The 57,671-nt window shown below is 57.6% G+C and carries 51 protein-coding genes, 2 tRNA genes, 1 pseudogene and 1 riboswitch (1 of these 55 running past the window's edge); of the genes and pseudogenes, 32 read left to right on the top strand and 22 right to left on the bottom strand.

Annotation, left to right across the window (positions count from 1 at the left end):
- The 6 genes from argB to folD form a co-directional block, all read right to left on the bottom strand.
- On the bottom strand, positions 1-42 hold the start of the coding sequence (gene argB, locus F4Y00_10485; GenBank protein ID MYE05381.1) for an acetylglutamate kinase. 741 nt of this gene lie to the left of the window's left edge; 42 of the gene's 783 nt are visible here — the first part of the coding sequence; its start codon is at positions 40-42; the stop codon falls past the left edge of the window.
- The gene (locus tag F4Y00_10480) at positions 42-1,034 is read right to left on the bottom strand and encodes an N-acetylornithine carbamoyltransferase (protein ID MYE05380.1); all 993 of its coding nucleotides are present in this window, start codon (positions 1,032-1,034) and stop codon (positions 42-44) included. The genes argB and F4Y00_10480 overlap by 1 nt, the downstream gene beginning before the upstream one ends.
- Positions 1,031-2,221, bottom strand: coding sequence for an aspartate aminotransferase family protein (locus F4Y00_10475; GenBank protein MYE05379.1), 1,191 nt, complete (start codon positions 2,219-2,221; stop codon positions 1,031-1,033). Before F4Y00_10475 ends, F4Y00_10480 begins: the two co-directional genes overlap by 4 nt.
- Positions 2,222-2,237: 16 nt before the next feature.
- Entirely contained in the window at positions 2,238-3,260 is a 1,023-nt protein-coding gene (gene argC / locus F4Y00_10470) for an N-acetyl-gamma-glutamyl-phosphate reductase (protein ID MYE05378.1), read from the bottom strand.
- 24 nt (positions 3,261-3,284) lie between these two features.
- A complete protein-coding gene (gene argG / locus F4Y00_10465; GenBank protein MYE05377.1) occupies positions 3,285-4,508 on the bottom strand; it encodes an argininosuccinate synthase in 1,224 nt (407 codons plus the stop codon).
- A 405-nt stretch (positions 4,509-4,913) separates the two neighbouring features.
- On the bottom strand, positions 4,914-5,792 hold the full coding sequence (gene folD, locus F4Y00_10460) for a bifunctional methylenetetrahydrofolate dehydrogenase/methenyltetrahydrofolate cyclohydrolase FolD (protein MYE05376.1): 879 nt from the start codon (positions 5,790-5,792) through the stop codon (positions 4,914-4,916).
- A gap of 313 nt (positions 5,793-6,105) precedes the next feature.
- Positions 6,106-6,259, top strand: a riboswitch (SAM riboswitch).
- A gap of 180 nt (positions 6,260-6,439) precedes the next feature.
- Between folD and F4Y00_10455 the strand changes: the two genes are divergently transcribed.
- From F4Y00_10455 to F4Y00_10435, 5 genes are all read left to right on the top strand, one after another.
- A complete protein-coding gene (locus F4Y00_10455; GenBank protein ID MYE05375.1) occupies positions 6,440-7,774 on the top strand; it encodes an O-acetylhomoserine aminocarboxypropyltransferase/cysteine synthase in 1,335 nt (444 codons plus the stop codon).
- Between the two features lie 17 nt (positions 7,775-7,791).
- Positions 7,792-8,868, top strand: coding sequence for a homoserine O-acetyltransferase (gene metX / locus F4Y00_10450; protein ID MYE05374.1), 1,077 nt, complete (start codon positions 7,792-7,794; stop codon positions 8,866-8,868).
- A 123-nt stretch (positions 8,869-8,991) separates the two neighbouring features.
- Positions 8,992-10,068, top strand: coding sequence for an aspartate-semialdehyde dehydrogenase (asd, locus tag F4Y00_10445; GenBank protein ID MYE05373.1), 1,077 nt, complete (start codon positions 8,992-8,994; stop codon positions 10,066-10,068).
- A gap of 167 nt (positions 10,069-10,235) precedes the next feature.
- Positions 10,236-10,311 (top strand) — tRNA-Gly (locus F4Y00_10440).
- 200 nt (positions 10,312-10,511) lie between these two features.
- Entirely contained in the window at positions 10,512-10,946 is a 435-nt protein-coding gene (locus F4Y00_10435; GenBank protein ID MYE05372.1) for a hotdog fold thioesterase, read from the top strand.
- A gap of 51 nt (positions 10,947-10,997) precedes the next feature.
- Here the strand turns inward: F4Y00_10435 and F4Y00_10430 are convergent, their stop codons facing one another.
- Positions 10,998-12,113: a DUF4097 domain-containing protein gene (locus tag F4Y00_10430; protein MYE05371.1), complete on the bottom strand. Its 1,116-nt coding sequence runs from the start codon at positions 12,111-12,113 to the stop codon at positions 10,998-11,000.
- Positions 12,114-12,227: 114 nt separating this feature from the next.
- Here F4Y00_10430 and F4Y00_10425 point away from each other — a divergent pair, with 114 nt between their 5' ends.
- The 8 genes from F4Y00_10425 (at position 12,228) to folK (ending at position 19,606) form a co-directional block, all read left to right on the top strand.
- Positions 12,228-12,878 carry a DNA-3-methyladenine glycosylase gene (locus tag F4Y00_10425; protein MYE05370.1) on the top strand — a complete coding sequence of 217 codons (651 nt, stop codon included), beginning with the start codon at positions 12,228-12,230 and terminating at the stop codon, positions 12,876-12,878.
- 88 nt (positions 12,879-12,966) lie between these two features.
- On the top strand, positions 12,967-16,017 hold the full coding sequence (gene alaS, locus F4Y00_10420; GenBank protein ID MYE05369.1) for an alanine--tRNA ligase: 3,051 nt from the start codon (positions 12,967-12,969) through the stop codon (positions 16,015-16,017).
- 129 nt (positions 16,018-16,146) lie between these two features.
- On the top strand, positions 16,147-16,794 hold the full coding sequence (locus F4Y00_10415; protein ID MYE05368.1) for an RNA polymerase sigma factor: 648 nt from the start codon (positions 16,147-16,149) through the stop codon (positions 16,792-16,794).
- 14 nt (positions 16,795-16,808) lie between these two features.
- Positions 16,809-17,228 carry a hypothetical protein gene (locus F4Y00_10410; protein ID MYE05367.1) on the top strand — a complete coding sequence of 140 codons (420 nt, stop codon included), beginning with the start codon at positions 16,809-16,811 and terminating at the stop codon, positions 17,226-17,228.
- Between the two features lie 36 nt (positions 17,229-17,264).
- Positions 17,265-17,798, top strand: a complete 534-nt coding sequence (locus F4Y00_10405; GenBank protein ID MYE05366.1) for a hypothetical protein — start codon at positions 17,265-17,267, stop codon at positions 17,796-17,798.
- A gap of 190 nt (positions 17,799-17,988) precedes the next feature.
- Positions 17,989-18,075: transfer RNA gene (locus tag F4Y00_10400), tRNA-Ser, on the top strand.
- Between the two features lie 161 nt (positions 18,076-18,236).
- Positions 18,237-19,019: a DUF1080 domain-containing protein gene (locus F4Y00_10395; GenBank protein ID MYE05365.1), complete on the top strand. Its 783-nt coding sequence runs from the start codon at positions 18,237-18,239 to the stop codon at positions 19,017-19,019.
- Complete coding sequence (gene folK / locus F4Y00_10390; protein ID MYE05364.1) at positions 19,016-19,606, top strand: 2-amino-4-hydroxy-6-hydroxymethyldihydropteridine diphosphokinase; 591 nt, start codon at positions 19,016-19,018, stop codon at positions 19,604-19,606. Before F4Y00_10395 ends, folK begins: the two co-directional genes overlap by 4 nt.
- Before the next feature lie 322 nt (positions 19,607-19,928).
- Here the strand turns inward: folK and F4Y00_10385 are convergent, their stop codons facing one another.
- On the bottom strand, positions 19,929-20,606 hold the full coding sequence (locus F4Y00_10385; GenBank protein MYE05363.1) for an energy transducer TonB: 678 nt from the start codon (positions 20,604-20,606) through the stop codon (positions 19,929-19,931).
- Positions 20,607-20,804: 198 nt separating this feature from the next.
- Between F4Y00_10385 and carA the strand changes: the two genes are divergently transcribed.
- The 5 genes and pseudogenes from carA to purS all read left to right on the top strand — a co-directional run bounded on the left by carA (position 20,805) and on the right by purS (position 26,587).
- On the top strand, positions 20,805-21,947 hold the full coding sequence (carA, locus tag F4Y00_10380) for a glutamine-hydrolyzing carbamoyl-phosphate synthase small subunit (protein ID MYE05362.1): 1,143 nt from the start codon (positions 20,805-20,807) through the stop codon (positions 21,945-21,947).
- Positions 21,948-21,992: 45 nt separating this feature from the next.
- Entirely contained in the window at positions 21,993-24,821 is a 2,829-nt protein-coding gene (gene carB, locus F4Y00_10375; GenBank protein MYE05361.1) for a carbamoyl-phosphate synthase large subunit, read from the top strand.
- A gap of 10 nt (positions 24,822-24,831) precedes the next feature.
- Entirely contained in the window at positions 24,832-25,503 is a 672-nt protein-coding gene (locus F4Y00_10370) for a phosphatidylserine decarboxylase family protein (protein MYE05360.1), read from the top strand.
- Positions 25,493-26,270 (top strand): annotated as a pseudogene (gene pssA, locus F4Y00_10365) (CDP-diacylglycerol--serine O-phosphatidyltransferase). The gene F4Y00_10370 and the pseudogene pssA overlap by 11 nt, the downstream one beginning before the upstream one ends.
- Before the next feature lie 68 nt (positions 26,271-26,338).
- Complete coding sequence (gene purS / locus F4Y00_10360; protein MYE05359.1) at positions 26,339-26,587, top strand: phosphoribosylformylglycinamidine synthase subunit PurS; 249 nt, start codon at positions 26,339-26,341, stop codon at positions 26,585-26,587.
- A gap of 47 nt (positions 26,588-26,634) precedes the next feature.
- On the opposite strand, the gene F4Y00_10355 is transcribed toward purS, so the two are convergent.
- Complete coding sequence (locus tag F4Y00_10355; protein ID MYE05358.1) at positions 26,635-27,312, bottom strand: hypothetical protein; 678 nt, start codon at positions 27,310-27,312, stop codon at positions 26,635-26,637.
- Between the two features lie 129 nt (positions 27,313-27,441).
- Between F4Y00_10355 and F4Y00_10350 the strand changes: the two genes are divergently transcribed.
- Positions 27,442-28,527, top strand: a complete 1,086-nt coding sequence (locus F4Y00_10350; GenBank protein MYE05357.1) for a cation transporter — start codon at positions 27,442-27,444, stop codon at positions 28,525-28,527.
- 12 nt (positions 28,528-28,539) lie between these two features.
- Here F4Y00_10350 and rnhA read toward each other — a convergent pair whose 3' ends face one another.
- Positions 28,540-28,998 carry a ribonuclease HI gene (rnhA, locus tag F4Y00_10345; protein MYE05356.1) on the bottom strand — a complete coding sequence of 153 codons (459 nt, stop codon included), beginning with the start codon at positions 28,996-28,998 and terminating at the stop codon, positions 28,540-28,542.
- A gap of 100 nt (positions 28,999-29,098) precedes the next feature.
- Here rnhA and obgE point away from each other — a divergent pair, with 100 nt between their 5' ends.
- From obgE to rlmB, 6 genes are all read left to right on the top strand, one after another.
- Positions 29,099-30,118, top strand: coding sequence for a GTPase ObgE (gene obgE / locus F4Y00_10340; GenBank protein MYE05355.1), 1,020 nt, complete (start codon positions 29,099-29,101; stop codon positions 30,116-30,118).
- Positions 30,115-31,299, top strand: a complete 1,185-nt coding sequence (gene dprA, locus F4Y00_10335; GenBank protein MYE05354.1) for a DNA-protecting protein DprA — start codon at positions 30,115-30,117, stop codon at positions 31,297-31,299. The genes obgE and dprA overlap by 4 nt, the downstream gene beginning before the upstream one ends.
- 89 nt (positions 31,300-31,388) lie before the next feature.
- A complete protein-coding gene (locus F4Y00_10330; GenBank protein MYE05353.1) occupies positions 31,389-32,498 on the top strand; it encodes an RluA family pseudouridine synthase in 1,110 nt (369 codons plus the stop codon).
- Between the two features lie 130 nt (positions 32,499-32,628).
- Positions 32,629-33,969 carry a histidine--tRNA ligase gene (locus F4Y00_10325; protein ID MYE05352.1) on the top strand — a complete coding sequence of 447 codons (1,341 nt, stop codon included), beginning with the start codon at positions 32,629-32,631 and terminating at the stop codon, positions 33,967-33,969.
- Between the two features lie 22 nt (positions 33,970-33,991).
- Complete coding sequence (locus tag F4Y00_10320; GenBank protein MYE05351.1) at positions 33,992-34,945, top strand: prolipoprotein diacylglyceryl transferase; 954 nt, start codon at positions 33,992-33,994, stop codon at positions 34,943-34,945.
- Positions 34,946-34,955: 10 nt separating this feature from the next.
- Positions 34,956-35,732: a 23S rRNA (guanosine(2251)-2'-O)-methyltransferase RlmB gene (rlmB, locus tag F4Y00_10315; GenBank protein MYE05350.1), complete on the top strand. Its 777-nt coding sequence runs from the start codon at positions 34,956-34,958 to the stop codon at positions 35,730-35,732.
- Between the two features lie 82 nt (positions 35,733-35,814).
- Here the strand turns inward: rlmB and F4Y00_10310 are convergent, their stop codons facing one another.
- The 8 genes from F4Y00_10310 to hisB all read right to left on the bottom strand — a co-directional run bounded on the left by F4Y00_10310 (position 35,815) and on the right by hisB (position 43,367).
- A complete protein-coding gene (locus F4Y00_10310; GenBank protein ID MYE05349.1) occupies positions 35,815-37,239 on the bottom strand; it encodes a HEAT repeat domain-containing protein in 1,425 nt (474 codons plus the stop codon).
- Entirely contained in the window at positions 37,088-38,197 is a 1,110-nt protein-coding gene (locus F4Y00_10305) for a flippase-like domain-containing protein (protein MYE05348.1), read from the bottom strand. The genes F4Y00_10310 and F4Y00_10305 overlap by 152 nt, the downstream gene beginning before the upstream one ends.
- A 60-nt stretch (positions 38,198-38,257) precedes the next feature.
- Positions 38,258-39,427, bottom strand: a complete 1,170-nt coding sequence (locus tag F4Y00_10300) for an aminotransferase class V-fold PLP-dependent enzyme (GenBank protein MYE05347.1) — start codon at positions 39,425-39,427, stop codon at positions 38,258-38,260.
- Between the two features lie 74 nt (positions 39,428-39,501).
- Positions 39,502-40,275, bottom strand: coding sequence for an imidazole glycerol phosphate synthase subunit HisF (gene hisF, locus F4Y00_10295; GenBank protein MYE05346.1), 774 nt, complete (start codon positions 40,273-40,275; stop codon positions 39,502-39,504).
- Positions 40,275-41,075: a 1-(5-phosphoribosyl)-5-[(5-phosphoribosylamino)methylideneamino]imidazole-4-carboxamide isomerase gene (hisA, locus tag F4Y00_10290; protein MYE05345.1), complete on the bottom strand. Its 801-nt coding sequence runs from the start codon at positions 41,073-41,075 to the stop codon at positions 40,275-40,277. The genes hisF and hisA overlap by 1 nt, the downstream gene beginning before the upstream one ends.
- A 134-nt stretch (positions 41,076-41,209) precedes the next feature.
- Positions 41,210-41,851, bottom strand: coding sequence for an imidazole glycerol phosphate synthase subunit HisH (gene hisH, locus F4Y00_10285; protein MYE05344.1), 642 nt, complete (start codon positions 41,849-41,851; stop codon positions 41,210-41,212).
- Position 41,852: 1 nt separating this feature from the next.
- Complete coding sequence (gene proC / locus F4Y00_10280) at positions 41,853-42,671, bottom strand: pyrroline-5-carboxylate reductase (protein MYE05343.1); 819 nt, start codon at positions 42,669-42,671, stop codon at positions 41,853-41,855.
- Between the two features lie 87 nt (positions 42,672-42,758).
- Positions 42,759-43,367 (bottom strand): imidazoleglycerol-phosphate dehydratase HisB, encoded by a 609-nt coding sequence (gene hisB, locus F4Y00_10275; protein MYE05342.1) that lies wholly within the window; start codon positions 43,365-43,367, stop codon positions 42,759-42,761.
- Positions 43,368-43,486: 119 nt separating this feature from the next.
- On the opposite strand from hisB, the gene F4Y00_10270 reads away from it, so the two are divergent.
- Positions 43,487-44,494, top strand: coding sequence for a T9SS type A sorting domain-containing protein (locus tag F4Y00_10270; protein ID MYE05341.1), 1,008 nt, complete (start codon positions 43,487-43,489; stop codon positions 44,492-44,494).
- An 81-nt stretch (positions 44,495-44,575) separates the two neighbouring features.
- On the top strand, positions 44,576-46,327 hold the full coding sequence (metG, locus tag F4Y00_10265; GenBank protein ID MYE05340.1) for a methionine--tRNA ligase: 1,752 nt from the start codon (positions 44,576-44,578) through the stop codon (positions 46,325-46,327).
- Between the two features lie 8 nt (positions 46,328-46,335).
- On the opposite strand, the gene F4Y00_10260 is transcribed toward metG, so the two are convergent.
- The gene (locus tag F4Y00_10260) at positions 46,336-47,400 is read right to left on the bottom strand and encodes a mechanosensitive ion channel family protein (protein ID MYE05339.1); all 1,065 of its coding nucleotides are present in this window, start codon (positions 47,398-47,400) and stop codon (positions 46,336-46,338) included.
- Between the two features lie 9 nt (positions 47,401-47,409).
- Entirely contained in the window at positions 47,410-49,368 is a 1,959-nt protein-coding gene (locus tag F4Y00_10255; protein MYE05338.1) for a CBS domain-containing protein, read from the bottom strand.
- Positions 49,369-49,476: 108 nt separating this feature from the next.
- On the opposite strand from F4Y00_10255, the gene F4Y00_10250 reads away from it, so the two are divergent.
- The 5 genes from F4Y00_10250 to F4Y00_10230 all read left to right on the top strand — a co-directional run bounded on the left by F4Y00_10250 (position 49,477) and on the right by F4Y00_10230 (position 55,715).
- Positions 49,477-50,931: a tetratricopeptide repeat protein gene (locus tag F4Y00_10250; GenBank protein MYE05337.1), complete on the top strand. Its 1,455-nt coding sequence runs from the start codon at positions 49,477-49,479 to the stop codon at positions 50,929-50,931.
- An 11-nt stretch (positions 50,932-50,942) separates the two neighbouring features.
- Positions 50,943-52,190: a peptidoglycan DD-metalloendopeptidase family protein gene (locus tag F4Y00_10245; protein ID MYE05336.1), complete on the top strand. Its 1,248-nt coding sequence runs from the start codon at positions 50,943-50,945 to the stop codon at positions 52,188-52,190.
- A 141-nt stretch (positions 52,191-52,331) separates the two neighbouring features.
- Positions 52,332-53,744: a dihydrolipoyl dehydrogenase gene (gene lpdA, locus F4Y00_10240; GenBank protein MYE05335.1), complete on the top strand. Its 1,413-nt coding sequence runs from the start codon at positions 52,332-52,334 to the stop codon at positions 53,742-53,744.
- Complete coding sequence (locus F4Y00_10235) at positions 53,745-54,338, top strand: hypothetical protein (protein ID MYE05334.1); 594 nt, start codon at positions 53,745-53,747, stop codon at positions 54,336-54,338.
- Positions 54,339-54,410: 72 nt separating this feature from the next.
- A complete protein-coding gene (locus F4Y00_10230) occupies positions 54,411-55,715 on the top strand; it encodes a M20 family metallopeptidase (protein MYE05333.1) in 1,305 nt (434 codons plus the stop codon).
- 14 nt (positions 55,716-55,729) lie between these two features.
- On the opposite strand, the gene F4Y00_10225 is transcribed toward F4Y00_10230, so the two are convergent.
- Both F4Y00_10225 and F4Y00_10220 read right to left on the bottom strand, forming a co-directional pair.
- Positions 55,730-56,182, bottom strand: a complete 453-nt coding sequence (locus F4Y00_10225; protein ID MYE05332.1) for a DUF1232 domain-containing protein — start codon at positions 56,180-56,182, stop codon at positions 55,730-55,732.
- A gap of 28 nt (positions 56,183-56,210) precedes the next feature.
- Positions 56,211-57,578, bottom strand: a complete 1,368-nt coding sequence (locus F4Y00_10220) for a peptidoglycan DD-metalloendopeptidase family protein (GenBank protein ID MYE05331.1) — start codon at positions 57,576-57,578, stop codon at positions 56,211-56,213.
- Positions 57,579-57,671 lie beyond the last annotated feature (93 nt).

Here is a 57,671-nt window from a genome sequence, read left to right as displayed (position 1 = left end):
CAGGACGGATGCGCCTCCCATCTTGATGACGGTCGTTTTCATCACAACCCCCAGACATACTCGAGAATCGCTTTCTGTGCATGCAACCGGAATTCGGCCTGTTCGAGGTGAATGGCGCCCGGGCCGTCCAGGACATCGTCTTCGACGACCACATTGCGGCGTACAGGCAAGCAATGCATGAAGCGCGCCTCTCGCGTTTTCTGCATCCATTCCGTAGTAATGCACCAATCCTGCAAGCTTTCCCGCCGCACCGGTTCATGCTCCGGGTCGGAATAGACGAGCGGCCCGCTCCATGCCTTGGCGTACACGACATCCGCTCCGTCAAAAGCCTGTTCGCGGTTATCCGTTTCCTCGACGCGTGCCCCGTAGGACCGGGCTGTTTCCATAATCCCGTAATCGAGTGCGTATTCGTCCGGTCGCACCACGGTCACATGCATTCCGGACCGGGCAGCCATCAGCACGGCGGAATTGGGCACGGCCATGGGGAGCGCTTTGGGATGGTATGTCCATGCAAGCACAAACTTCTTGCCGCGCGGATCGCCAAGTTGCCGGCGGATAACCGCGGCGTCGGCCAGGGCCTGACAGGGATGATAAAAGGCGGATTCGAGATTGATGACCGGTACGGACGAAGCCGAGGCGATGGTGCGGATGAGCCTTTCCTCCCGATCCTTGTTGAAACTCTTGAGCGAGGCGAAGAGCCGTACGCCGAGCGCGTCGTAATACTTCGACAGCACGCCAATGGCTTCCCGGATATGCTCTGCCTCCTCGCCATCCATGACGGCGCCCCGCTCGAAGGCGAAACGCCATGTTTCCTGACCGGGGGTGAGTACGGTCGAGTAGGCTCCGAGTTGTGCTGCCGCCAGTTCCATGGAGGTTCTGGTACGCAGCGAAGGGTTGAAAAACATGAGCCCGATGCTGCGCCCCCGGGCGGTATCCGTCCATTTTCCGGCGTTTTCGTAGTAATGCAAGGCCCGCTCCACCGCCGCATTCCATATCACGCGGTTGAGCGATTGCCAGTCGATCAAGTGTCTCATGTATCGATATCTACGGTTTGACGGATGTCTAGTGCGGATGCAAGGGCCTCACAGAACATATCCAGTGCTTCGAAGGGGGTGTTAATCGGAGGCATGAGACGGATCACGTTCGGATCGTCTGCTCCTCCTGTAAGAATGCCTTGTTCCAGCAACGCCTCGCGAACCGGAGAGGCAGGGCGATCCAGCACGACACCTATGAGTCCGCCCCGCCCGCGTACGCTGCAGTTGAGCGGTTCCAGCCCGCTGCGGACGCGTTCGAACAGTTTGGATGCTCGTGGCATGAGATTCTCTTCAACCAGCGTCCTGAGCGTAGCCTCCACAGCGGCCATGGCTATCATCCCGCCCCCGAAGGTTGTTCCCTGGTCCCCTGACTTCACGGTCGATGCAATCTCATCGGAAAGAAGCACGGCACCCACCGGCACACCCGCCCCAAGGCTTTTCGCGAGTGAAATACAATCCGGGCGTACTCCGTACTGCATACTGATGGAGAATGTACCTGTGCGGCCTACCCCCGTCTGTATTTCGTCAAAGAGCAGCAGGGCCCCATGCCGGTCGCATAGCTCCCGCAACGTGCGGTAGTATGTCGCTGGTGCTTCGATCATACCTGCCATACTCTGGATAGGCTCAAGGAGCACTGCCGCAATATCATCATGTGCTTCAAACGCTTCCTCGGCAGCAGCCGCATCCCCGAAAGGCACGAATGTGGCGGCCGCCAGCACATCCCGGTACGGCGCCCGGTACGCATTTTTCCATGTGACGGCGAGGCAGCCGAGCGTGCGTCCGTGAAACCCGCCCTCCATAGCCAGAATGCGGGGCCGTCCGGTATGCTTGCGCGCCAGTTTGAGCGTCGTTTCGTTTGCCTCAGCGCCCGAATTGCAAAAGAACACATGCCGGAGTCCTTCCGGGGCGAGTGTCCCGAGACGCTCAAGTGCACGGGCTCGCGTATCGTTGTAGACGGTATTGGAATAAAAGAGGAGTTGTTCGGCTTGCGCCCGGATTGCTTCCACAACCCGGATGGGACTATGCCCCAGCAGCGCCACGCAGTGCCCCCCGTAAAGGTCCAGATATTTTCGCCCGTCGGTATCCCATACGTAGCTGCCCTCGCCTCGGGTGAGCACCATGGGCATGCGGGCGTACGTGGGGATCTGATAGAGGTTTTCGAGTGTGATAGCTTCCTGCGTAGTCATGGTATAGGGCGCGCGTTCAAAATGGCGCCTTTGAGGCGGGAAGAAGACCTGCCGTTTCAGGCAAGCCGAGAAGAAGATTGAGATTCTGGACGGCTTGTCCGGAAGCTCCCTTGATCAGATTGTCTTCCGCAAAACCGACCAACAGGCGCCCGTCCCGGACGATCCATCCGATGTCACAGAAAGGGGAATGTACCGCAAACCGAAGTTCCGGGAGCCCATCCGTATAGAGCCGGACAAACGGACAGTCCGCATAGGCTTCCGTATACCATTGTTCCACATCGGACGCTGCGGCGCCTGCAGGCAGCGGAATATCCGCTACACCCCAGATACCGCGTGTCCAAGGGCCGGAAACGGGCACGAAACGAATCTCTGTGTCCGGTCCCAGCACCTGCTTTATTTCGGGGAGGTGCTGGTGATTCAGCGCTTTGTAAGCCCGCACATTTCCGTCCCGGGTCGGGAAGTGCGTGGCGGTCTTGGGGCGTGCCCCCGAACCCGAAGCGCCTGTCCAGGCGGTTACAAAGGCATCTACGGTTTCCATATGCTGCGTAACCGGCCACAGCGCCAGACTGATGCCCGTCGCGAAACAACCCGGATTCGCAATACGCTTTGTCCCCGAGGGGTACGGTGCGCAAATTTCCGGAAGGCCATATACGAACGACGACAGCAGGTCGGGCGCCGGGTGTGCGAAATCAAACCATGTTTTGTACAGGGAGGCGCTCCCGAGCCGAAAATCTGCGCTCAGGTCAATAAGTATCCCGTCAAATCCGTCCGCGAATATCTTTGCTGCGATTCCGGCGCTTTTGCCGTGCTCGGCAGCTATGAAGATAATGTCTGCCTCACCGGGGTCGAACTCGTCCGGTTTGCTGAAGACCAGATCCAGTTGTCCGCGCAGATGCGGGTGAGCGCACCATACCGGTTTCCCGGTGTACGCCCGACTGGTAACGGTGGTAAGCCGGGCCTCCGGGTGGGTAAGAAGCAGGCGGATCAATTCGCCGCCCGTGTATCCTGCTCCGTGAAGCAGAGCTATCCGGTTATTCATGGCAGCATGCAATGAGTGCGTGTGTCAGGCGGGCGATTCTTTCGGCGCGTTTTCCGCATTGCGGCGTGCTCTATGCGCCAATAGAGCCTGCACGCCGTAAATCTGCGTAAAGCCTTCGGCGTCTCGTCCATCCCACAATGCGTTGGTTTCCCCGTAGACAGCCACGCGGGGGTCGAACATCGAATAAGGACTTTCGCAGCCCGGCACCTCGATACATCCCTGACGTGCTTTTACCCGTACCGTACCGGTGACGACAGTCTGCGATGAATCGATGAGCGCTTCAATATCCCGCATTACCGGGTCGAAATACTGCCCTTCGTGGAGCATCTGTCCATAGTAGTCCGCCAGATGATCCTTTTGGAAACGTTGCCGGTTCGTAAGCACGATTTTTTCCAGTTCGCGATGCGCAGAGAGCAGGATTGCCGGGGCCGGCGCCTCGAAAGCCACGCGTCCCTTGACCCCAAGAATCGTGTCGCCTACATGCATTCCTCTCCCGACGCCGTGTGCAGCTCCCTCGGTATTGAGAGTTTCAATAAGGGTCACTGGATCGAGAAGCGATTCATTGATGGAAACGGGAAGACCTTTCTCGAAGCCGATCACCCATTCCTGTCCTGCGTCGGGCGCGCTGGCAGGCGCTACCGTATCGACCCATCCCTCTTCGGGGAGCGGGTTGGCGGAGGTTAGGGTTTCGCCTCCTCCAATCGTGGTGCCCCAGAGGCCCCGGTTGATGGACCACACTGTGGTTTTGCGGGGTACGTCGAAACCGCGTTCCTGCAAAAAGGCTGTAGTTTTCTCGCGACTCAGCCCCAGTGAGCGGATTGGGGTCAGGATGTCCATGTCGTCCGCCAGCAGGCGCACGGCGACATCGAAGCGGACCTGGTCGTTTCCGGCGCCGGTCGATCCGTGGGCAATAGCCCGTGCGCCGGTTTGCTGTGCCGCATGCACCACCATGCGGGCTTGTGTTACCCGTTCCGGTCCGACACACAACGGGTATACGCCGCCGCGCAGGACGTTCCCCTTGATCAGGTAACTCAGGTGATCGTCAAAGAGGGCCTTGCGTGCATCCACGAGGATGTGTCGGGCGGCGCCAAGCGCCCGGGCGCGGGCCTCGACGCCTTGCGCCTCTTTCTCCGAGAGCCCTCCTGTATTGACCGTAACCGTATATATCGGCTCGTCGAAGGTTTCGGCGAGATAAGGCACGCAAAAAGACGTATCGAGGCCGCCGCTAAAAGCAAGTACTATGGCCATCGTTATCGTGTAGGAAAAGATAGAAAATTGTGCGGTTGGACAACGGTAGGCCCGCGCGGTACAAAAAAAGCGCTGACCCAAGTGAATCAGCGCTGTGCAGGCAATCTGGGCGGGGGTAATTCCCGCCGGAAGTTATGGCGAAGCGCTTCTCCACGCAAAAAGCAAGCATCCTCGTCGCAGGCGCGACGGGAACGCAACGAAACGACGGGTATGTGTGCAGGATGCATGCATGGAGCCGGTCAGGCGCTACAGCCATTTACTGCAGTAGGGGTACATAATAACTTCCGCTGGTACCCCTGTCAAGGGGACAAGGTTTCCGGGCAGGGGTTTCCTCTCCGGATCTTGCAGGGAACGCTCCGAAAAGATCCGTGGCGTGCTGTCGGGTGAAACCTTTGCTAACAGACCCTAACGGTACGTTCCCTGCGCAGCAGCCAGTGTATTCCTGAGCAGCATGGCAATGGTCATGGGACCTACCCCTCCGGGCACGGGGGTGATATGCCCCGCCTGCTCCGCCACGCCGTCAAAATCCACGTCTCCCACGAGGCGATAGCCTCGCTCTCGAGACGGGTCGTCGACCCGGTTGATGCCTACATCGATGACCGTTGCACCGGGTTTTACCATATCCTGCGTGATAAATCCGGGGCGGCCTATGGCGGCCACGAGGATATCGGCCTGTCGCGTGATGTTTTCGAGGTGTTTCGTCCAGCTGTGGCACACGGTCACGGTGGCGTCCGTTCCGCGCTGCATCAGAAGCGCTGCCAGGGGCTTTCCCACGATATTCGATCGTCCGACGATGGCGGCCCGTTTACCGGGAATGTCAATCTTCGCACGGGCAAGCAATTCCATGACGCCTGCCGGGGTGGCAGACACAAAAGCCGGGTCGCCGATCAGCAGGCGCCCTACGTTCTCGGGATGAAATCCGTCGACATCTTTCGCCGGATCGATCGTATGGATGACCCGTTTTTCGGAGATATGCCCGGGGAGCGGTAACTGCACGAGGATGCCGTCTACGCTGTCGTTTGCATTCAGCGCACGGATAAGTTCGAGCAGCGACTGTTCGGATATATCGGCGTCCCGGAGGATCGTTTCGCTTTCCACGCCGACTTCGGCAGAGGCTTTTGTTTTACCGCGTACGTAGGAGGCGGAGGCGGGGTGGTCCCCCACCAATACGACCGCGAGTCGAGGGGAGCGATGGCCGCTTGCGGTCCATGCCGCTACTTCTTCGCGAACTTCTTCACGGACGGCTTGAGCAACGGCGCGTCCGTCCATGATTTTACCGGGCATCGTGTCGGATCGGGAAGGGTGAGCAGGAGAATGCTACAGAGGAAATGGTATTGCGGAATCCTCTCTGCGGCACAGAACCTGTTGAAAGATACGGACGAGAAGGGTGAGAGGGCAGCGATGTCCATGAAGTCGAGGTGAGATTTGATCCAATGCCTTGCATGCGCCGTCCGGATTCCCGGTGTGTTTGCTCCAGGGCCTCCGGGAGACCGCCTCCGGCTCCCTTGTTTTCATTTCCCGCAAAAATTTTTTTGAGGATCCGGGAACCTTCGCTGAAACCCCTCTGTAGCAGAGCCCATGAAACGATGTTTCAGATAGCTCATCCAGAAGGGTGGAGGGTGCAGGCCCTTTGAAGCCCTGGCAACCGCCGCGTTCGACCGGTTAAAGATCGGCGAACAGGGAAAGGTGCCAATTCCTGCCTCGCTCCGGCGCACTTCGGTGCAACGGGAGCCCGCGAGGAAAGATGAGCGGGAGAGATTCCCTGTCCGTCAAGGACTTTCGCCTCTTCCGCACGTCGACGCGGAGGGGGTTTTTTTATGCCCTCTTTCGTTGGCGAAGGCCGCGCCGCCTGCGGCCTCCATCTCTTCGGGAAGAGCCGTCTCGACATCCCTAACAGGTAATCCATACTCTCACCACCATCACAAAACATCATGAGTAACAACGGACAAGCCGCCGGGCCCCATTTTGAAACCCTGCAACTTCATGCAGGGCAGGCGCCCGACCCTACTACGAACGCCCGTGCTGTGCCGATCTACGCCACGACGTCCTACACGTTCAACGACGCGGATCACGGCGCCAACCTCTTTGCGCTGAAGGAATTCGGCAATATCTACACGCGGATCATGAATCCGACGAACGATGTCCTCGAGCAGCGCATTGCGGCGCTTGAGGGGGGTGTGGCAGCCCTTGCCACATCCAGCGGTCAGGCTGCGCAGTTACTGGCGATCTCGACGATCGCAGAAGCCGGCGACAACATCGTGTCGACCAGCTTTCTGTACGGCGGAACCTACAATCAATTCAAAGTCACGTTTCCCCGGTTGGGTATCGATGTGCGCTTTGCCGACGGGGACGACGCCGATTCGATCGAGCGACTGATCGATGACCGGACGAAGGCCATTTATCTGGAAACGATCGGCAATCCCCGGTTCAATATCCCTGATTTTGAACGCATTGCGAAGGTTTCCGAGCGCTACGGTGTGCCCATCGTCGTGGACAACACGTTCGGCGCCGCCGGATATCTGTCCCGGCCGTTCGATTATGGGGCGCACATTGTGGTTGCCAGCGCGACCAAATGGATCGGCGGTCATGGTACGACCATCGGTGGCGTGATCGTGGACAGCGGATCGTTTCCCTGGGATAATGGTCGCTTCCCGACGTTCACGGAGCCTTCTCCGGCTTATCACGGCCTGAATTTCTGGGAGGCTTTCGGGCCTGAAGGCGTGCTGGGCGTCAATGTGGCGTTTATCATCCGCGCACGCGTGGAAGGTTTGCGCGATCTCGGACCGGCGCAAAATCCGTTCGGCTCGTTCCTTCTCCTGCAAGGACTGGAAACGCTGTCCCTGCGTGTCGGCCGGAGTTGCGAGAATGCGCTTACGCTGGCCCGCTGGCTGAAAGATCAGGAGCAGGTTACCTGGGTAAGCTATCCGGGACTGGAAGACGATCCGTACCATGCGGCAGCGAACAAGTATCTGAACAACGGATACGGCGCGGTGCTTGCATTTGGCGTCAAGGGAGGCGTGGAGGCAGGTCGGACGCTCGTGAACAGCGTCAAGCTGGCCAGCCATCTGGCGAATGTCGGGGACGCCAAGACCCTGATCATTCATCCGGCTTCGACGACGCACCAGCAATTGGCTGCAGAAGAGCAGTTGGCTGCCGGTGTGACCCCGGACCTCGTGCGGGTTTCCGTAGGCATCGAACACATCGATGACATCATCGGAGATTTTGCGCAGGCATTCTCTGCAATCAAGGACCCGGTTCCCGCCTGAATAAACCGGATCGATTCATGGCTGAGGTGTTCAGGGTTCCGACGCTGCAGCTCGATTCGGGACGTACGATGACGGACGTACCCGTTGCCTATTCGTCCTGGGGCGAGTTGAATGCACAAGGCGACAATGTGATCGTCGTTTGCCATGCCCTGACGGGCAGTTCGGCGGCGGACGATTGGTGGGGACCGCTCATCGGGCCGGATCGAGCGCTCGATACGAACCGGTTCTTTGTCGTTTGCCTGAATGTACTCGGGTCGCCGTACGGTTCGGCCTCCCCGGTCTCGAACAATCCCGAGACCGGCGAGCCGTACGGCCCCGGGTTTCCGGCCGTGACCATTCGCGACACGGTGCGGGCGCACCGGGAGGTGCTGGAGGCGCTCGGCGTACGCCGGGTATTGTTTGCCCTTGGGGGGTCCATGGGCGGCATGCAATCGCTTGAATGGGCCTTCGAGGATGATTTCGTGGACGGTATTGTACCGATTGGCGTGGGGGGGCGGCATTCCGCGTGGTGTATCGGGTTCAGCGAAACCCAGCGGCAGGCCATCTACGCAGATCCGCTCTGGAACGACGGGCAGTACACGGAGCAACCCCGGCAGGGATTGGCGACGGCCCGCATGATCGCCATGCTGACGTACCGCTCTTCGGGTTCATTGACCAGACGATTCGGGCGCAGTCCTCAGGATGGTGCGGAAGATATGTTCGCTGTCGAGAGTTACCTGCGCTATCAGGGCGACAAACTGGTGAACCGGTTCGATGCCAACTGTTATGTGCATCTCACGCACCAGATGGATACGCACGATGTCGCCCGCGGGCGTGGCGCGTACGAGGATGTGTTGCGCAGCATGGACAAGAAAACATTGGTTATCGGCGTCGATTCCGATGTACTGTATCCGTTGGCCGAACAGGAAGAATTGGCTTCGTTGATTCCCGGGGCCCGGCTCGAGGTCATCCGGTCGCCGGATGGACACGATGCTTTTCTGATCGAATTTGAACAATTGGGGCGGTTCATTCGCACATGGGTGGAGGAGGAATTGCGGCGTCCGGAACCGCCGGGCGCGTGCGCGGTTCGGAGCGAGAAGTTCATTGGTGTTTGAATCCTGCGTTGCTGTGATGGCCCGCAGGGGCCGTAGCCAACGGGCTGTTTGTCCGGAGGACGCCGCAATCAGGCCACGCCGGGCGGCTTCCGGATGCAAGAAAGCAATTGGTCGGTACGAGATATGAAGGAAAAGCTGAAGGTCGGCATTCTTGGCGCTACCGGTGCGGTGGGCCAGAAATTCATCGAAGTGCTTGACGGGCACCCCTGGTTCGAGATTACGGCATTAGCCGCATCGGAGCGTTCCGCAGGCAAGCGGTACGCGGATGCCGCGAACTGGATCGGATCGGCGTCTATCTCGCCGGACATTGCGGATATGAAGGTGGTGGTGGCAGCGCCGGACCTTGAGGCCGACTTCGTGTTTTCCGGACTGGATGCATCCGCGGCGGGCGAAATCGAGCCATTGTTTGCGCGGGAGGGATATCCTGTCATCTCGAATGCGCGCAATTACCGTATGGCGGAGGACGTTCCGCTCCTGATTCCCGAAGTAAACCCGGATCATACCGCGCTGATCGATCGACAGGATCGTGGAGACGGTTTCATCGTCACGAATCCGAATTGCAGCACGGTGGGTCTTGTGTGCGCGCTCAAGCCGCTGGTTGACCGTTTCGATGTGGACGCTGTACATGTAGTCACCATGCAGGCGCTTTCCGGGGCAGGGTATCCGGGCGTGTCGTCACTGGATGCCCTCGGCAATGTGGTCCCGTATATCGGTGGCGAGGAAGACAAGGTGGTTACGGAGCCGACAAAATTGTTAGGTCGGCTGGTAGATGGCCGCATCGAGCCGGCGGCTCTTCGCGTAAGCGCCCAATGCACCCGGGTTCCGGTTCTTGAGGGGCACCTTGAAGCCGTTTCCGTGCAATTTCGCGGCACGGTGTATGCGGAAGATGTCAAGGAAGCCCTGCGCACCTGGCGGGCGCCGATCGCCGGGTACGATCTGCCGTCTGCACCGGCACGATTCATCGAAGTGTTTGAGGACGAACGCTTTCCCCAGCCTCGCCGCCATGTCGGGCTCGGACGGGGCATGACGGTATCTGTCGGGCGTATCCGTTCCTGCGAAGTGCTGGACGTAAAGTTTATCGTACTTTCTCACAACACGATCCGGGGCGCTGCGGGAGGAGCTGTGCTGAATGCCGAATTGCTTGTCAAGCAGGGGCGTCTTGCCAAACGGGGAGCCGTTGCTGAAGTGGTTGCAGGGTAACTACAACATCTGCTTTGCTCCTGGGATTTGATCAGAGTATCCTTTACTTTTTTCGGTAGTGTTTGCTTTGCTCCGAAGGGCCGTTACGGGGAACCTGGGTATGTGCGTTACGTTTGCATACGCCGCTCCGTTTTCCGGAGCGATTGTCGTGCCTGAATGGTGTATATGCGGAAGTAGCTCAGTTGGTAGAGCATTTGCTTGCCATGCAAAAGGTCGCGGGTTCGAATCCCGTCTTCCGCTCCATATCCTTGCCGAAAGGTTTCATGTGGAAGTAGCTTGGATGGTAGAATCCACTATGTACATGCAGCCCGTTGTGGATCCAGGCCGGTCAGGTTCGAATATTGCCGGTGTATCGGACCATCGCGCGGGATATTTGCTGTACAGATTTCGACGACAGGAAAACGATGAGTAAACCATCCTCACAGGAGCCCGCTGCGACGCCCATCTGGTTCGGTGAGCCCGATCTGGATGCGCTCTCCGAAATAACTGCCGGTACGATGGCCTCGCATCTTGGCATCGAGTATACCGAGATAGGCCCTGATTTCCTGCGCGGCACGATGCCCATAGACGAACGCACCATGCAGCCCCAGGGCATCATGCATGGAGGCGCATCCGCCGCCTTTGCGGAAACGCTTGGGAGCGTAGCGGCACATCTGTGCGTGGATCGGTCCAGGAAGCGTTGCCTCGGACTCGATATCTCCGTAAATCATATCCGGCGAGTCGCTGCCCCCGGTAAGGTTACGGGAACGGCGCGGCCTCTGCACATTGGAGGAATCACCCAGGTATGGGAGATTCGCGTCGAAAATGTCGCCGGGGACCTGGTTGGCGTGAGCCGCCTGACAATCATTGTCCTTACGGTGCCGGTGCGTTATTCCTGACGCCTTCCGCGACCGGGACCCGCTTTCTTATAAGCAGTCCGTTTTTTCCGGCTACCTTGTCCGGAGAGCAACTTCCCCATGCGATGCCCGGGCATACAGTTCGGGGCCGCCTCCATTCACACGCCCCTGTACTTCTTTTTCCTTACGCGTTCCCTCGAATTGGAAGGCATGGTCCATGGAGACGTCGGAGGCCTTCAAATCGACGTCAAGCGCTGTGCGTTCCGGAGCGGACAAGTCGATATCTCCATGCGCAGTGCTGAAATTGCCGCCCGCCGCCTGGAGAAAATGCAGGCTGATGTCTCCATGCCGCACTTCCATACGTGGATAGCCGTCCATTTCGTAGACATCAATGTCTCCGTGGGATGCTCCTACATCGATTTGCCCGGCAGTAACGTGGTTCATGGCCAGATCGCCGTGCGTCGTACGGATGCGAATGGTTTCTGCGGTCGCATAGTCTATATCGAGATCGCCGTGCGCGGTAGATAGCTCGACATCGGTTGCGTCGATCCGATGTGTGGACAGATCGCCATGTTGCAAGGCCAACCGGATGCGCTCACTACCCAACTGGCTGGTTTGCACGTCACCGTGCGCTATGTCCATGGACAATGAGGAACCGCTTAGCGATTCGGCATCCAGGTCTCCATGGGCAAGGTCTACGTTCAGGGCGCCTTTCAGGGCATCGATGTCCACATCACCATGGGCTACATCCATTTTGGCGTCAAACATCTCCGGCACGGAAATATACACATGGACGCCTGCGCGCATACGCCAGCCACTTCGGCGCCAACTCCAATTGCCCTTCGGGTCCGTACGGACAAACAGTTTCCCGTCCGTTTGTCCCACCTCGAAGTTCAGGTACTCGAAGAAGTCGTGTGCCTGGTCATTTATTTCCCTGCCTTCAAGCGTGATGCGAATGCGCGCTTCACTGCCCCTCGCTTTTTCGATATGGATGTCGCTGTGGATCACATCCACCAGCAATTGTTCTCCCGGCTGCACGGAGAATGTCTCGTTGATCATTTCCTCTTCAGCCCGGTCGCCGATCCGGTCCGGGCTGTTCGGACTGGTGCGCGGGGCGAATTCGGCATGGTGGAACAACGTGGCTCCGGTCACGGCAAGAAGCAGCAATGCGCCGGCGCCGATGCCTGCTATACGGAATGCGGAATGCATGGGAATCTGTGTTTTGTTACGGGAAGATCGGGAAACGCGCTATAAGGCAACCCCTATATTATTAGTGGGCGTTTACCTTGATTACGGAACATTCGGTCAGGGGTTACACCAAAAATGCACATACTGCCGGAAAAATTTTACGAGCGGCCCACGCTCGAGGTAGCGCGCGACCTGATCGGCAAGCATCTTGTGCGTGTGCTGGACGACGGCACGGAACTCTCCGGCCGTATCGTGGAAACGGAAGCCTATACGCAGGACGATCCCGCGTTCCATGGATGGGGTATTCTTGACCGGGAAACCGGGTTGCTCAAGCCGGAAGGCCGCGGACGCGATCTGTTCGGTAAGCCCGGCACGGCGTACGTATACCTGACGTATGGAGTGCACTGGCTGATGAATGTGGTGACGGAGCGGGAAGGAATCGGCGGCGGCGTGCTTTTGCGCGCCGCGGAACCGCTTCGGGGCATTGACTCCATGTACGAGCGGCGGGTATCGGCGCGCAGCGACATTGATCTTGCGAACGGCCCCGGAAAACTGGCCCAGGCCTTTGCTATTGCCGGGGCCCTGCACAATACTTCCGTTACGAAGCCGCCCCTGTGTGTGATAGAATCCGGCGCCACAGGACATCCTGCCGTCGAGACGTCGTGCCGCATCGGTATCACCCGGGGCGCCGAATTACCCTGGCGCTTTTATGTGCCGGACAATCCGTATGTATCGCGCGGCGTGCCCAGCGATATTGTCCAGGCGCGGAAACGCAGCAGGCCCTAATGCGCGGGTTTGGGCACATTGCGCCTTTCCCTTCGTTCATTTGCGATTCGTGAACTGTCAATGCATGGCGTCTTTCGCCTGCTCTGTCATGCCCGATCTGCTTTCTTCCAACGATATTCGCAGCGCCTTCCTCGATTTTTTCCGGGATCGGGGGCATGAGATCGTGCCGAGCGATTCACTGGCGCCTCACGGGGACCCCACACTGCTCTTCACGAATGCCGGGATGAACCAGTTCAAGAATGTTTTTCTCGGAACGGGCGAGCGGGACTACCGCCGTGCTGCGGACACCCAGAAATGTCTCCGGGTATCCGGAAAGCATAACGATCTCGAAGAGGTAGGTCTCGATACGTATCACCATACGTTTTTCGAGATGCTGGGCAACTGGTCGTTCGGCGACTATTTCAAGCAAGAAGCCATCGGGTGGGCCTGGGAATTACTCGTGGACGTATTCGGGTTGGCTCCGGACAGGTTGTATGCTACGGTGCATGAGGGCGATGAGGCATTGGATCTGCCGCCCGACTCGGAAGCGGCTGCGCTGTGGAAGTCCGAAACGGACATCCATCCGGATCACATCCTCTACGGAAGCTCGAAAGACAATTTCTGGATGATGGGTGACGAGGGTCCGTGCGGGCCCTGCTCGGAAATCCATATCGATATGCGTTCGGACGAGGCGCGCCGGGCCGTGCCCGGCAGGGAACTGGTCAACACAGATCACCCGGAGGTGATAGAACTGTGGAACCTCGTGTTCATCCAGTACAACGCGCTGGCTAACGGGTCGCTCGAGCCGCTTGCGGCCCGGCATGTGGATACAGGACTGGGGCTCGAGAGGTTGGTGGCGGTGCTGCAGGGGAAACGGTCGAATTACGATACGGATCTGTTTGCATCGCTTCTTGCCGGCGTGGCGGCATTGTCGCCTCGCGAGGAAATTGTATCCTACGACGACATCGATATTGCCGACGAGGCGGAGCGCGAGCGGTGCCGCGTAGCGATGCGTGTTGTAGCCGACCATGTGCGCACGATCGCTTTCGCCATAGCTGACGGGGTGGCCCCGGGCAATGTGGGGCGTTCCTATGTGATCCGGCGTATTCTGCGCCGGGCTGTGCGATTCGGCTATCAGGCGTTAGGGATGAGGGAGCCGTTCGTTCACCGGCTCATCCTGCCGCTCGCCGAAAAAATGGGCGATTCTTTCCCGGAATTGCGCACCCACCGCGAACATATAGAACGCGTCACGCGGGCCGAAGAGGAGCACTTCCTGCGAACGCTCGGTACGGGCATCGATTTCTTCGAGTACATCGCGAACCATGTCAAGGCATTGGCCGATGCCATCAAGGAGTCCGAACATGCAGTTCAGGAAGTAGCGGCCCGAGAGGGGGTATCCATCCATACGGTAAACAGCAGGGCGAGGATGGACTATTCCGGCAAGGGGTACCGTCGTGTCAGGGAAACGAAGTCCGCTGCGCAGAAAGTGCTCAGCTTACTGGGTTCTGACCGGAAGATGCTGGATATCCTTCAGAAGGCGTTCGGAAAAAGGCCGGGATACGAGGCATACAGGGTATTCATCTTTGCGGCAACGGGTGGACGTATTCCCGGAGAGATCATTTTTCTGCTGCATGATACGTACGGGTTTCCTGTGGACCTGACGCAACTCATGGCGCGCGAGAAGGGCCTTGTGGTGCATGACGAGGATATTGCGCGGTACGAGGAACTCATGGAGATGCAGAAGGAACGTGCCCGTGCGGGCGCCTCGTTCCGGATGGCCGCGGATACGGAAGAAGCATGGCAGGTATTCGTGTCGGGCGATGATTTTGTGCCCGGGGATTCGCTGTTCGTCGGGTACACTACTCTGGAAGCAACGGATGTCCGCATTGCTGCGATGCGAGCTGTTTCGCTGGAGGTGAACGGTAAAGATGAAGAAAAAAGAGCCCGTCAGGCCGCTCGTGTACAGTGTGAAATCGTACTTGATCGTACGCCTTTTTATGGAGAAAGCGGCGGGCAGGTAGGAGATACGGGCATACTGGATGTAGGGGGGGAGCAGATCCGGGTGCTGGATACGAAAAAACACCAGCACCGCATTGTGCACTGCGTCGACCGCTTGCCGGACGACCCCTCTGCGCTGGTGCATGCGGCGGTGGATGCGGATCGTAGACTCCGCATCGCAAAACACCATACTGCGACACATTTGCTTCATGCGGTGCTGCGTGAGGTGCTGGGCGAGCATGTACAGCAACGGGGATCGCTCGTGGCTCCCGACCGATTGCGTTTCGACTTTAGCCATTATGAGCGCGTGGCGCCGGAAATGCTGGAGGCCGTACAGGCGAGAATCAACGAGGTAATCCAGCGTGATGTGCCGGCGCGTATCGAATTCGATGTGCCGATGGCGGAGGCGCAGGCTCGGGGCGCCATAGCGCTCTTTGGAGAGAAATACGACGATCGCGTACGCATCGTTACGTTCGATCCGGCCTTGTCCGTTGAATTGTGCGGCGGCACGCATGTCCGCGCCACAGGCGAGTTGGGTGTTTTTCGTTTTTTGTCGGAGGGATCGGTTGCGGCAGGAATACGACGTCTGGAGGCTGTGGTTGGCGAGCAGGCGCTGGGTGTAATCGAACAGGAACGGAAAGAGTTGGTGGGCGTCCGGGAGCAAATCGGGTCTGTACAACGTCCGGCCTCGGAGGAAATTGCCCGACTGGTGGCGGAGAACAAACGTCTCCGGCGCGAAGTGGAGAGGCACCGGGAGCAGGCGCTTGCCGGACAATTGGAGGATTTTCTTGAGAAGGGACGTGAGGTCGAGGGGATTCGTGTAATAACAGGCCGGGTGGAACCGGTGTCGATGGATATGTTGCGCAGCCTGGCGGAAACAATGCGTGAGCGCATGGGCGAATCTTCCGTGGCAGTACTGGGCGCTCCGGATTCCGAGGGAGACAAGGTATACCTTGCCGCGGTGGTATCCGATGATGTCATCCGGCCGGGTGTGTTGAAGGCAGGCGATCTGGTAGGGCGGCTTGCCCGCATCGTGGGCGGCGGGGGTGGAGGGCGTCCTGAATTGGCTACCGCAGGGGGGCGCCGTCCGGAAAAACTGGACGAGGCACTTTCCTCGACGGCAGAGGTAGTGCGTGCCTGTCTGGAAAATTCGACATCCTGACGATATTTGTTTTGTGCGCCGGCTCTTCCGGAATGCTGCGAGGACATTTTTAAAGGAGTATCGAAAAATCTGCATCGGGTAGATGGAATGAATGCTTGCCCGTAGGGGTCAAACAAGTGCGCACCGTTTATGCGTCTTGTGCGTCGGCTACGTGTGAGCACGGCAATAAGGACTGTTCGGGACGAACCGCACGAATACGTTATGCCGCATGCGGCGGGGCCTACGGACCAGGAATTAGTGGAGCGTGCCCGGGATGGAGACGCGCTCGCATTCGAGCAGATCATACACCGATATGAGGGACAAGTGGCTGCGACGGTGATCGGCATGATGGGAAGATGCCCTGAGGCAGACGATGTGGGGCAGGAGACGTTCATTCGTCTCCATACCTATCTCCACAAGTATCGGGGGGATGCCGCCCTCGGTACGTACATTGTGCGGATCGCGATTAATCAGGCGCTCAAGGCGTTGAAACAGCGTAAGCGGTGGAGAGAACGGTTCGTTCGGCCCGATCAGGAAGCATTGGAATTGCTGGAACCGGTTGTGAAAGAGGGCGATGCGATCGATGCACGGGAGCGTAAGCGCCTTGTGCATGCTGCCCTGGGACAAATAAATCCTGAGCAGCGCGCTGTCGTGGTGCTGCGTATGCTCGAAGGGTATTCGACCCGGGAAACGGCTGCCATGCTGAATGTTCCGGAAGGTACGGTCATGTCCCGCTTGTCGCGGGCGCTGGAGCGGCTCAAGGGCTTGCTTGGCCCGTTGCTTCTGGAAAATCCGTAAACACATAGGGTGCGATGCTCACGGATCACGAGAAATTATTGCGATATATCGAAGGCGATTTGTCCGCTGCGGATCGTCGCGACATGGACGAGCGCCTTGCAGGGGAGACTTCCCTGCGGGAAGCCCTTTATACGCTTCGTACGCTGCAGGGCGCGCTCCGGACGACCCGGGCGGAATCCTTTGGGCCGTATTTCAACGAACGGGTGATGCGGCGCTTGCAAGGCGTTGAGCAGGAACCGGGCGAGTCGCTTTACCACGGGCTGCAATGGGTATTTCTGCGAGCGGCGACGGCGAGTCTCGTTGCGGCGGTTGCGTTCGGAGTATACAATGCAATCACGTACCAGTCGCTGGGCGCTGCTTCGTCTTTTGTAGAAGCAGTGTTCGGACTGCCCTCCGTCTCGCTGCTGGATGCCTTGTCCTATCCGATCATGTAACGAACCATTCCTGATTCCAGGCGCTACTGGAAAGTCATGACTGCTCGTACGAAATCGACCTTATTGCTGCTGAGTACGCTGCTTATCGGCATGTTGCTCGGCGTATTTGTCCATACGCTGATGGTGGAAAACCGTATTGAGCGGCTCACTTCCTTACGTTCCCAGGCAGGGTTTGTGAAGTTTATGGACAAGATGATCGAACCGACGAACGACGCCCAGCGCAACGCCATTCGGGACGTGCTGGAGCAGACGGCTGAGAGGTTGGATGTGCATCATGCGGAAAGCCGGGAGACGGTGGAGGAGATTATGGAATCTTTTCGCGCCTCGCTGGATAGCCTCCTTACGGAAGAGCAGATCGATGCGTTGAATGAACGCATGGAGCGGATGCGGCATTACAGGAAGGACCGTGGGCGCAGGGATTCTTCCTCGATGCATCGTGGTCGCAAGGATTCTTCTTCGATAGGTCATGGCCGCAAAGATTCTTCTTCGATGAATCATGGGCGCAAGGGGGCGTATTCGGAGCGCTCCAAGGGCGGTTCCGATCGGTATGAAAAATCTCCGGAGAATTAGGGCCTGTTAACACTATGCATCGGCGCTCTGCGGGGCCTGTTTTTCTGTCAGGCCAGGCGGGGCGAGCGTAGCGGTGAACCGTATTGCATTTCCAACGCGCCCCTGCCAGGAACAGATGTCCCCATCACTTGTTGATTGCTCCGCCTGAAATCAGGGTTGCCGGATCATCTTCCGGTCTGTATCGGGTAACGGAGGGGTGCCGGAGTGGTCGAACGGGGCGGTCTCGAAAACCGTTGCGCCCTTTGGGGCGCCGGGGGTTCGAATCCCTCCCCCTCCGCAAGGGAATGGTTTCCGGGTTGCACGACATAAGTTTATCGCGCTCCGGTATCTCATGAATTTTTGTCGTATCCTTAGAAGGCTTTGCGCACTTCATCTTTGTGCAAAGGTGCAGTGTGTCTGTGTTTACCCCCACTCTTACTTCATCAACGGTATCTGAACATGAGTCGTTCAAACTTTTTGCTGCCGATGCTCGCAGCTGTTGTTTTTACATTCGGCACAGTTGCAAGCGCCACGGCGCAAGTCGGTGTGGGTGCGGAAGCCCCGGAAGGCGCCGATGTGCTTTTCGACGGGACGCGTGCATCGCTTGACGAAAACTGGGAATATTGGGAAGGACCTTGTTTTGCCTCTTCGATGCCCATCAAATGGAATGTCGTTCCGAATCATTTTGACGGAGGCAGGGGCACGGCCATGTCCAGCAAGGAGCCTTATTCAAGCACCTATGGCCAGGCGGACATCGTGACAAAGAAGAAGCCTCGTGATTTCCGGCTGCATGTTGAGTTTCTGATTCCGCGTAGTCGGGGCAACAGCGGGGTCTATCTTGACAACCGGTATGAGATCCAGGTTGTTGAAGGAGAGGACGGGTTGCATGGCATGGCTTCCGTGATCAACGAGAAGGAAGCTCCGTACGAGTTGTTCAACGGCCTGCAGAAATGGAATGCATACGACATCCAGTTTCGTGGCGCTCGCTTCGACGAGAACGGCGATCGTAGCGAGAAAGCGATGGTCACCATGTATTTCAATGGGGAGAAGGTGCATGAGAATGTGCCCATCAACAAGGTGTGGGGCGGTCCTTGCTCTGCGCTGGATGGGGGTAATGATGGCGGCAACGGCATCACCGATGGACCGGGAGGTGTAAAACTCCAGGCGGAAGGACACGATGTTCGCTACCGGAATATCTGGATGCAGGGGATGAGTTTCGACGAGCCTGACACGAATTTCTGAATCGGTTGGCGCGGAAGGAACATCGGGCGTTTCTTGCTCTTGGCTCGAATCTCGGTGAACGGTTCGATCATATCCGCTTTGCAGTGGAGCGGTTGCACAGTGCGGAAGACGTCCAGGTGGCGGACGTGTCTCCGGTCTACGAATCCGAGGCGCATGTATTGCCCGGCAGTGCGTGGCAGCCGCCCTATCTGAATCTCGTGGTGGCGGTTCGGACCCGCCTGGACGCCCGGACATTGCTTGCGCTTGCGCTTCGGATTGAGCGGGCAAGAGGTCGCCGCCGTACGGAAACGATCAACGGTACCCCCAGCGCGACCGATCCTTTACTCCGTTCATCCGCGTGGGCTTCCCGAACGCTTGATATAGATTTGCTCGTATTCGACAGGCTGTGCTTGTCCGGGAACGGTCTTTCCGTACCTCATCCCAGGCTTGCTGTCCGGCGATTCGTACTGCGGCCCCTGTACGATTTGGCTCCTGATCTGTATGTGCCTGCGCCATTCAATGCCCGTGTCGGGGAGTTGCTTGCGAATTGTCCGGATAAGGGGCAACTTGTCCGTTTGCCGTTCGAGGTTCCAAACGTAATGTCTTGACCATGCTCCTTAAAATCCTCGCCTTTTGTGTACTGGTGTACATGATCTTCAGGATCTTAAGGGCGTTGTTGCGAGCGATTGTGCGCATCGCGGCCCCACAGCAACAGGAGAAAGGAGGATGGTCCGGTCCCCGGCCGGAAGAGACCTCCCGCACGGACGAAGATGTGGAGGACGCCAGGTACGTGGATATGTAAGGATACTCTGTGTAGTGTTAACAGGCCCTAAGTCCGCAAAGCGCTGAGCGAAGTGGTTTTGGTCAGAGTATCCTTAAAGGGGGCGATCCCGCTATTCTCGGGTTATAACCGGGATTTGTCTTGCGCGGTTAACTGTCGACGCCGAACGTAAACGTTAGTGTGGTGCGGCTTGCGATCGCTTTGCCGTCCTTGCGAGCCGGTCGGAACATCCATTGGGCTGCCGCGGAAAGAGCGGCTTCTTCAAGGCCGTGCCCAAGGAGGTCGACCGGTTCTTTGACCAGTCCGTTTTCGTCGAGCAAAAATCGTTCGGTGACTGTGGCCTCCTCGACCTGGCCTCTGACATTCACGAGCACCTGCACCACCAGCTTTGCGCGTACTCGCCTCCGCTTGGCTTCCTGCGTATTCTCGGGATATACAAACCGTACGGTGCGCGGCCCCGCCGTGACGCCGGCGGAAGGCCGAACCTGTTCTCCGGCATCGGTTGCGGGCGCTTCGGATGCGTCGAGAGGGAGTAAACCGTCGGCAAGATCCAGCTCGTCTTCTGCGAGATACTCATCGTCCGGAACCAGAATCGGCACCAGCGGTGCGGGCGGGGCGGGGGCGGATGCGGCGTGTTTCGTGGGCTGGATGTCCTCGATGTGGATGCGTTCTGTTTCGCCTGCACGGTAAACCGCGCGCTCGTCGGGCGAAGTCACCTGCACGGGCCAGAAGCGAACAGCGATGGTGAGCACGACAAGTGTCGTTGCAAGGCACGCCAGAAAACGGGTGCGGTGGTTCGCGATATGGTGCGGGTCGGAACGCGGCATCGATGGGCTGCCGGCACAGAGTTTCTGTTTCAACCCGTCTTGTATGCAAGGGTTCACAGCAGAGGCCGCTGCAGGGCTCTGTACCCCGGATAATGCGCTAATACATCTTTGTCTTCAAAATGCCCGTGAAGGTGTTGAGACCGGACGTAAAGATGCCTAATTTAAAAGGATGCATTTTTGATCGTTCTTAACCTGATTATGAAACAAGCGCCGACGAATGGCTCTCCGTGCAAGTTGGCTTTGGCGGACGGGATTGTCGTGAACGGATACGCCATTGGCCACCAGGGCGAAACGGGTGGCGAGCTCTGCTTCAATACGAGCATGACGGGGTATCAGGAAATCATGACGGATCCGTCCTATCATGGGCAGATCATGATGATGACCTATCCGCACATCGGGAACTACGGAGCCATGGATATCGACATGGAGGCGGACGTGCCGATGGTTGCAGGGTTCGTAGTGCGCCAATTTGCCGAGCAGTATTCCAATCTGCAGGCCGACGAGTCGCTGGATCGTTTTATGAAGCGGCATCAACTGGTGGGCATCAGCGGCGTGGATACGCGCCGTCTCGTTCGTCATATCCGGGCGCAGGGGGTTATGAACGCCGTGGTTTCTTCTGTTGACCTTGATGACGAGCGGTTGATTGAGAAAGCGCGAAACTGGCCTTCCATGGACGGTCTTGAACTGGCTTCGCGGGTCACAGTAGAAGCTGCCGCGGATTGGTGCGGAGGAGATGGTGCGCGTATTGCGGTATTCGACTATGGAGTGAAACGCAATATTCTTCGGTCGTTCGAGGCGCATGGCTGTGCGGTTCGTCTCTTTCCCGCTTCCACATCGCTCAAACAAGTGCTTGCCTGGGAGCCGGACGGCCTCTTTTTTTCGAACGGCCCTGGGGACCCGCGCGCTATGCCCGATGCGATCGCCACGGTCCGCAAAGCGTTCCGCACGGACATCCCTCTCTTCGGGATATGTTTGGGCCATCAACTTATGGCGCTTGCTTCCGGGTGTGAGGTCTACAAGATGTTCGTTGGACACCGGGGCGCCAATCAGCCGGTAAAGAATCTCGACACCGGTCATGTGGAGGTTACGACGCAAAATCACGGGTTTGCTGTACTGGAAGATTCCATTCCTGCGAAGGTCGCCGACATTACGCACCGGAACTTGAACGACCGGACGGTGGAGGGGCTGCGTTTCAGGAAGCATGCGGCATTTTCAGTGCAGTATCACCCCGAGGCGTCCCCCGGACCGCACGACAGTCATTATTTGTTCGATCTGTTTCTGAAGGAAGTGGAAATGCGCCGGTCCGTGTCGGTACGGACCACGGAGAAGGCGACGGCATGAGCAAAGCGCACACAATGGCAAGAAAAATCATTTTGTTGGGAATCTATGCCCAAACGTGAGGACATTCACCGGATTCTGCTGATCGGGAGCGGACCTATCGTGATCGGTCAGGCATGTGAGTTCGACTATTCGGGTACCCAGGCTGCACGGGCGCTCCGCAAGGAGGGATATGAGGTGGTGCTGATCAATTCCAATCCGGCCACCATTATGACCGATAGACTCACTGCGGACAAAATTTACCTGAAGGATCTGATCCCGGCTTCGATCCGGGAAATTGTTGAAGTCGAGAAGCCGGATGCGGTGCTGCCGACCATGGGTGGGCAGACCGCGCTGAATCTTGCCGGTACACTTCAGGATGAGGGGTTCTGGGAAGCACACAACATAGACGTTATCGGCGTGGATATCGACGCCATACGTATCACGGAAGATCGGCAGGCGTTTCGCGATCTGATGGAGCACATAGGGATCGATCAGGCGCGTAGCCGTGTGGCGAAGAGTCTACTGGAGGCGAAGGAGATCGCCCAGGAGATCGGAGAGCTTCCCGTGGTGATCCGGCCGTCGTATACACTGGGCGGGTCCGGAGGCGGGATTGTATGGACGCACGAGGAATTCGATCGCAAGGTGATGCGGGGGCTGGAGATGTCCCCGGTTCACGAGGTGCTGATCGAGGAATGTCTGTTCGGCTGGAAGGAATACGAGCTCGAACTTCTTCGGGACGCCAACGACAACGTCATTATCGTGTGCCCCATCGAGAATGTGGATCCGATGGGCGTGCATACCGGAGATTCCGTAACCGTGGCGCCGGCGCAGACGCTCACCGACAAGCAGTACCAGTGGATGCGGGATGCGGCGATTCGCGCCATGCGTTCCATCGGCACCTTTGCGGGGGGGTGCAATATCCAGTTTGCATTCGATCCGGCCGGCCGGCGCATGATTGTCATAGAGATCAATCCGCGCGTATCGCGCTCGTCGGCGCTCGCTTCGAAAGCAACGGGGTACCCGATCGCGAAGGTGGCGGCCCGGTTGGCTATAGGATATACCCTGGATGAGTTGCCGAACGAAGTGACTGGTACTACAAGCGCCTGTTTCGAGCCGGCCATAGATTATGTGGTGACCAAGATTCCGCGCTTCAATTTTGACAAGTTCGAGGGCGTGGATGAAGAACTCACTACCCAGATGAAGGCAGTGGGTGAAGTGATGGCCATCGGCCGGACGTTTCCTGAGAGCCTGCAAAAAGCCTGGCAGGGTCTGGAGATTGACTACAATGGCCTTGGCGGTGATCGAGAGGATGCTTCTCCTGCGGAGGTGCGCGAGCGTCTGGCCAAACCCCTATGGGACCGGACACTCCAGATTCGGAATGCCTTCAAACTGGGGGCATCCGTAGATGAAATTGCGGATGTTTCGAAGGTCGATCCGTGGTTTCTGTACCAGATTCGGGACATTGTGCGATTGGAGGAGGCGATCGCGGAGCGGACCTTGCAGGAGATAGACGCCGAGTTCATGAAACGGGTGAAGCAGTATGGCTTTTCCGACATTCAGATTGCATACCTGCTGAATGGAGAGGCGAGCGAGATGCAGGTTCGGGAACACAGAAAAGCGCTCGGTGTGATCCCGTCGTTTCAGGTGGTGGATACCTGTGCGGGAGAATTCCCGGCGGAGACGCCCTATTTCTATTCTTCGTACGAACAGGGCACGGAAAGCAAGGTGTCCGACCGCAAGAAAGTGATCATTCTGGGGAGCGGGCCGAACCGTATCGGTCAGGGCATTGAGTTCGATTACTCCTGCGTACATGGCGTAAACGCTACGCGGGACAGCGGATACGAGGCCATTATGATCAACTGTAACCCGGAAACGGTCTCGACGGATTTCGACATTGCGGACAAGTTGTATTTCGAGCCGGTGTATTGGGAGCGGGTTCTGGATATCATCGAGCACGAACAGCCGGAAGGGGTCATCGTGCAGTTGGGTGGACAGACGGCTCTGAAAATTGCGGAGAAGTTACACCGGCACGGCATTCGGATTTTTGGCACGTCATACGAAATGATGGATCTGGCGGAGAGCCGGGGTAAGTTCTCGGAGGTTCTCAAGGAACTGGAAATACCGTTTCCGCCCTATGGCATGGCAGTGACCGTACAGGAGGCTGTCGCCACCGCCGAGCATATCGGCTATCCTATTCTGATTCGTCCGAGTTATGTGCTCGGCGGCCAGGGAATGCGCATCGCAATCAACAAGGAAGAGGTGCAGCACTACACGAAAAAAATCTGGACGCTGTTTCCGGACAATCATGTGCTGCTTGATCTGTTTTTAGAGAACGCTATCGAAATGGATGTGGATGCGGTGCGTGACGGGGAGGAGACGTGGATTGCAGGTATCATGCAGCATATCGAGCCGGCGGGGGTGCATAGTGGAGATTCGACGGCGGTGTTGCCTCCGTTTTCCCTGTCAGAGGAAATTTTACAGACCGTGCGTAGGTACGTGTGCGACATTGCCGAACGACTGGATATTATAGGGGTCATGAATGTGCAGTTTGCAGTCAAGGACGGGATCGTTTATTGTATTGAGGCGAATCCGAGAGCGTCGCGGACCGTGCCGTTTGTCGCCAAGGCGACAGGGGTGCCTGTGTCGGATATCGCCACGAAAGTGATGCTGGGCCAGAAGCTTGCCGATTTTCGGAAGGAGGGGCGGCTCACCTCGAACCTTGAGGGATATGCGATCAAGGAACCCGTGTTTTCGTGGGACAAATTTCCCGAGGTGCCAAAGGAACTGGGCCCTGAGATGAAATCTACGGGCGAAGCGATTGCGTTTGTGGACGCACTGAGCGACGAGCACTTCCAGCGTCCGTACGAAATGCGGAATCTGTATTTGAGTCGATAGGGGGCCTGGAGTGGTTGCACGTGAAGGATACGTTATCATAGGTATCGTGCTCGTGCTTGCCGCGGCGCTTTCCGGCATCGTTCTGCTTGTATCCGCGTGGTGGGGTATACTGTGTCTGGTTGTTGCGGTGTGCATCACCGCTGGGGTGCTGTTCTTTTTTCGCGACCCTGCCCGCACGCCTCCACCCCTTTCCGATCAACTCGTGCTGGCGCCGGCGGACGGCAGGGTGGTGATCGTGGATAATGCGGTTTCCGAGCCCCTGTACCTCGGGAGCGTGGCTCAAAAAGTATCTATTTTCCTTTCCCTGTTCGATGTGCACGTAAACCGCATCCCGGTGGACGGGATGGTTGAGCATGTGAGATACATACCCGGCAAATATCTGGTCGCATGGCGCCCCGAAGCAAGCGAAAAAAATGAGCGTTCGGAAATCGGAATACGGCATCCATCCGGAGCGCGAGTGCTTTTCAGGCAGATTGCCGGTTCCGTGGCGCGCCGCATCGTGTATTATGTGGCAAGCGAAGATCAGGTCGAAGCAGGACAGCGTTTCGGCATCATAAAGTTCGGGTCACGGATGGATGTGTTCCTGCCGCAGGATGTGACGTTGCGGGTATCCGTGGGAGATCGTGTGCGTGCGGGGGAAACGATCCTTGGACAGTTCCCTACTCCGGGGCATGAGCCATGACGAACGACGATTCCGACGAAAGGCGGAGGGTAGGGTCACGTACCGCCGTACCTTCATTTTTCACCCTGATGAACCTTCTCTCAGGGTATCTCGCCGTCGTCCAGACGATCGAGGGACGTTTTGAATATGCCTGTTGGCTTATCGTGTTGGCAGGACTATTCGATGCGCTGGACGGTATGATGGCGCGCCTTACGGACAGCACGAGCCTTTTCGGCGTCGAACTGGACTCACTCTCCGATATTGTGTCGTTCGGCGTGGCCCCATCCGTGCTGATCTATGTATTCGGGTTGCAGGAATATGGGGCGGTTGGTCTGATTGTTTCGTCTCTCCCGACGATATGCGGGGCCGTACGTCTTGCCCGGTTCAATGTGCGGTTCGATGGCGTGAAGCGGGATTATTTCATGGGATTGCCCACCCCCGCGATGGCTGCGGTTATTGTGGCATTCATTCTCAATTTTGACGAGGCGGGTTGGTTTCACCGGTTCAGTCCGGGGGGCTTGTCGGTTTTCATTCCTTTGTCAATCGGTTTGTCGATACTGATGATTTCCACGGTGAAATTCGATACGCTGCCAAGACCGACCCGCGCGTACATTCTCGGCCACCCGCGCAAGACCGCATTGTACGCAACAGGATTCCTGCTTATTATTTTTCTGCAACAGATCGGGTTGCTTGTGGTGCTGACCGGCTATGTGCTGATTAATGTTTTTCGCGCCGTGTACTCGCTGTTCCATGGAATTCCTGCAGAGAAAGACAAAGGAAGCACGTGACAGAGGCGCATGGCGTATCTTGCTGTACATCCAGGTACTGTTTCGTCACCGTATCGTCTCGCGATTTCATGTATAAAGCCAGCGTCCGCGTCACTTTGCGATCTTCCATTCTTGATCCTCAGGGGAAAACGACCCATCACGCACTGGAAAACCTTGGCTTCGAACGGGTAGAACGGGTCCGGATCGGAAAATTCGTGGAGATGTGGATCGACGAACGTACGCAGGAAGATGCCGAGCGTATGGCCAGGGCGGCCTGCGAACAACTCCTTGCAAATCCGGTGATGGAGGATTTTGAGATCTCTGTGGAGGAAGGGTAGGGCGCCGGGACCGCTTCGTTGAAGGCGAGGCGTATACGCAGATATGCTTAATGGTCCTTGTGCTGATGGTCGTGGCGACCCTTGTGGAACACGACATGCAGCAGTGATCCGCCAACGAATGCCTGGTAAAGCTCCACGCCGCTGCCATGTCCGAAGAATTGGGTTCCTGCCGCGTACCCTGCCACGGTAGCGGCAAGGATTACTGCGATTCCGAGTGAAGCCCACCCGAAGCCGTGCCGGGGGCGCAATAGCCACCAGATGGTAAGACCCACCAGCACCCGGTGAAGAATGACAGCGGGTACGATTCCGGTCCCCCGGGGCACCAGCGCGGCTCCCTCCAGAAACGCATGCAGCACCAAACCGGACAGGCCGATCAGCAACGCTACATTGTCCGTCTGTGATGCAAGCGAAGTCGAAAGGCGTTCGATGAGGGTGGGCAGGCCTATGCCCAGGCCAAGCACCGCAAGGAGCAGTACGCCATGCTCGGCCCAGGCGTGCGGAACCGCCTGCCAGATAACCAGCGCCGGGATGGCGATATACATAGAGCCGTCAAAGAGGCGCGTGGCGCCAGACCGATCATGCAGCCACCCGTATAGCAATGCGCCCACAATCGGGGCGGCGAGCGATCCGGCGAGTTGGAACATGGCGACAGCCTCTATCCAATACTGATGAAATATCGTGCCGCTCGCAGGATCGAGGTTTTTCCCCCCTGGCACAGGTGGCATAGACAGTTTACAGGGGCACCATTTGTACGGTCGTTTGCCGTCGGATGTTGCACTCGCCGCAGCCTTGAGAGTATCCTATATTGTTAGCGCAAATTCTTTTGTGCCAGATGCATTCTCTCCGGTGTTGAAATGTTGTTGTCCGCCACATCCGGTCATAACCATAGCTACGATCACAGTCATAGTCACGACCACAGCCATAGTCATAGCCACAGCCATAGTCATAGCCACAGCCATGGCTTGGGCGGACACGGACACGATCTGCGCGGGGCGAGCAAGCGCAGTCTGAAGGGTGCGCTTATACTGATTGTCGGCTATATGTTCGTAGAGGTCGTCGGGGGTGTTTTATCAGGCAGTCTGGCGCTTCTCGCGGACGCCGGACACATGCTGACCGACGCGGCGTCCATAGGTCTGGCATTGGCCGCCCTGCACTTTTCAAGTCGGGCTGCATCGGCGGAGAAAACCTTCGGCTATCGCCGTCTTGAAGTTCTGGCGGCCCTGATCAATGCACTTACACTCTGGCTGATTGCGGGGGGTGTAGTCCTCGAAGCCTGGCATCGTTTCAGGGATGTGCCGGATGTGGAAGGCGGACTTATGTTGATTGTCGGTTCCATCGGCCTTCTCGTCAATATCGCAGCAGCCCGGATTCTCCACAAGTCGGCCGAGCACAGTGTTAATGTCGAAGGCGCTTTCCGGCACGTCATAGCCGACTTGTTGGGGTCTGTCGGTGTGGTCGTATCGGGTGTGCTCGTTTGGGCCTTCGGCTGGACGCTTGCGGATCCCATCCTGAGCGTGATCATCGCTGTGCTTATTTTGTCCAGCACCTGGCGTCTGTTAGGTAAAGTGATTCATTTGCTGCTGCAAGGGACCCCTGAACACATTGATGTCTATCGTCTTTGCAGCGAGATAGAAGATGTGGAAGGCGTTCTCCTGATTCACGATGTCCATGTCTGGAGCCTTGCTCAGGACTATGATGTGTTTACTGCGCACATTCTGATCGACCCCGAGGTTAAAGAGGTAGACCGTACTTCCTTATTGCGCCGTCTGCAGCGCATCGTCTATCATGATTTTGGCATCCACCATGTCACTATTCAACTGGAAGATTCCGCGGAGGAATGTGCCGAGCACCACCATGTCGATCACCTGCACGCGCACAGCAGGCCACACCGGAATCTCACGTTAATACAAAGATTGAAGAAACGTGTGCGGCGACAATGAAGCGGCGCTACGTTATGCTCCGATATCCCGCTGGCGCTTGTATTCTTTCATGGCGGCGACAGCCGCTTCATCGACGAGGTTATTGAGTTCATTGTCGGCGTGTCCCTTTACCTTGATCCAAGTTATGCGATGGCGGGTGCTTTCCTGGAGCAAAGGTTCCCATAAATCCTTGTTTTCTACAGGTTTTTTGCCTGCTGTTTTCCAGCCGTTGCGCTGCCAGGCGTCGAGCCAGTGCCTGTTGAATGCATTTGCAAGATAGGCGCTGTCCGTGTGGAGCTGTACCTGACATGGTTTCTTCAGATGGCGGAGCGCCTCGAGGGCGGCCGTGAGTTCCATCCGGTTGTTTGTCGTATGCAATGCGCCGCCGGTCAGTTGTTTGCGGTGCGATTTGTACATGAGAAGGGCCGCCCAGCCGCCGGGGCCGGGGTTCCCGCTACAGGCGCCGTCCGTATAAATGGTTATGTTTTGCACGATCGGGTGTCTTGAGAAGGCGGTATTGACAGAACCACCGCCGTATTGATCCGGTAGGAAAGCGTCGGCAGGCAAAGTATACGTATACGTACGCACAAGTATGAAATTCGTCGATTACGTAACAATTACCGTACGGAGCGGGCGTGGCGGGGCGGGCGCCGTCGCATTCCGGAGGGAGAAATACGAACCGCAAGGCGGTCCTGCGGGAGGGGACGGCGGGAATGGAGGTTCGGTGATCATCGAGGGGGACAGCAACCTGTACACCCTCCTGGATTTTCGCTACAACCGGCACCATTTCGCAGAAAACGGCGAGACAGGCGCCGGCAACAACCGGACCGGACGTTCCGGTCAGGATATTGTTCTTCGCGTGCCGCTCGGCACCGTGGCCAGACAGCGCGGCACGGGTGAGATCATTGGCGAAGTGTGTGTGCAGGGTGAGCGGCTGATCCTTGCGGAAGGTGGACGGGGCGGCAAAGGCAATGCGTTTTTCAAGTCCCCGACGAATCAGACGCCGCGCCATGCCCAGCCGGGCGAGGCGGGGCATGAACGGGAAATCACGCTCGAACTTAGTTTACTGGCTGATGTCGGCATCGTGGGATTTCCGAATGCGGGCAAGAGCATGCTTGTTTCCGTTTTGTCGGCAGCGAAGCCGAAAGTAGCCGATTATCCCTTCACGACGCTTGAACCTTCGCTGGGTGTTGTGCAGGTCGAGGAGTACCAGTCGTTCGTGATCGCCGATATTCCAGGGATCATCGAGGGAGCCCACGAAGGCAAGGGGCTGGGGATACAGTTTTTGCGTCATATTGCACGCAATGCAGTGCTGCTTTTTCTCATCCCTGTTGATTCGAAGGACCTGGCAGGGGAATACCATGTGTTGCTGAAAGAAGTGGCAGCCTACGATCCCGTATTGCTCGACAAACCACGGGTCGTGGCGTTATCGAAAACCGATTTATTGCCTTCCGAGGAGCGGAGGCTTTTACCGGATATTGCACAGGAGGGCTTTCCGGAAGGCGTTGTCCCGACAGCGATCAGCTCGGTGGCGGGTTTCGGACTGGACACGTTGAAACAGCGGCTTTGGGAGGCCGTTCGGCAAAGCAGGGAGGATCAGCATTCCGAATGACGGGGGAGTCGAGAAGGCGCCGGGCGTCGTCAGCGGACAGTTCTTCTGTGCCTGATATACCGGATGACACAGAACGACGAGCGCTCGTTGCGCTTTCGCTGGTTCCGAGCGTCGGATCGAGACGTATGAGGGCGCTTATGTCAAGCATGGGTTCGGCCGAAGCCGTACTTGGCGCTTCGGCAGCATCACTGGCTTCTGTTCCCGGTATCGGTCGGGACCTTGCCGTGCAGATCGCAACGGCCGATTACGGGAAAGCTGTCGATGAGCAGTTTTCCCGGGCTGAAAAAGCCGGCGCCGGGATCGTCACACTCGGGGATCCGAATTATCCGTTCCTGTTGCGCCAGATACACGACCCGCCGGTGTTTTTGTGGATGCGGGGAAGATTGCCGGTCAGTGACGCTCCGGCACGCGCGCTGGCTGTTGTGGGTACGCGGCGTATGTCACCGTATGGCTTGCGCGTTACGGGAGAGTTGACGGAGGCGCTCGTTCGAGAGGGATTTTTGATTGTCAGTGGTCTGGCGTACGGTGTTGATGCGGCGGCGCACCGGGCGGCCCTGGATGCAGGAGGCCGCACAATTGCTGTGCTTGGGTCAGGCATTGATTGGATCTATCCGGCGCGGCACACTCGGCTTGCCGAAGAGCTGATGGTCGACGGCGCGTTGCTGTCCGAATATGCACCGGGAATGGCGCCGGACGGGATGCATTTCCCGCGCCGGAACCGGATTGTGAGCGGACTCGCTTTGGGTACCCTGGTCGTCGAGGCATACGAGGAGGGCGGTGCGCTTATTACGGCTCGATTAGCGGTTGAGCAGAATCGGGAAGCATTTGCGGTGCCGGGCAGCGTACACAGTCCGTCCAGCGCAGGGGTGAACCGCCTGATCCAGAAAGGGGAAGCCAAACTCGTTCAGAGCGTCGAAGATATCCTTGAAGAACTGGATATGGGGTCCAGGGCGATGCCTGCTCCCATCATGAAGGACATTCCTGCACTTTCTCCGGAAGAAACAACCTTGTGCCAGGCTCTGTCCACTACTACAGGGGCCTTGCATATCAATACGCTGTGTTTGTCCGCCGGCATGGATCCGGCAACGGCCCTCGTGCATTTGCTGGATCTTGAACTGAAAGGGATCGTGAAGCAGTTGGCGGGCAAGCAATTTTTTCTGGTTGCACCGGTAGCGTCGTAAGAAGGATGTACGGATTATTCCGATATTTCCGCCAGCCTGTTTTTTGAGAAATTTTTAAAGCCGTATTCTTAGCCGCCAATGAGCCCGCCATGTCCGAAGAACGGGTCGAACAGATCGTAACGCTCCAGGTGCCTGCCGGATATACGGAATCTCTCCGGCTTGACCGGTACCTCGCCCGGTTTCTGCCGAATGTTTCCCGCACAAAGGTGAGTAAAGGCATCGAAGAGGGACGGGTGACAGTGAACGGGGGGACTGTTGGCAAGCCGTCTCATATTGTACAGGCCGGGGATACGATCGTATGCACGATATTGCGTACTCCACCGATCGAAGCGCAGCCTGAGCCTATTCCCCTGGACATCGTATACGAAGACGATGCGGTCATCGTGGTGGACAAGGCCGCCGGCATGGTTGTACACCCTGCGTACGGGCATCGCACGGGTACGCTGGTGAATGCCTTGCTGCACCATGTCGGCGCTGGGCCGATAGGTGTAAATGCCGGTCTGGAAGGTGACGATTTTCCGAACGACGATCTGCAGGATGTCGGACTTTCCGTCCTGCATGCGCTCCCGGACCGGGACGACGACCCAGCCATTCGTCCGGGTATCGTGCATCGGCTCGACAAGGACACATCCGGCCTGGTCGTTGTAGCGAAAGACGATGCAGCCCATCGGCATCTCGCCCGTCAATTCGCGGAACACACGATTGTGCGGCGGTATCTCGCCTTGCTATGGGGCGTTCCGGATCCGGCCAGCGGGCGTATCGAAGGGGATATCGGGCGCGATCCACGGAATCGGAAGCGAATGACCGTGGCGCCTTCGGGTACAGGAAAACATGCGGTGACGCATTATGAAACGCTGGAGCGTTTGGATCATACCGTACTGGCTGCTTTTCGCCTGGAGACGGGCCGAACCCACCAGATTCGCGTACATGCGCAACACATAGGACATCCCGTGTTCGGGGACGAGACGTACGGGGGGCGGGTGTTGCGGTTCGGTCCGGTTTCGGCAAGCCGCAAGGCGTTTGCTCAGAATCTTTTTGCACGGCTCGATCGGCAGGCGCTTCACGCGGAAACATTGACGTTCATTCACCCCCGGACAGAGCAGAGGGTATCGTTTCGAGCCGATCTTCCGGAAGACATGAGGTATGTGATCGAGCGCTTGCGCCGTCCCGGCGGGGCGGATCCTGCAGCCGGGTCCTGAACACTGGATTCCACAGGGGGAATCTGCACTGCGGCGAACAAGGCGGAATGCGAAACGTTAAGAAACGATCTGTCCGCTTGCTCGCATGACTTGCGTTTTGTAAACACTTCATACTCTCTGCGCATTTTCTGTGGCGAAGACCTGGCGGAACATACGCGGTACGTTCGATATCCTGCCTTGGCCATCCGCGGCGGATGGGGTTGCTGTGCCCGGCAGCGCAGCCTGGCAGTATGTCGAGGACGTCATCCGCAAGACCATGGGCCGCTTTCATTTCGAGGAGATCCGTACACCTGTTCTTGAAGAGGAGGGATTGATTGTCCGGGGCATTGGCGAAGGGTCGGATATTGTCACAAAGGAGATGTTTGTGGTAGAGCGGGGGGATGACCGGTATGTGCTGCGTCCGGAAGTGACGGCGCCGGTGATGCGCGCCTGGCTTCAGCACCGCCTCGACCAGCGTGGCGGGGTACAGAGGTTGTACTACATCGGTCCGTGTTTTCGGGCGGAACGCCCCCAGAAGGGGAGGTATCGGCAATTTCACCAGTTCGGATGCGAAACCATCGGAACAGATGACCCGCGGGCCGATGCGGAGGTCATTGCGCTTATGCTGGCTGTTTACGACGCTTTTGGCATAACGGGAAGCAGACTGCGCATCAATACGTTGGGTCTTCCGGAGGAGCGGAAACAATATGTGGAGGCGCTCCGCGCCTGGTTGACTCCCCACAAGGATGTCCTTTCCGAAAGTGGGCAGCGGCGGCTGGAAAAGAATCCGCTTCGTATCCTCGATACGAAAGACGAGCAGGAACAGGCGTTGCTCCGGGATGCTCCTTTGTTGATTGATTTTACGGGGGAACAAACCAGGAAACGGTATGAAAGCGTGAAAGAATGCCTGGGCGATGCCGGGATCGATTTCATTGAGGATTTTTTGCTGGTGCGCGGGCTGGATTATTACATGCATACAGCGTTCGAACTGGAGAGTCCGGACCTCGGTGCGCAAAGTGCATTGGCAGGCGGTGGTCGATACGATCTGTTGGCTTCTGCATTGGGATCGGATCGCCCTGCGCCGGGAGTAGGCTTTGCTGCCGGGATCGAGCGATTGCTTCTGGCGCTTGATGCGCAAGATGCGAATATTCCGGAAACCCTTCCCCCGGATGTTTTTCTGGTGGCGCTCGGCGACGAGGCGCAGCGATGGGCGTTTCGGGAGGCTCATCGCTTGCGGCGCCAGGGGATATCCGCGAGTTTTGATCTGAAGGGTCGTTCCATGAAAGCGCAAATGCGTGAGGCCCACCGGCAGCGGGCGCTTTTTGCACTGATTGCAGGGCAGACCGAACTGGAGGCCGGAATTATCCAGTTGAAAAACATGGATTCGGGCGAACAGGTGCAGCTTCCGGCCGACGAGGCGCCTGAGCACATATCGAAATGCTTACGGGATTCTCGTGAAAGCGGGGATTCTTATCTACTATCTTCCCGATAAACGCCACGCGACGCTGTAAACGATGTATCCACGACTGAGCGACATATTTCAGGATGTTTTCGGCTTCAGCTTGCCGTTTCCTATTTATTCGTTTGGCGCTATGGTGGCGGTGGGGGTAATTACGGGCATGTGGCTGGCGCAGCGTGAATTGGATCGTATGCACGGAGCCGGCCGCATCGGCAGCGTGCGCGTGGGTGTGAAAGGAGGCGGTAAAAAAGGGCGTACTGTGGTGCAGGAAACGGCTCCCTCCGCGCTGATGGGCACCGTAACCGTACTGGTGGTAGTGTGCGGTATTGGCGGGGCCAAGGTTTTTCACATTCTGGAAAACCTCGATGCGTTCTTTGCCGATCCTGTGACTATGCTTTTCTCTTCCGGCGGCTTGACCTTCTACGGGGGACTGATTGTGGCCGGCGTTGCCGTTACGCTCTATGTACGCAGAAAAGGGGTTTCGGGAGCAGCCTTTGCCGATGCGCTGGCGCCGTCTCTTATGCTTGCTTACGGCATCGGACGGATCGGTTGTCACCTTGCCGGGGATGGCGATTGGGGCATTCCAGCGGATATTCTTGCCAAGCCGGGGTGGATCCCAACCTGGTTATGGGCGGAGACCTACCCGAATAATATTCTTGGCGTTACGTTGCCGGAATCGGGAGTGTACCCGACGTCCATCTACGAATTTCTGATGGCGTCGGCGTTGTTCGGGTTACTGTGGGCACTTCGAAAACATCCTTACCGCAATGGGTGGCTTTTTTCGTGGTACCTCGTTTTCAACGGCGTTGAACGATTCCTCATCGAACAAATACGGGTCAATAACACGTTCGATGTGCTTGGTGTGACCGTTACGCAGGCCGAAGTTATTTCTCTTGTTGCGATTCTCCTCGGGCTGGCCGGGCTGGCATATACATGGAAACGCCGGCCGGAGCAGTCATTGCCCGGTTCCTCTTCTGTCCCGGGCGTGCAGGCGGCTGCCGGGTCCTGAGGCCGCCACCATGTCTTCCGATCGGAACGAAGATCACCTGCTTGTTTTGGGACGGCGCCCTGTCCGCGAGGCGCTCGAACATACTCCGGACCGGATCGAGAAAGTGTTGCTTCAACGTCAGGGAGGGGGTGAATTAACGGAAATACGCCGGATTGCTGCCCAGGCCGGTGTGCAGGTGCAGTTTGTTCCGGTGGGACGTCTCCGGCAGTTGGCGCGTGGTATTACGCATCAGGGGGCGGCGGCGCTCATGGCGCCGGTGGCGTATGTGGTCCTGGATGATTTGCTGGCGTCCGTGGCGCCTACTCTTGAGGAAGTAAAACAGCGCAAGCCCCGGTTGCTTGTGCTCGACGGGATGCAGGATCCTTTCAATTTTGGAGCGGTGCTGCGCAGCGCAGTAGCTTCGGGTGTGGTTGGGGTCATTGTGCCCCGGAGCGGTATGGCCCCGCTGAATGCCGCGGCCATGAAGGCAAGCGCCGGCGCCGCCGGGCGTGTTCCCATTGCCCGCCCCGCAAGTATTGTCGATGCTATCCACCAACTCAAGGAGCGGGGGTACTGGGTGGCAGGAGCCGATGTCGGGGGGGATGTGAGCGTATGGGAAATGGCATGGGACCGCCCCATGGCGGTCGTTATCGGGAACGAGGCAAAGGGTATTCGTCCGGCGGTTCTTACGGCGTGCGACTACCGGGTGCGTATTCCGATGACCGGTCCTGCAGAATCACTGAACGCATCCGTGGCGGCCGGTATTCTCCTTTTTGCTGCAGCGCGGATGGATACTTCCTCTCTGTGAGGGTAACTGTTTCCATTCCGGTCCACACAAGGGGTTCTGTTCCGGATGCCGTTTCGTAGTCACCGGAAGCGTTTGGCGCCTTTCAGGGACAAGGATGAAGGTCGCGCAGATAGCGTGGCGCTCCGTACGTCGCTGTCGGTTCGTTTTGTCTGATGCGCAGGAAAAGGCGCTTTGCCGCACTGCGAAGGCGGAGGGGGTATGTCATTGCGGCGAAATGCAATCCTTCTGTCAGCGCTTCGCCGAGTATTTCCGGGGATATGTTTTCCTGGAGGGTTTGTGCTGTATCTGTTGCGGCTTGTGCTTTTTCCTCCGTTTCCGGTTCATTTCCATGGGTAGATGCATGGAGCGTGCCCAGTGCATCAAGCCCTGCTATCCGGATGATCTCGTTTCGGGAAGGGGTAATCAGGGCCGAACGGGCCACTTGTAACGCCTCGGGCGCCTGCATTTTGGCGAGCGCCCGAACGGCCTCTGCCTGCACGGACTGATCCGTGTCGGTTTGTGCGGCGCGCAATGCCATTGCGATCAACGCGGGGCTGGATAACGTCTGGCTGAGCGATGCGAGCACAGCGTTTCGAACATCCGGCGAGGCGTCTTCATAGGCTGCGGCGAGCGCCCGGTCGGCGGCTCCGCCGGAAGCAAGGTGCGCCATGGACTGCACAATAGCTGTCCGCACCCGTACGTCTGATTCTTCGTCAAATGCGTTTCTCAGCCCGAGCATCAGTGCGGGATCGGGCGGAAGGGAACGTAACGCTTGTGCTGCGGCGAACCGCGCTTCCGGCAGGGATGCATGGCGCAACTGGGCGATCCAACCCGCTGCCGGCTGGCTGATCCGGCTTTCCATGACCCCTCGCGTTTCCGGGTAGACCGCAACGAAGCGCGGCCGGTATGGGAAGGGCAGGGCAAACTCTTCAATTCGCCCGTTCAGTGTCACCTCGAAGCGCTCCGTGGTTCCGAGCGCACCGGCTTCGAGGGTAAGGACGATGGGATAGACCGCCGGGGTACGTCTGTTTTCCTGAATTTCCTCGATATGTACGCGCAGCACCTGGCCGTCGATTTTGTATCGGATGGCGAACAAGGGGCGATATAGCCAGGCGTTTGCGATCTCGAAAACGTCTATGCCTGTAGCTGCACGGACAATGGGCATCCAGAGGTTCTGAGCATACTGCATCGTGTCCGATCCGGTATGAGAAAGGACGATACACCCGGGACGTTCTTGCGCCTGCATGGCGTGCGTCGATTCCGGACTTGTTCCCCAGATCCACAGAAGTGCCCCCGCCGGGAATATCCAGCGCGTGAGGAAAGCGACCCAGGTGCGAATCATGCCGAAAAGGGGCATGGATACGATCGGTATGACTTCATAATCCCCGCTTCTCCGGCGCGGAATATGCAGATGCGCGCAGGGAAGGTATCTTCGATCCCTGGAGGACCACACATAGCCCTCCGACGGAAACGTGCAACACAAGCTGAGCAGCATGGCAGAGCACGGCGTAGGTTGCGGCGGCTTCATGGCTGAAGGCGAAAAGATAGACGAGCGCCTGGATCGTAATATAATGATAAGAGCCCGTCCCTCCGGGCAAGGGAACGAGGATGCCGACCGCACCGAATATCATGATGATCCATCCGTCAAGCAAGGACAGATTATAGATTCCTGCCGTATTCAGCATCAGGAAGGGGATATAGGCCATCAGCAGGTAAAGAAACCACATGATAGCCGTGCTCCATACGATGCGTTGTTTGCCGGGTGCATGCAGGATTGTGGTCATTCCTTCCCGAAACGCCTTGAAGGCTGTTCTCAGGCGTGGTTTCAGGGAATGTTTTCCGCTGGATCCGTCGCCTTTGCGGGAGTTTTCGGACATCCCCGAGAGGAATCTGTAGAGGAGGAAAGCGGCCAGGGCAATGGTAAAGGCGATCAGAATGACGGCTGTCAGGGAAATTCGATCAAGTTGTTCGGCGACCGGCGCAATCAGGATGTCGCCCAGTATAGCTGCACGACCTGTCATCAGGAGAAAGACACTGCCCAGGCCTATCCCCAGCACAACCACGTCGAGGATGCGTTCCGTTACGACGGTACCCAGCAAGCTGCTGAAGCGCAGGCGGGTCTGCGCGGAGAGATTGGCGGTTCGCGCGACTTCGCCCAGCCTCGGCACCGCAAAGTTGACCATATAGCCGATCATTACCGAGTAAAAGATGGGTTTTATTCCTGGGAGTCCGGGTGCGTCGACATCTGTTTCTGCATGATCGGCTTGTCCATGGGTGATTTCAGGGAGCGCTTCGATGAGGAGTTGCCATCGCCAGGCCCGTACCAGATTGCCAAGCAGCATAACCGCGACAAGAACAGGGATCCATGCATAATTCGCCGTGCGAAGAGCATCCGCCATTGCGCTTATATCGACTCCTCGCAATGCCAGATACAGCAGTAGCGCCGCAAGTACAAGGCTTCCTGTGTAAACGAGGCGGTTACGCATGGGACCTTTTGTACGGCAGATAGGCCATACGGTAATGCAGCTTTTTTGAGAGGTATTCCGTCAAGTCCTGATCCGCATCGCTGCTTCCAGTGCTTCGATCAGCGCTTGTATATCTCCTTCGTCGTTATAGACGTGGGGCGCGATGCGGATGGCGTTTCCCCGTACCGATACGGAGATGTTGCGTTGTTCAAGAATATCGCGCAGACGGTCAGGATCCACGTTATTGCCTTTCCGGGTCCGTAACCCGAACAGATGGTGTACCCGTCCCGCTGGAGATTCGAGTTTAAATCCGAGTTCCTCCGCACAGTCTGCAAGCGGCCGGGTCAGGTTCCGGCAGTACTCCTGAATGGCTGCCGGCGTCAGGTTAAGCACCATTTCAAGTGCCGCCGCCAACATGGGAACGAGCACAAAGTTACTGCGCTCACCCATATCGAATCGGATGGCGCCCGGATGATATTCGTCCCGGTAAGCAATGATATTGCCGAACTCCTCACTTCTTTCCCGGCATATCCAGTTTTCCTCGAGGGGCCGCCCGTTGTGCCAGCGTTCGGAATAGTAGCCAAGTCCGAGCGAGTAAGGGCCGAGCAGCCATTTGTATCCGGCGCAGATCACTGCGTCGGGACGGATGCGCCCGGTATCGAAGGGGAGGGCGCCTACCGACTGCGTTCCGTCCACGACCAGGGCTGCTCCTACCTCGTGGGTCCGTCGGGAAATGGCCTCGAGGTCGAAGATCGTACCGTCGATCCAGTGTATGTGGGGCATGGCTACGATCGCTGTCCTCGCGTCGATCGCTTCCAGAATGCGTTCATTCCATCGGGTAGTCCGGTTCCCGGTCCCCTCACCGGGACCGACGGTTTCCAGCGAGGCGCCTTTGTCCGCTGCCATTCGGCGCCAGACATACACATTACTCGGAAACTGTTCGTCCAGCACCACGATCCGGTCGCCTTGCTCGACAGGCAGGTTGGCGGCAATAGCAGCCAGTCCATACGAAGCAGAGGGAATGATGGCTATGGAATCGGACGGGGCGTGGATCAATTGTCCGAACAATGTTCTGAGTCGGTTACTTCCCTCGAAAAAATCCACATGCTCTACCCCGGCGGGATTACGGCGCTGCCGGATCCCTGCTATGCCGGCTTCCTCCACTTTTCGCGCCATGGGGGCCATGAAGGCGCAATTCAGATAGTGGAGGTGATCCGGAAGCGAAAAGAGATGTTTTTGACAGGCAAGCATCGGTCGTTTCGCGAACGCGATGGTTATGAAAATATTTTGTGTTCGTGATGGTGGGAGAATGGAGTATGTCTGTGTTATGCCGTTTCCTTCATGCGTACGACTACGCCCTGATCGTGCAGGAAACGTTTGGCTTCGGCAATGGAATATTCCCTGAAATGGAAAATCGAGGCCGCCAGTACGGCATCGGCGCTTCCCTGGACAAGGGCGTCGTGCAGGTGCTCCAGTGTGCCGGCGCCTCCTGAAGCGATGACCGGAACCGATACACTTTCGGCAACGGCGCGGAGCAACTCCGTGTCGTAGCCGTCCTTCGTGCCGTCGCAGTCCATGGACGTGACGAGTAATTCACCTGCTCCGCGTTGCTCGGCCTCGACCGCCCAATCGATCGCGTCAAGATCGACGGGATTACGTCCGCCATGCGTATATACGCCCCATTGTCTCTTGCCTGTGCGTTTGGCGTCAATCGCTACGACAATGCATTGTGTCCCGAAGGCTTCGGCGCCCCGCGAAATCAGATCCGGATCGCGGATGGCTGCAGAGTTGACAGATATCTTGTCGGCGCCTGCGTGAAGCATGGCCCGCATGTCTTCGACCGTCCGGAGTCCGCCCCCGACCGTCAGGGGGATAAACACCTGATCGGCGGTGCGGCGCACCACATCATGCATGATTCCCCGGTTTTCGTGCGTGGCCGTAATGTCCAGAAAAACAAGCTCGTCTGCGCCTGCTTCGTCGTAAAATCGCGCCTGCTCGACCGGATCGCCGGCATCTACGATATCCACGAATCGTACGCCTTTGACGACGCGACCCTCGTCAACATCCAGACAGGGAATGATACGTCGTGCGAGCGCCATCAGGGGTTGGGATTCTTGTCGGATCGGGAAGCCATGCTCGCCGTCGAGAACCGGTCGAGATCGACATCCTGCTTATAATTCCAGCACCAGAATCGCTGGCACGGAAAACGATTTTCGTAGAGCGCACGTCCGATGATGATCGAATCCACCCTGTGCAAAGCAAGCTCCTGGAGTCGGACCAGATCCGCATAGCCTCCCACACCACCCGAGGCTGTTATGCGTGCATGATGAAGTTTTTCGCCGAGCGTCCGGTAGGCGCTGAGGTTGGGGCCTTTCAGGGTACCGTCCCGTCCGATATCCGTATACACGATACGCCGCACTCCCCGATCTTCCATGTCTTGCGCCATGGCCACGGCGTCGAGCCCGCTGCCTTCGAGCCATCCCTCTATACGGACTTCCCCGTTGCGGGCGTCAATTCCCACGGCGACCCGGCTGGATGAAAACCGGGCTACGGCTTCGGAAACGAGGTCGGGATCCCGCACCGCCGCAGTACCGAGAATCACCCGATACACTCCCAACCCGACAGCTTCTTCAATATCCTCCATGGTACGGATGCCGCCGCCCAGTTGTATCGGGATATCCAGTTCCTTGCATATGGCGCGGATCACCTCTCGATTGGGCGAACGATCCCCGCGGGCTGCATCCAGATCGACCACATGCAGCGTGCGTGCGTTCTGAACGCGCCACAACTTGGCCATTTTGACGGGGTCTTCAAAATACACCGTTTCCTTGTCATACGAGCCCTGGTATAACCGCACGCATTTTCCGCCGCGCAGGTCTATGGCCGGAATGACGAGCATGGCAAAGGGTTTTTGAATGGCTCTACGCGGGGCGCTCGTGCAAAAACTACGGGCGGAAAGCCGTCAGCTTCCGCCCGTTCGCTATGCTGCACGGATCTGTGCGCAAGTTTGTGCCCGGGCTTTAAGCCTGGGCGCTATACCGATTCTGCAAAATTCTGCAGGATACGCAGGCCGTTTGCCTGGCTTTTCTCGGGGTGAAACTGGACCCCGTATACATTGTTTCGCTGTACAATGGCCGGAAAGGCAACCCCATGCCGGCAGCTTGCCAGCATGTCGGATGCAGTGGTCGGCGCCGCTGCATAGGAATGCACAAAATAAAAGTACGGTTGAGAAGGCAGACCGCGAAAAAGCGGGTCTTCGCGCTGCTGGTCCACGGTATTCCAGCCCATGTGCGGGATTTTCAATGGGTCTTCCGGGGATTCCTTGTACAGAGCGGTTTTGCATGCCGTTGCAAAGTGCAGTACGCGGCCCGGTAAAACCCCCAGTCCTTTATGCTGGCCCATCTCTTCACTTGATTCGAAGAGAAGTTGCATACCCACACATACACCGAGGAAGGGTTTGCCCTCCCTGATTGCGCCAAGGATCGGCTCTTCCAGCTTTTTCCGGCGTATTTCGTCGATACAGGCTCCGAAAGCCCCCACGCCCGGCAGGACTACCTTGTCGGCGGCGCGAATATCTTCCCGACGATCCGACCGAACGACATCAGCCCCCACGGCCTCGAACGCTTTTTCGATAGACCGCAGGTTGCCGATTCCGTAATCGACAATCGCAATCATGTTATTCCCCACTCAATTCCGCGGAACGCTCGGAAGCCGTGGCCACCGCGTTGATCAGCATGGTGCGTATGCCGTGCGCCTCAAGTTCCGCAACCGCCGCAATGGCTGTTCCCCCCGGGGTCGTAACCTCGTCGCGCAGGATGGCCGGGTGCTTGCCTGTATCCCGGACCAGTTTGGCCGCGCCGTATACGGTCTGCGATGCCAGCCGAAATGCAGTGGGCCGGGGCAGGCCCTGCTTGACCCCCGCATCAGTGAGCGCCTCGATGAACATATATACGTAGGCAGGACCGCTGCCTGACAATCCCGTTATTGCATCCATCATGTATTCGGGAACGACTTCGACTGTGCCGACGGCCTGGAAGATGTGTTTGGCGAGTTCCAGATGCTTCGGCTCGGCGAACTGCCCGCCCGCAATAGCCGAGGCTGCCTCGTCCACGATAGCAGGGGTGTTGGGCATGGTGCGGACCACAGGGTTTTTCTGGCCGAATGCTTCTTCCAGGGCGTGGGTGGTAATGCCGGCGAGTACGGAGATAACCAGCGTTTCGGGATGCACGTTATCCTTTATTTCCTTGATGACTCCTGCGAAGTTTTGTGGCTTCACGGCAAGAATGACCATGGTCGCTCCCTGTACAGCGGCAGGGTTGTCACTGGTCGTAGAGATACCGGGGAAGTCCTTTTGCAGGGTTTTAAGCGCTGTTTCGGTACGGCGCGTGGCGCGCAACTGAGCCGGTTCGAACTCATGGCCCTCGATAAGGCCGCCTATGAGTGCGCGGCCGATATTCCCGGCGCCAATGACCGTGACGGTTTCGTTCTGAAGCATGGGTGAAAGCGTCGGATTAAAGCGTGATAGCGTTGCGCTGGAGCAGGTAACGGGATGCAGACTGTCGCCGGAGACGATCCGCCGGGGTTAGAGGGACCCCTTGGTGGATGGCATCCTGGCGAAAGACGGATCCCTGCAGACAGCGTCCCGCAGGGCGCGGGAAACCGCCTTGAAGATTGCCTCTATCTTGTGGTGCGCATTTTTTCCGTAGAGCGCTTCGATATGCAGGTTGCATCGGGCATGTTCGGCGAACGCGTGCCAGAAGTGCTCGACCATCTCGACGGAAAGGTCTCCCACCCGATCACGGTCGAAATCTGCCTGGTAATGCAGATAAAAGCGCCCGGACAAATCAATGGTCGCCCGGGCAAGGGCGTCGTCCATCGGTACGTATGCGTGCCCGAAGCGGCGAATGAAAGCTTTGTCGCCCAGCGCTTCCCGAAAAGCGTCTCCCAGCGAGATGGCCACATCCTCGACGGTGTGGTGCTCGTCTACATGCAAATCGCCGTCACAGAAGGTTTGCAGCCCGAATCCTCCGTGTTTTGCGAACAGATCGAGCATGTGGTCCAGAAACCCGATGCCTGTTTCATTCTTGTACGTTTCCGCCTGATCGAGCCGTAGCTCGATGCGTACGCTGGTTTCCGAGGTTTCGCGGACCACGGAGGCGCTACGCGCGTCGAAATCGCCGGATGAGGACATGGCGACAGGGGTAGTTGAGCGTCGAACATCAGGTTCAGGTCGGCGTACTGTATGCTATACGTGCAAAATTGTTCGCTTGCGCAACATTTTCCTTGTTGCCTTTCTGCTTGGTACCGGTCATGGCTACACCCTGGTTCATTTCCCGGCGTCCGGAAAATCGCATGCCTGCTATGATGTCTGCTTACCCGTTCATCCGCATTACAATGGGCTTGCTGGCAGCGCTCATTGCGCTGATGACGATGACTCCGGTGCAGGCGCAGACGACTTCCGCTACCTATACGGTGACGTTCCAGGGCAACTGGACCACCGACAGCACCCCCGGTGGGGTGGTGAGTAGCGCACACTTTACCAGGCTGGTCGGTGCGGTGCACAACGACATGGTGACGTTCTGGGAGTCCGGCGGCACGGCTACTGCCGGCGTTGAGTCGGTGGCGGAACTGGGCGTCACGGGGACCTTCGAATCCGAAGTCGCTGCGGCAGGGGCGAATGCTTCTCTCGTCAAGCAAAGCATCGGCGGCACGGGAACCTCTAAAGCCACGTTCGATATCGAGGTCACAAGCGATCGTCCGCTGTTCACCCTGCTGTCGATGATCGGCCCCAGTCCGGACTGGTTCGTCGGCGTTTCCGGCTTGTCCCTGCTGGATGGTCAGGGCCAGTGGCGGTCGGAGCGTGAAGTCGATCTGTTTCCGTACGACGCCGGGACCGAGGACGGGAACGGGTTCTCGTTAAGCAATCCCGCCACCAATCCTCGAGGAACGATCACGAGTATCAAGGGAATGAGCCCGTTCTCCGACGAACCCATGGCGATGCTTTCGTTCGAGCTCAAGGGAACCAATGTACACACGGAAAGCCAGGAACTGCCGGCCGAGGTGACGCTCTCGGGCAACTACCCGAATCCTTTCAATCCGGAGACGACGATACGGTATGGATTGCCAAAGGCAGGGGACGTGCGTCTTGCGGTGTACAATCTGCTCGGGCACGAAGTAGCGATACTGGTCGATCAATCGAAGGCTGCGGGCCATCATATGGTGCGCTTTGGAGCGGGCGACTTGCCAAGCGGCGTATATGTGTATCGCTTGCATGCGGGAGACGAGACCATTGTGCGTACGATGCTGCTCGTGAAGTAAGCCGGCGGCCTCCGAACATCGTACAAGGGCTGTCGTACTGTATGCCGTTCGTTCAGAATCGCCCTGTATGGTATCGCTTCCATGCCCCCGCGTGATTTCGACCGCATTCTTGTTACTTCGGCACTCCCGTACGCCAACGGGCCTCTTCATTTGGGTCATCTGGCGGGAGCGTATCTACCGGCCGATCTCTATTCGCGCTACCAGCGCATGAAGGGGCGGGATGTGATCTACGTGTGCGGCTCCGACGAATTCGGGGTGGCGATCATGATGCGGGCGCACCGGGAAGGCATTACCCCTCAGGATATCGTGGACGAATATCACCCCATGATTCGCGACAGTTTCGAGCGTTTCGGGATGAGTTTCGACCACTATGGCCGAACGACCTCCGACGTACATCGAAAAACCAGTCAGGATTTTTTTCGCCGCCTGGCTGAAAAGGGCCTTTTCAGGTTAAAGACCGAAAAACAACTCTACGACCCGGAGGCAGAGATTTTTCTGGCCGATCGATTCGTGACGGGCACATGTCCGGCGTGCGGGTACGAAAGCGCCTACGGCGATCAGTGCGAGCAATGCGGCGTGTCCCTCAGTCCGGCGGAACTCGGCAATCCCCGAAGCACTCTGACGGATGCGGTTCCGGAACTGCGTGAAACCACACACTGGCACCTGCCGCTGGGTGATTTGCAGCCGAAGCTCGAAGCATGGATTGCGACACACCCGGAGTGGAAGCCCAATGTGCTTGGGCAGATACGGAGCTGGTTTCAGGATGGATTGCGGGACCGCGCCATTACGCGCGATGTGCCCTGGGGCGTGCCGGTGCCGGAAGATGTGGCGGAGGCGGCCGGCGTGGATGCGCGCGGCAAGGTGATTTATGTGTGGTTCGATGCCCCCATCGGATATATCTCGGGCACGAAAGAATGGGCGGCGGCGAAAGGGGAGCCCGAAGCGTGGAAGCGGTACTGGCAGGACGAGGGGACGAAGTTGTTACACTTCGTCGGCAAGGACAACATCGTATTCCACTGCCTCATGTTTCCGGCCATGTTGATGGAGCACGGGGAGTTTGTGCTCGAGGATAATGTGCCGGCCAATGAATTTCTGAACCTCGAAGGCGAGAAATTATCCACCAGCCGCGGCTGGGCTGTGTGGCTGCACGAATACCTTGAGGAATTTCCACCTGACTTGCTGCGATACGCTATGGCGACCACCCTTCCCGAAACGAAGGACGCCGATTTCAGTTGGGGCGATTTTCAGGCGCGCGTCAATGGAGAACTGGCCGATGTGCTGGGGAATTTCTTCCATCGGGCGATGACGTTCACTGTGAGATACATGGACGGGAAAGTGCCTCCCCTGAAAAATGCGTCGCAGGAAGATCGGGAGGTACTGGATGCGCTTGCGGAATTTCCGGCAAGGATAGGGGAGCGGTACGAAGCCTTTCGTAATCGCGAGGCTGTTTTCGAGACGATGCAGCTGGCCCGACTGGGTAACAAGTATTTTAACGACAGAGAGCCCTGGCGCACCGCGAAGACCGATTTTCGCGCTTGCGCCAACACGGTGCATGTGTCCCTGCAGCTTTGCGCGGCGCTTTCGGTATTACTGGAACCGGTGCTCCCGCACACTGCGATCCGGTTGCGATCCATGCTTCGATTGGAGGGAGTGCGATCGAGTGATGCAGGCGGAAACAAGGGCCCGATCGGATGGGATGAAGCTGCCGGATCCTTACTCGAAGCCGGACATGAACTGGATAAACCCGAGATCCTTTTCCGCAAGGTCGAGGATGCACAGATTGCGGCGCAGTTGGATAAACTTCGCAGGAGCGCGGCGGAATCGGAGGGGTAAGGCGTATCCTACCCCTCCCTGACATGCACCGTGCGGGTGGGGAAGGCAAATTCGATACCTTCTTCCTCGAAGCGGCGGAATAACGCGAGATTGATCGCCTGCTGAATGTCCATGAAAGTCATGTACTCAGGCGTGCGCATGTAATACACTATCTCGAAATCGAGCGTGGAATCGCCGAACCGTGCGAAGTGCGCCCGGTCGAACCGGGTATGCTCCTGCATCTCGACGATTTCCTGAATCATGTCCGGGATACGTTCGAGTTTATCCGCAGACGTGTTGTAGGCCACCCCCAGCGAAAAGACGATGCGCCGCTCCTGCATCCGCTTGTAGTTTCGTATCCGGCTGCCAAGCAGGTCGCCGTTAGCCACTACGATCTGTTCCCCGGACAAACTGCGCAGGCGCGTCGTTTTCAATCCGACTTTTTCGACCGTTCCCAGCGTATCTCCCACGATCAGAAAATCGCCCACCTCGAAGGGCTTGTCGAGCACGATCGTGAGGGAGGCGAACAAATCTCCGAGGATATTCTGCATGGCGAGCGCCACGGCGATACCCCCTATCCCGAGTCCGGCGATAAGCGCCGTGACGTCAATGCCGAAGTTGTCCAGCGCAACCAGCAAAAGCGCCGTATAAAGCAGCAGACGGGCAAGAAAGCCGATTGCCTGCATGGATGTGACGGCGCCGGCGTCTTCCTCAAGTTTCCGCTCCTTGTAAAGTCGGACCCAGTCTGTAATGGCGCCATTTCCCCAGAACACGACCTGCACGAGCAGAAACACGAAGGCGATCCGAGAGATATAGCTCGTCACCTGCTCGGACAATGGTACCGCACCCACCGCTATGTACAGGGAGAGCGCAACGAGGAAATACAGTTTCGTGCGCTCCAGCAGCGTTACGAGAATGTCGTCTATAATGGTCGTGGTGCGTGTCGCCAGCCGGTGAAAACGCCGGAGGAGCATGCGGTGGACAAAAATCAGCGCAACAGCGATCGCCACCCAGGCGACACCCAGCATGAACCAGGCGTCAAGCGACGAACCCAGCCAGGTTATTTCCTCCAGATTGTTCAGAAAATTTCCCATGCCGATCTCTTAAGCGTTCGATTCAGGATCGGGAGAGGCCGGCTCCTCTTCTGTTACAGCAGATATGCCTTGATCAAGGATACGACCGGCGATCTCTATAAAATCTTTCTCTGTGATGATGCCGATCAGATGTCCGTCGCGAACCACCGGCAGCGACCCTATTTTCAGATCCCGCATCTTATGGATGGCTTCTATCGCGAGCGTATCCGGGGAAACCGTAACCAGATCCCGGATCATCACATCCTTCACCGGCAGATTCTGCCTGCCCCCGCGTTGTTCCGCCATCAGGCGAAGCAAATTCCGGTGACTGACCAGTCCTACCAGCCGGTGCTCGTTATCTTCGACCAGCACATGCCGGATGTGCTTCCAGTCCATGAGGCACGCCACCAGTTCAACCAGTTCTTCTTCGTTGACCGTGACCAGGTCGGTGCTCATATATTCCTCCACGTGCGCCCTGTCGAAACGGCGCTCCGGAATACCTTCCTGCGGTTCTGCTTCCGGCCATGTGTGCCCGGGTGCACCCTCTTTCTGGCGATTTACGGTGGCTGCCACCACAGCGCTCAGCCGCTCGGCCCGCGAGGCTTTCGGGCGCATCGTAAGCAGAGAATGGAGTTGCCAGTGGGCGCCGGTCCGGCGCGACGTCACGCGTTCCTCAATAATATCCAGATAACGAGTGATGTCCTCCGTAACAATACCCGCTTCGTGCAAACCCTCCCGGGCAAGGGGAATCAGCTCGTGACAAATCAATTCACATGCGGAAACCCGCCGTCCGTCCAGCCACACGAACTGTGCTGCCAGGCCGAGGCGGGCCGCCGCCACGAAATTTCCCATAGCATCGTCAAAATCCATGACGCGCCGAATATCCGGACAGGCATTGGACAATCCCATGGTCAGCCCGAACCAGAATGCGGCGTTCGCCATCTCGTCGATCACGGTCGGGCCGGAAGGCAGGATACGGTTTTCAATGCGCAGCGTCGGGTTGCCGTCCGTTACGCCATAGCAGGCCCGGTTCCACCGGTATACGGTACCATTGTACAGTTGAAGGGCCTGGAGTTTTGGAGCGCGGCCTGCTTCCAGTGCCTCCATAGGATCCTCTATCTCGGATTTCGAGAGCAGAATCCGGAACCGGGAAATGTCTTCCTGAAAAATTTCCAGTACCGACCGGTCTATCCATTTCGTTCCGAAATGCACGCGCGGGCTCATCTCACGGATATACAGATTGGAACTGCGCGTATCTACGGCCTGCTGGAACAGGGCGATACGCGTTTCCTGCCAGAGACGTTTTCCGAACAGAGTCGGTGAATTGACGGCAGCGGCGAGCACCGGACCGGCCACGGCTTGCGCGATATTGTACATCCCGGCGAATTCATCGGGATGCACCTGCAAATGCGTCTGAAAACTCGTGTTACACCCCTCCAGCGTGATGCTGTCGTGCTTGACGTAGAGTTCGTCCGTACCCCGTATCTGCAATTCAGCAGGGCCGCCGCGCAGCCGGGCGATCGCCTCGTTCAGCGCATGATAACGCGGGGCCGGCATCATGTGTGTAAGGTCCAGATCGGATAATGTGATCGTGGGAAGGATGCCCGCCAATACAACATGCGCCCCGGCCTCCTCGACCACCTTACGTACACTTTCCACCGCTTCCTCCACAGAACGCTCCATACGTCGCAGGCAATCGCCCCGGAACACGACCGGATCCAGATTCAGTTCGAGATTGAACTTCATCAACTCCGAGACGACCCGGTCGTCATCGGCTGTCCGTTCCAGTATTTCTTCGGCGACCGGAGCCGGGCGCCAACGATCATCCACCAGAAACATCTCCTGCTCCACCCCGATTCGGCGCACGCCCGATTCGAACTTGTTCTCTTCCAGCAAATATTCCAGCGCCCGAACATCCTCGATGAGCCGGTACGTAAACCGGCGCAAGGAGGCCTCATCCATTTCGGGGGTCAGGTTCAGTTCTCCCATCGGAACACTGAGGTTGGCTTCGAATCATGTTTGAGGCGGCGTTTTACAGCGGTGCAGTGTAGTTCCGGGTCCACTTTGTAGCATAACCTCCTCGAAATATAGCATACGGTGAAATCCATTCCGGTGCATATGGTTTCTTTTTGCTGGAAGCAGAGGATTAGTCGGGTATATCCGCAATGCGACAAAAGCCAGCCTCATATTCCGCCGATAAACCTCTATGCCATAGAAACATGCGAACGATATTCCCGTTTTTTCAAAGATATCCAACATCCGCTGGCTGCTCCGATGCACTGCGCCCCGGATACCGTTACATCCTTCTTATCCGTTATTCTACCGGCTGTCCTGATCGGCATGACCGCGAGCGGATGCGCCCCGGCGGCGGCAACCGTCGAAACCCGGGAGATCGTCTCGAACAGCCCCTCCTCGTCCTCTGATCCTGCAGATGAGGAAATGCGATCTATCCGGGCGCAACAGCTCTTTGTGCGTGGCATGACCCGGGCACAGACAGGCGACCAGGGCGCTGCGCTTGATCTGTATGCACAAGCGCTTCGCATGGCGCCCGAATCACCCGCCATTCTTGCTGCGTCGGCTGAGTTGTATGCGATGTTTCGTGACCACGTTACGGCGCATTATCACTTGAGCAAGGCGTATGAGTTGGCGCCGGAAAACATACACTATGCCTTGCAACTGGCCGATCTCTATACAGAAATGGGTGAACGGGGGAAAGCCGCTCGTTTGTATGCCGATATCCTGGAAAAGGCCCCGCACCATCTCGATGCACGCTATGATCTGGCCCGGATATACATGATGGAAGGCGAGACGCTCAAAGCAGCAGTGGCGTACGAACGTATCCTTGAAGAAAACGCTGGCGACCGTGCGGTCCGGCGACAACTTCTGCATCTGTATAACCGGCTGGATGACCTGTCCAATGCGGAACGCATATTGGAAGGCATGTTGGAAGACGAGCCGTATAACGCCGAGTTTCGCCGCGTCATGGCCGAAATACGCCTGAAGCAGGGCCGGTATGAGGAAGCCGCCGAAAATTTCCTGTATATCCTTGAGAAAAATCCACACGACGTACAATTGTGGATATACGCGGCGAGCGCCCTGCGCGATGCCGGAAGCGTTGTATGGGCTGGAAACATGGCGGGAAAGGGGCTGGCGGTTTTTCCGCAGGCACTGGACCTTCACAAGATTGCCGGATATGCAGCGATGGCTGCCTTCCGTAATGCCGAAGCGGTTCGCCACTTTGAAGAAGCAGTGCAGATCGCCACAGAGAACGAATATGAAAACGGGGTGGAACTCGGCAGCCTCCGTTCTGTGCTCGGTGCGCTATACACGCGCATGGGTGATGCGCAACGGGCACGGCAATCATACGAAGAGGCGCTCCGGCACATTGGAGAGGCGGCAAAGCGTCCCGACGTTTCCGCAAGCGTGCTTGAAAACCTTGGCGATGTATACGAAGCACTGGGGCACAGACAATCTGCAACGGATGCGTGGCGCCGGGCGCTGGAGATAGATCCGAACCACCAGGAACTACAGAAAAAAATCGACCGGAAGTAATCCCGCCTGCTATGTACCGTCTCATCTTTATGATTCTCTTAATGGCCGCCTTGTGCGTCGCCCTGCCCGCCCGTGCCCAACAGGGGGTGTCCCAGGAAGTACTGATTGCATCCGGGCAGGACGATGATGCGTCGGATCGCGAGCGGCAAGCCACGCGACAGCGCCTTGCCGAACTAAAGGCTCAGATCGCCGAGGACAAGCAACGTCTTTCCGAAACGACCGAGGCAGAACAGGCCTCTCTCAAAACGCTTGAGCAACTCGACCGGCAAATTGCATTACACAAGGAACTCATACGCAACTACGGGCGGCGCATGAACCAGATTTCCAGTGAGATGGGCGCCTTGCGAACCACTCTTTCCACCCTGGAAAATGAACTTGAAACATTGAAAACCCAGTATCGAAGCCGGGCCGCACATGCCTACAAGTACGGCCGCATGCATGATCTGGCTCTCATTGCATCCTCGAAATCCATCAACCAGATGCTGGTTCGGGTGCGCTATCTGCATCGTTTTGCGCAACAGCGGCGCGGCCGACTTGCAGAAATCCAAACCACGCAAGAAGAAACGGAAGCACGCAACGAGCAACTGAAAGACATCCTGGCCGACAACGAGAGGCTGCTGGAGGAAGAGCGTAGTGAACAGCAGAATCTCGAGCGCCTGCACCAAAACCGGACGCGCGTGATCTCCGACCTGCGGGTTACACGCTCGACCATCGAACAATCTATTGAGAGGAAGCGCGCTGCCGCCAGGGATCTGGAGAATCGCATCCGGGAACTCATAGCAGCCACCGACCGTGATCGGCTGCGTGCGCGGGAAGATCTGGCCACGGCGGAAGAATACGCTGCCCTGTCCGGCTCCTTTCTCGAAAACCGGGGGCAACTTCCCTGGCCCGTGAAAGGGGTTATGCGCGAGCCCTTCGGCGATACCGTAAACCCTGTCTACGGAACGAGAACGCGCAATCCAGGCATTATTATCGAAACGCCATCTTCCGCGGAAGTACGGGCCATATTCGACGGACGTATTATCGATATTTCGGTGCTTCCGGAATACGGGCGGTACGTTGTAATCGAGCACGGCGTATACAAAACCGTCTATTCCAATTTTTCGGACACCTTCATTACAGAGGGCGATCTCGTAGAAATCGGGCAAGTCATAGGTCAGTCCGGCACACCGGACGAGCCCAAGGGGACGGCGCTTTTCTTCGCCCTCTTCAAGGAAGGTTCTCCCATAGATCCTTCCCCCTGGTTGGCGGTTCGCTGATGCGGCAAATTTCACCGGGGTGCATGTTCAGGGACACCTGGCGATCTAATGCCCTGCACAGCATGCAACGAGCGAACTTTTCACCCCGCATATTCATTTACTTCCACGTTTGCTGTTTCAACCGAATAACCTGTATCTGCCGTGAAATACGATGTCGTCGTTATCGGGTCGGGGCCGGGCGGCTATGAGACCGCCATCCGCGGATCCCAGCTCGGACTCAAGGTCGCCATTGTCGAGAAAGACAAGTTGGGCGGCGTGTGCCTGAATATCGGTTGTATACCGACCAAGGCCCTGCTCAAGAGTGCGGAAGTCATGGAAGAAACGCGCCATTTGTCCGATTACGGCCTGCGCCTTGATGGCAGTATTGCGCCGGATTTCGCCAAAATCGTCGAGCGAAGCCGTGGCGTGGCGGGCAAGATGAACAAGGGCGTCGGCTTCCTGATGAAAAAGAACAAGATTGACGTGCTTTATGGCAAAGCGCGCCTTGCAGGAAGTGGTAAACTGTCCATCGAGCCATCTGTCAACATGGACGGGGATCGTATCGGCAAGGCAGGAACCGTCGAGGCCGACCATATCATTATCGCCACGGGTGCGAGGGCCCGGGAAATTCCTCCCCTTCCCGTAGATGGTGAAAAAATCATCACATATCGGGAGGCCATGCTTCAAAAGAAGCCGCCGAAGCGACTGGTTGTCTGTGGCGCCGGTGCGATCGGGGTGGAATTCGCCTATTTCTACAATCAGATGGGCACCGAGGTTACCATTGTCGAATTACTCGATCGTCTGGTTCCTGTGGAAGATGTCGAGATTTCCAAGGCGCTTCAGAGGGCATTCGGGAAACAGGGTATCCGATGCCTTATTTCCGCGGAAGTGCAGTCTGTCGATACCAGCGGGCAATCCCTTACCGTGCATGTCAAAACCGGTAAGGGAGAAGAGACAATCCCATGTGATCAGGTGCTTTCCGCGGTGGGTGTCCGGGGCAATATCGAAGATCTTGGATTGGAAAAGCTGGGCGTCAAAACCGAGCCCGGACGCATTGTGGTGGACGAGTACTACCGCACGAGCGTCCCCGGCGTGTATGCCATCGGCGACGTGGCGGGTGCTCCCTGGCTGGCCCATAAAGCCAGTCACGAAGGGGTCCTCTGCATAGAATACATCGCGGGGGAATCGGTCCATCCGATGAATTATAACAACATCCCGGGCTGCACGTACTGCCAGCCGCAAATTGCATCGGTAGGCTACACCGAAGAAAAGGCCAAAGAGGCGGGCTTCGATGTCCAGATCGGGAAGTTTCCTTTCTCAGCGTCGGGCAAGGCTGCCGCGCTTGGCGACACGGAAGGGTTCGTTAAGGTGGTCTATGATGCGAAGTATGGGGAATGGCTTGGATGCCATATCATAGGACGCGACGCTACCGAACTGATAGCGGAGGCCGTTACGGCCCGTGCCCTGGAAACGACGGCGCATGAGATCGCCGAAGCAATGCACCCGCATCCCACGCTCTCCGAATCGCTCATGGAGGCTACCCGTGCCGCGTTGGGCAAGGCCATTAATATCTGAATGGATATTCCTGCCAACTCCTGCCACCCGACCACTCGAGAGGAATGGCGCGCCTGGCTTGCCGAAAACCATGCGCGCAAGGAAGGGATCTGGCTGATCCGCTACAAAAAGGCTACAGGCAAACCATATGTCGGATACGATGCCTCGGTGGAGGAAGCCATCTGTTTTGGCTGGATCGACAGTCGTGTCAACAAACTCGACGAAGCACGCTCGATGCTGTATTTTGCGCCCCGCAAAAAAGGAAGCGGCTGGAGCCGGGTAAACAAGGAGCGCGTGGAAAGACTCGTCGAGCAAGGCAAACTTGCCCCGCCGGGCCTGGCGAAAATCACGGCCGCCCAGGCAGACGGCTCATGGAGCGCCCTGGATGAAATAGAGAACCTTGTTGTGCCGGAAGACCTTGCCAATGCTTTTGCCCGGTATCCGGAATCGTTCAGGCATTGGGAGAACTTTCCCCGGTCCGTAAAGCGAAGTATTCTGGAATGGATTGCAGGAGCAAAGCGGGAAGAAACCCGGCGCCGGCGTGTTGAAGACACCGCCCGAATGGCGCAAATCAATGAACGTTCTCGTCCCTGCCTCCCGAATACACGTAGATAAGATCCGAGATTGGGGTGGCGTCCGATGATGCGAAGGACTTTCTTCTCACAAAACGATACCCGCCGATTATCCATGCGCTGCTTTTCTATCCTTGCTTGCTGGTGCGCTGTCCTGCTGCTTCCTGCAGCCGCCCGGGCCCAGTTCGATGAAACGGAAACCGCCCTGATGCACCATATTGATGCACACCAGGAAGAGGCCCTCGACCTGCTTGAAAGAACGGTCAACGTCAACAGCGGCTCGTCGAATGTCGAAGGGGTACACCAGGTGGGCGAAATGTTCAGGGCTGAATTCGATGCACTCGGTTTGGAAACAAGGTGGGGCGTCGGCGGGGGAGCGCATTGCGCCGGGCACCTGATTGCAAGGCACGCAGGGAATGCCGGGACGCACCTGCTTCTTATCGGGCATCTCGACACGGTATTCGAACCGGACAGTCCTTTTCAGAAGTACGAAAAAATCGATGATGTAACCGTTCGCGGCCCGGGCGTAACGGATATGAAGGGCGGCATTGTCATGATTGTGCTGGCCCTGAAGGCATTCAAGGCCGCCGGGGTGCTGGACGACCTGAACGTCACCGTCATCCTGATCGGGGACGAGGAAAAAACCTGTCGTCCGATCGAGAAAGCCCGGGCCGAACTTGTGGCTGCGGGCAAGGAAGCCGACGTGGCGCTTGCCTTCGAGAATGGAGATGACGATCCCGGTACAGCGGTCATCTCGCGACGAGGCTGGATCCAATGGACGGTTCGCGTAAAAGGAACTCCAGCGCATTCGTCCCTCATCTTCCGGGACGACATAGGCGCCGGCGCCGCATATGAAGTGGCGCGTATTCTTTCCGCCTTCTACGAGGAGTTGCAACACGAGGAATATCTTACGTTCAACCCCGGAATCGTTTTGGCCGGAACCGAGGCGGATTACGCATGGGATCGCGATGCCGGGACCGCGTCGGGCAAGCTGAACATTGTCGCCGAGAATGCCGTGGCGGTCGGGGATCTCCGTGTACTTTCTCCCGAACAGGGAATACGGGTACAGGCCGCTATGCAGCGCATTGTGGCGTCCTCGCTGCCCCGCACATCGGCCGAGATAACCTTCGAGGAATCCTATCCCCCAATGGCTCCGACCGAAGGAAACAGGCGGTTGCTGGGGCTATACGATCAGGTCAGCCGCGATCTCGATCTTGGTCCGGTGGGAGCCGTGAATCCCCGAAATGCGGGTGCCGCCGACATATCGTTCGTCGCCGGGCATGTGGATATGGCGCTCGACGGATTGGGTTTACTGGGAAGCGGCCGCCATACGGTGGAAGAAATTGCCGATTTGCGCACGCTTCCGACGCAAACGAAGCGGGCGGCGTTGCTGATGTATCGCCTGATGCAAGGGAAGTAGCGTTATTAACTACCTCAAGCCAGATACCCCACAGGTTCCGCCTGCCGCTTTTCCCATTCCCGAAAGGCAGTGAGGTCACCGTGGAGGGATTGAATCACTGCGTGAATCACGGCCGCATCGTCCACGAAGCCGATGCCTATGAGCATGTCCGGAACAAGGTCTATCGGGTTAATGAAGTACAGGATGGCAGCCACTACATAAGTTACCGTGCGCCAGGGTACACGCCGGTATTCTCTGAAAGCCCATGCTCTTGCAAGGCGCACCAGTGTGCGCAGATCCTGCGCGGCGCGGGCTGGCATCCCGCTGCTTCGTTCGAGTTTTGCATACGCGTGTTTCGATAGACGTATCACGCGGGTTTTCCGCCGCACGATCCGGCGGGCCGCAAGGCGAGCCAGTTCCAGTGCGCGTTGCGGCATGGAATACGAAGCAATTTTCGAAGAGGGGCTCGAGGCGGCGGGAAAGGACATAGAGAAGTGGTATCGACAGGGTGTCGAATTACATCAATGCTTTGTCCGGCAGATTCTGATCTTCCGTAGCATCGCTGTTCGCGATATAGGGAGGCACGACCCCGAGGACCTGCGGCATCATTTCATCGCGCACGACGACAAATCGGTCCATTAGCTCGGAAGCGACCGCACTGGCGGGGGGGAGGGTATCGGTATACGGATCGATCTGGCTCCCGTGCTTCCAATACCGATAGCAAACGTGCGGTCCTGTGGCCAGCCCCGTGCTTCCTACGTAACCGATGACTTGCCCCTGTTTCACTCGTGTGCCCGGACGTATGCCTGAGGCAATACGCGACATATGCAGATAGCCGGTCGTATACACCGAATTGTGCCGGATTTTGACGTAGTTGCCATTATAGCGCTTGAATTGCGCTTCAAGGACTACGCCGTCTCCCACCGAATAGATTGGTGTGCCGGGTGCGGCGGCGTAATCCGTACCCAGATGCGCCTTGTACGTTTTCTGGATCGGGTGAAACCGTCTCCGCGAATAGTGTGAGCTGATACGGTCGTACCGTATCGGCGCCTTGAGGAGTTCCCTGCGCAGGCTATTTCCGTTCTCGTCGAAAAAATCGGGACGTTCCCCTTCTTCGAATCGGAAACCGAAATAGTCGGTATTCCGGTGCCCGAACCGGGCCGCGATGATTCGCTCGACACGAAACGGTTCTCCGTCTACATGGAGGACTTCGTAGATCACGTTGAAGTCATCTCCCTCGAGAATGCGAAAGAAATCCACCTGCCATGCAAACACTTCCGCAAGGGCAAGGGCAAGCGGCGGCACAAGATTTGGAGGGACCTGTTTGGCTTCCAGGGTCCGGTAGAGGGAGCTTTCGATACGTCCGGACAATTGCCTGCGCCTTATTTCTCCTTCCCGTTTCCCGGCGTAGACCGCACTGGACTCAGAATCGGCAGCAAGATCGAAGACCACGTAATTAAGCTTGTCCTGCTCGTACACCACGTAGCGCGCCTGGTACGTCCCGGCAAGAGAGTCGCTGTACACGCGAAGAGGTTTCCCTGCCTGGATGCGCCGTACGTCGAAGACATCCTGCCCCGAAGAGGCGATCGTAAGGACCTTTTCGTACGGGATGTTGTGACCCGTCAGAATCTCTCCGAACGTTTCGTTCCGGCGTACGCTGCGGTCTATGATGTCATAGCCGTCGGATACGAGGCCGTATTCGTCGAGCTCCGTTTCGACCGGTGGCGGCGGTGCTTCCTGAGTAACGGATACCGCCCCGGATGCTTCGAAGGGAGCGTCCTTTCCTCTGATGAGGAGGAGTGTTGCGGCAAGCAAAAAGACGCCGACAACTGCTGCGATTCCGGGATACTTTATACTACGCATGTCTGTAAATGACCTGAACATGCCGAATCCGATGCCGGGATATACATCTTGCGGGGCCGATTGGGCGGGTGGGAGGCCGCATGCCGGATGTATTGTTCGGAACTGCCGAATATT

The organism is Bacteroidetes bacterium SB0662_bin_6, from assembly GCA_009839485.1.
Classification (GTDB): domain Bacteria; phylum Bacteroidota; class Rhodothermia; order Rhodothermales; family VXPQ01; genus VXPQ01.
The sequence above is the reverse complement of the archived record's forward strand: the minus strand, read 5'-3'. Positions and strand labels throughout refer to the sequence as shown.

What these genes read in the sequence shown, in the direction of transcription:
- metG (MYE05340.1), top strand. Translation starts at nt 44,576, where the DNA reads ATGCCCCCGCGTGATTTCGACCGCATTCTTGTTACTTCGGCACTCCCG.
- F4Y00_10220 (MYE05331.1), bottom strand. Translation starts at nt 57,578, where the DNA reads ATGTTCAGGTCATTTACAGACATGCGTAGTATAAAGTATCCCGGAATC.
- metX (MYE05374.1), top strand. Translation starts at nt 7,792, where the DNA reads ATGGCTGAGGTGTTCAGGGTTCCGACGCTGCAGCTCGATTCGGGACGT.
- F4Y00_10330 (MYE05353.1), top strand. Translation starts at nt 31,389, where the DNA reads ATGTCCGAAGAACGGGTCGAACAGATCGTAACGCTCCAGGTGCCTGCC.
- F4Y00_10475 (MYE05379.1), bottom strand. Translation starts at nt 2,221, where the DNA reads ATGACTACGCAGGAAGCTATCACACTCGAAAACCTCTATCAGATCCCC.
- hisA (MYE05345.1), bottom strand. Translation starts at nt 41,075, where the DNA reads ATGCTCGTCATTCCGGCCATAGACCTGCGCGGCGGAAAATGCGTGCGG.
- F4Y00_10230 (MYE05333.1), top strand. Translation starts at nt 54,411, where the DNA reads ATGCGCTGCTTTTCTATCCTTGCTTGCTGGTGCGCTGTCCTGCTGCTT.
- F4Y00_10225 (MYE05332.1), bottom strand. Translation starts at nt 56,182, where the DNA reads ATGTCCTTTCCCGCCGCCTCGAGCCCCTCTTCGAAAATTGCTTCGTAT.
- obgE (MYE05355.1), top strand. Translation starts at nt 29,099, where the DNA reads ATGAAATTCGTCGATTACGTAACAATTACCGTACGGAGCGGGCGTGGC.
- F4Y00_10355 (MYE05358.1), bottom strand. Translation starts at nt 27,312, where the DNA reads ATGCCACCTGTGCCAGGGGGGAAAAACCTCGATCCTGCGAGCGGCACG.
- F4Y00_10395 (MYE05365.1), top strand. Translation starts at nt 18,237, where the DNA reads ATGAGTCGTTCAAACTTTTTGCTGCCGATGCTCGCAGCTGTTGTTTTT.
- asd (MYE05373.1), top strand. Translation starts at nt 8,992, where the DNA reads ATGAAGGAAAAGCTGAAGGTCGGCATTCTTGGCGCTACCGGTGCGGTG.
- hisB (MYE05342.1), bottom strand. Translation starts at nt 43,367, where the DNA reads ATGTCCTCATCCGGCGATTTCGACGCGCGTAGCGCCTCCGTGGTCCGC.
- rlmB (MYE05350.1), top strand. Translation starts at nt 34,956, where the DNA reads ATGTCTTCCGATCGGAACGAAGATCACCTGCTTGTTTTGGGACGGCGC.
- alaS (MYE05369.1), top strand. Translation starts at nt 12,967, where the DNA reads ATGCCCGATCTGCTTTCTTCCAACGATATTCGCAGCGCCTTCCTCGAT.
- hisF (MYE05346.1), bottom strand. Translation starts at nt 40,275, where the DNA reads ATGGCGCTCGCACGACGTATCATTCCCTGTCTGGATGTTGACGAGGGT.
- F4Y00_10415 (MYE05368.1), top strand. Translation starts at nt 16,147, where the DNA reads ATGCGTCTTGTGCGTCGGCTACGTGTGAGCACGGCAATAAGGACTGTT.
- F4Y00_10350 (MYE05357.1), top strand. Translation starts at nt 27,442, where the DNA reads ATGTTGTTGTCCGCCACATCCGGTCATAACCATAGCTACGATCACAGT.
- F4Y00_10305 (MYE05348.1), bottom strand. Translation starts at nt 38,197, where the DNA reads ATGCGTAACCGCCTCGTTTACACAGGAAGCCTTGTACTTGCGGCGCTA.
- folD (MYE05376.1), bottom strand. Translation starts at nt 5,792, where the DNA reads ATGCCCGGTAAAATCATGGACGGACGCGCCGTTGCTCAAGCCGTCCGT.
- F4Y00_10455 (MYE05375.1), top strand. Translation starts at nt 6,440, where the DNA reads ATGAGTAACAACGGACAAGCCGCCGGGCCCCATTTTGAAACCCTGCAA.
- F4Y00_10260 (MYE05339.1), bottom strand. Translation starts at nt 47,400, where the DNA reads ATGGGAAATTTTCTGAACAATCTGGAGGAAATAACCTGGCTGGGTTCG.
- F4Y00_10430 (MYE05371.1), bottom strand. Translation starts at nt 12,113, where the DNA reads ATGCATTCCGCATTCCGTATAGCAGGCATCGGCGCCGGCGCATTGCTG.
- F4Y00_10320 (MYE05351.1), top strand. Translation starts at nt 33,992, where the DNA reads ATGTATCCACGACTGAGCGACATATTTCAGGATGTTTTCGGCTTCAGC.
- F4Y00_10405 (MYE05366.1), top strand. Translation starts at nt 17,265, where the DNA reads ATGACTGCTCGTACGAAATCGACCTTATTGCTGCTGAGTACGCTGCTT.
- F4Y00_10480 (MYE05380.1), bottom strand. Translation starts at nt 1,034, where the DNA reads ATGAGACACTTGATCGACTGGCAATCGCTCAACCGCGTGATATGGAAT.
- proC (MYE05343.1), bottom strand. Translation starts at nt 42,671, where the DNA reads ATGCTTCAGAACGAAACCGTCACGGTCATTGGCGCCGGGAATATCGGC.
- F4Y00_10270 (MYE05341.1), top strand. Translation starts at nt 43,487, where the DNA reads ATGGCTACACCCTGGTTCATTTCCCGGCGTCCGGAAAATCGCATGCCT.
- argG (MYE05377.1), bottom strand. Translation starts at nt 4,508, where the DNA reads ATGGCCATAGTACTTGCTTTTAGCGGCGGCCTCGATACGTCTTTTTGC.
- F4Y00_10425 (MYE05370.1), top strand. Translation starts at nt 12,228, where the DNA reads ATGCACATACTGCCGGAAAAATTTTACGAGCGGCCCACGCTCGAGGTA.
- F4Y00_10310 (MYE05349.1), bottom strand. Translation starts at nt 37,239, where the DNA reads ATGAAGCCGCCGCAACCTACGCCGTGCTCTGCCATGCTGCTCAGCTTG.
- F4Y00_10235 (MYE05334.1), top strand. Translation starts at nt 53,745, where the DNA reads ATGGATATTCCTGCCAACTCCTGCCACCCGACCACTCGAGAGGAATGG.
- carB (MYE05361.1), top strand. Translation starts at nt 21,993, where the DNA reads ATGCCCAAACGTGAGGACATTCACCGGATTCTGCTGATCGGGAGCGGA.
- F4Y00_10300 (MYE05347.1), bottom strand. Translation starts at nt 39,427, where the DNA reads ATGCTTGCCTGTCAAAAACATCTCTTTTCGCTTCCGGATCACCTCCAC.
- dprA (MYE05354.1), top strand. Translation starts at nt 30,115, where the DNA reads ATGACGGGGGAGTCGAGAAGGCGCCGGGCGTCGTCAGCGGACAGTTCT.
- F4Y00_10385 (MYE05363.1), bottom strand. Translation starts at nt 20,606, where the DNA reads ATGCCGCGTTCCGACCCGCACCATATCGCGAACCACCGCACCCGTTTT.
- carA (MYE05362.1), top strand. Translation starts at nt 20,805, where the DNA reads ATGAAACAAGCGCCGACGAATGGCTCTCCGTGCAAGTTGGCTTTGGCG.
- argC (MYE05378.1), bottom strand. Translation starts at nt 3,260, where the DNA reads ATGAATAACCGGATAGCTCTGCTTCACGGAGCAGGATACACGGGCGGC.
- F4Y00_10245 (MYE05336.1), top strand. Translation starts at nt 50,943, where the DNA reads ATGTACCGTCTCATCTTTATGATTCTCTTAATGGCCGCCTTGTGCGTC.
- purS (MYE05359.1), top strand. Translation starts at nt 26,339, where the DNA reads ATGTATAAAGCCAGCGTCCGCGTCACTTTGCGATCTTCCATTCTTGAT.
- hisH (MYE05344.1), bottom strand. Translation starts at nt 41,851, where the DNA reads ATGATTGCGATTGTCGATTACGGAATCGGCAACCTGCGGTCTATCGAA.
- F4Y00_10410 (MYE05367.1), top strand. Translation starts at nt 16,809, where the DNA reads ATGCTCACGGATCACGAGAAATTATTGCGATATATCGAAGGCGATTTG.
- F4Y00_10255 (MYE05338.1), bottom strand. Translation starts at nt 49,368, where the DNA reads ATGGGAGAACTGAACCTGACCCCCGAAATGGATGAGGCCTCCTTGCGC.